The organism is Afifella pfennigii DSM 17143, assembly GCF_000688515.1.
Taxonomy (GTDB): domain Bacteria; phylum Pseudomonadota; class Alphaproteobacteria; order Rhizobiales; family Afifellaceae; genus Afifella; species Afifella pfennigii.
In genome coordinates, this window is sequence record NZ_JHZK01000020.1 from 1 (window position 1) to 55,715 (window position 55,715).

54 protein-coding genes and 1 pseudogene (1 of these 55 running past the window's edge) are annotated in these 55,715 nt (G+C 68.4%); 30 read left to right on the forward strand and 25 right to left on the reverse strand.

The genetic code is table 11. The features are described 5' to 3' along the window. A pseudogene (locus tag Q331_RS23940) lies at positions 1-318 on the forward strand (IS5/IS1182 family transposase); the annotation flags it as partial. A gap of 106 nt (positions 319-424) precedes the next feature. On the opposite strand, the gene Q331_RS21635 reads toward Q331_RS23940, so the two are convergent. The 5 genes from Q331_RS21635 to Q331_RS0113565 all read right to left on the reverse strand — a co-directional run bounded on the left by Q331_RS21635 (position 425) and on the right by Q331_RS0113565 (position 3,142). Then, entirely contained in the window at positions 425-1,015 is a 591-nt protein-coding gene (locus Q331_RS21635) for a Uma2 family endonuclease (protein WP_051631160.1), read from the reverse strand. A gap of 5 nt (positions 1,016-1,020) precedes the next feature. Further along, positions 1,021-1,209, reverse strand: a complete 189-nt coding sequence (locus Q331_RS0113550) for a hypothetical protein (protein ID WP_026381127.1) — start codon at positions 1,207-1,209, stop codon at positions 1,021-1,023. A 1-nt stretch (position 1,210) separates the two neighbouring features. Beyond that, positions 1,211-2,053: a S49 family peptidase gene (locus Q331_RS0113555; protein WP_026381128.1), complete on the reverse strand. Its 843-nt coding sequence runs from the start codon at positions 2,051-2,053 to the stop codon at positions 1,211-1,213. Positions 2,054-2,134: 81 nt separating this feature from the next. Further along, complete coding sequence (locus Q331_RS21640) at positions 2,135-2,899, reverse strand: tRNA1(Val) (adenine(37)-N6)-methyltransferase (protein WP_034492204.1); 765 nt, start codon at positions 2,897-2,899, stop codon at positions 2,135-2,137. Positions 2,900-2,908: 9 nt separating this feature from the next. After that, positions 2,909-3,142, reverse strand: coding sequence for a putative signal transducing protein (locus Q331_RS0113565; RefSeq protein WP_026381129.1), 234 nt, complete (start codon positions 3,140-3,142; stop codon positions 2,909-2,911). 135 nt (positions 3,143-3,277) lie between these two features. Here Q331_RS0113565 and Q331_RS0113570 point away from each other — a divergent pair, with 135 nt between their 5' ends. From Q331_RS0113570 to Q331_RS0113585, 3 genes are all read left to right on the forward strand, one after another. Beyond that, positions 3,278-4,294, forward strand: coding sequence for a polyprenyl synthetase family protein (locus Q331_RS0113570; protein WP_026381130.1), 1,017 nt, complete (start codon positions 3,278-3,280; stop codon positions 4,292-4,294). Between the two features lie 120 nt (positions 4,295-4,414). After that, positions 4,415-6,409: a tetratricopeptide repeat protein gene (locus Q331_RS21645; RefSeq protein WP_051631161.1), complete on the forward strand. Its 1,995-nt coding sequence runs from the start codon at positions 4,415-4,417 to the stop codon at positions 6,407-6,409. Further along, positions 6,406-7,293, forward strand: coding sequence for a 4-(cytidine 5'-diphospho)-2-C-methyl-D-erythritol kinase (locus Q331_RS0113585; protein ID WP_026381131.1), 888 nt, complete (start codon positions 6,406-6,408; stop codon positions 7,291-7,293). The genes Q331_RS21645 and Q331_RS0113585 overlap by 4 nt, the downstream gene beginning before the upstream one ends. Before the next feature lie 58 nt (positions 7,294-7,351). Here Q331_RS0113585 and Q331_RS0113590 read toward each other — a convergent pair whose 3' ends face one another. Beyond that, the gene (locus Q331_RS0113590; protein ID WP_034492208.1) at positions 7,352-7,702 is read right to left on the reverse strand and encodes a hypothetical protein; all 351 of its coding nucleotides are present in this window, start codon (positions 7,700-7,702) and stop codon (positions 7,352-7,354) included. Positions 7,703-7,900: 198 nt separating this feature from the next. Between Q331_RS0113590 and Q331_RS0113595 the strand changes: the two genes are divergently transcribed. From Q331_RS0113595 to glyS, 3 genes are read left to right on the forward strand one after another with little or no spacing between them, the layout of a single operon-like run. Next, a complete protein-coding gene (locus tag Q331_RS0113595) occupies positions 7,901-8,815 on the forward strand; it encodes a glycine--tRNA ligase subunit alpha (RefSeq protein WP_034492249.1) in 915 nt (304 codons plus the stop codon). Between the two features lies 1 nt (position 8,816). Further along, positions 8,817-9,284, forward strand: a complete 468-nt coding sequence (locus tag Q331_RS0113600; RefSeq protein WP_026381134.1) for a hypothetical protein — start codon at positions 8,817-8,819, stop codon at positions 9,282-9,284. An 8-nt stretch (positions 9,285-9,292) separates the two neighbouring features. After that, positions 9,293-11,599, forward strand: a complete 2,307-nt coding sequence (gene glyS / locus Q331_RS0113605; protein WP_026381135.1) for a glycine--tRNA ligase subunit beta — start codon at positions 9,293-9,295, stop codon at positions 11,597-11,599. A gap of 83 nt (positions 11,600-11,682) precedes the next feature. Here glyS and Q331_RS23470 read toward each other — a convergent pair whose 3' ends face one another. From Q331_RS23470 to Q331_RS0113625, 4 genes are read right to left on the reverse strand one after another with little or no spacing between them, the layout of a single operon-like run. Continuing rightward, a complete protein-coding gene (locus tag Q331_RS23470) occupies positions 11,683-12,384 on the reverse strand; it encodes a contact-dependent growth inhibition system immunity protein (RefSeq protein ID WP_169738511.1) in 702 nt (233 codons plus the stop codon). Beyond that, positions 12,377-13,078, reverse strand: a complete 702-nt coding sequence (locus Q331_RS23475; protein WP_169738512.1) for a contact-dependent growth inhibition system immunity protein — start codon at positions 13,076-13,078, stop codon at positions 12,377-12,379. The genes Q331_RS23470 and Q331_RS23475 overlap by 8 nt, the downstream gene beginning before the upstream one ends. After that, on the reverse strand, positions 13,071-13,637 hold the full coding sequence (locus tag Q331_RS21655) for a contact-dependent growth inhibition system immunity protein (RefSeq protein ID WP_034492213.1): 567 nt from the start codon (positions 13,635-13,637) through the stop codon (positions 13,071-13,073). Before Q331_RS21655 ends, Q331_RS23475 begins: the two co-directional genes overlap by 8 nt. After that, a complete protein-coding gene (locus Q331_RS0113625; protein WP_026381139.1) occupies positions 13,627-15,267 on the reverse strand; it encodes an endonuclease toxin domain-containing protein in 1,641 nt (546 codons plus the stop codon). The genes Q331_RS21655 and Q331_RS0113625 overlap by 11 nt, the downstream gene beginning before the upstream one ends. A gap of 281 nt (positions 15,268-15,548) precedes the next feature. Here Q331_RS0113625 and nadA point away from each other — a divergent pair, with 281 nt between their 5' ends. The 5 genes from nadA (at position 15,549) to Q331_RS23105 (ending at position 23,412) form a co-directional block, all read left to right on the forward strand. Next, positions 15,549-16,637, forward strand: a complete 1,089-nt coding sequence (gene nadA, locus Q331_RS0113630) for a quinolinate synthase NadA (RefSeq protein WP_084175059.1) — start codon at positions 15,549-15,551, stop codon at positions 16,635-16,637. A 64-nt stretch (positions 16,638-16,701) separates the two neighbouring features. Continuing rightward, positions 16,702-18,330 (forward strand): L-aspartate oxidase, encoded by a 1,629-nt coding sequence (locus tag Q331_RS0113635; protein WP_026381141.1) that lies wholly within the window; start codon positions 16,702-16,704, stop codon positions 18,328-18,330. Then, entirely contained in the window at positions 18,302-19,168 is an 867-nt protein-coding gene (gene nadC / locus Q331_RS0113640; RefSeq protein ID WP_034492252.1) for a carboxylating nicotinate-nucleotide diphosphorylase, read from the forward strand. The genes Q331_RS0113635 and nadC overlap by 29 nt, the downstream gene beginning before the upstream one ends. 118 nt (positions 19,169-19,286) lie before the next feature. Beyond that, positions 19,287-21,968 carry a pyruvate, phosphate dikinase gene (gene ppdK, locus Q331_RS0113645; RefSeq protein ID WP_026381143.1) on the forward strand — a complete coding sequence of 894 codons (2,682 nt, stop codon included), beginning with the start codon at positions 19,287-19,289 and terminating at the stop codon, positions 21,966-21,968. 280 nt (positions 21,969-22,248) lie between these two features. Continuing rightward, complete coding sequence (locus Q331_RS23105; protein WP_245615652.1) at positions 22,249-23,412, forward strand: cell wall hydrolase; 1,164 nt, start codon at positions 22,249-22,251, stop codon at positions 23,410-23,412. A gap of 28 nt (positions 23,413-23,440) precedes the next feature. On the opposite strand, the gene Q331_RS0113655 is transcribed toward Q331_RS23105, so the two are convergent. After that, complete coding sequence (locus Q331_RS0113655) at positions 23,441-24,211, reverse strand: 2-keto-4-pentenoate hydratase (protein WP_026381144.1); 771 nt, start codon at positions 24,209-24,211, stop codon at positions 23,441-23,443. Between the two features lie 112 nt (positions 24,212-24,323). On the opposite strand from Q331_RS0113655, the gene Q331_RS0113660 reads away from it, so the two are divergent. Together Q331_RS0113660 and acuI are read left to right on the forward strand one after the other, a co-directional pair. Next, a complete protein-coding gene (locus Q331_RS0113660) occupies positions 24,324-25,565 on the forward strand; it encodes an MFS transporter (protein ID WP_026381145.1) in 1,242 nt (413 codons plus the stop codon). A gap of 73 nt (positions 25,566-25,638) precedes the next feature. Beyond that, on the forward strand, positions 25,639-26,634 hold the full coding sequence (gene acuI / locus Q331_RS0113665) for an acrylyl-CoA reductase (NADPH) (protein WP_026381146.1): 996 nt from the start codon (positions 25,639-25,641) through the stop codon (positions 26,632-26,634). 71 nt (positions 26,635-26,705) lie between these two features. Here acuI and fabI read toward each other — a convergent pair whose 3' ends face one another. Then, positions 26,706-27,527, reverse strand: coding sequence for an enoyl-ACP reductase FabI (gene fabI / locus Q331_RS0113670; protein ID WP_026381147.1), 822 nt, complete (start codon positions 27,525-27,527; stop codon positions 26,706-26,708). Between the two features lie 114 nt (positions 27,528-27,641). Between fabI and Q331_RS0113675 the strand changes: the two genes are divergently transcribed. After that, positions 27,642-29,078, forward strand: a complete 1,437-nt coding sequence (locus Q331_RS0113675; RefSeq protein ID WP_051631163.1) for an FAD-binding oxidoreductase — start codon at positions 27,642-27,644, stop codon at positions 29,076-29,078. Between the two features lie 54 nt (positions 29,079-29,132). Here Q331_RS0113675 and Q331_RS0113680 read toward each other — a convergent pair whose 3' ends face one another. Both Q331_RS0113680 and Q331_RS21665 read right to left on the reverse strand, forming a co-directional pair. Further along, positions 29,133-29,897 (reverse strand): class I SAM-dependent methyltransferase, encoded by a 765-nt coding sequence (locus Q331_RS0113680; RefSeq protein ID WP_026381149.1) that lies wholly within the window; start codon positions 29,895-29,897, stop codon positions 29,133-29,135. A 54-nt stretch (positions 29,898-29,951) separates the two neighbouring features. After that, on the reverse strand, positions 29,952-30,677 hold the full coding sequence (locus Q331_RS21665) for an SOS response-associated peptidase (RefSeq protein ID WP_051631165.1): 726 nt from the start codon (positions 30,675-30,677) through the stop codon (positions 29,952-29,954). Between the two features lie 90 nt (positions 30,678-30,767). On the opposite strand from Q331_RS21665, the gene Q331_RS23110 reads away from it, so the two are divergent. The 3 genes from Q331_RS23110 (at position 30,768) to Q331_RS23115 (ending at position 32,607) form a co-directional block, all read left to right on the forward strand. After that, positions 30,768-31,187 carry an NUDIX hydrolase gene (locus tag Q331_RS23110; RefSeq protein ID WP_169738513.1) on the forward strand — a complete coding sequence of 140 codons (420 nt, stop codon included), beginning with the start codon at positions 30,768-30,770 and terminating at the stop codon, positions 31,185-31,187. 32 nt (positions 31,188-31,219) lie between these two features. Next, positions 31,220-31,639 carry a TIGR02301 family protein gene (locus Q331_RS0113700; RefSeq protein ID WP_034492263.1) on the forward strand — a complete coding sequence of 140 codons (420 nt, stop codon included), beginning with the start codon at positions 31,220-31,222 and terminating at the stop codon, positions 31,637-31,639. An 80-nt stretch (positions 31,640-31,719) separates the two neighbouring features. After that, the gene (locus Q331_RS23115) at positions 31,720-32,607 is read left to right on the forward strand and encodes a hypothetical protein (RefSeq protein WP_051631167.1); all 888 of its coding nucleotides are present in this window, start codon (positions 31,720-31,722) and stop codon (positions 32,605-32,607) included. Between the two features lie 10 nt (positions 32,608-32,617). Here the strand turns inward: Q331_RS23115 and Q331_RS21680 are convergent, their stop codons facing one another. Beyond that, positions 32,618-34,039, reverse strand: a complete 1,422-nt coding sequence (locus tag Q331_RS21680; protein ID WP_156953354.1) for an oligosaccharide flippase family protein — start codon at positions 34,037-34,039, stop codon at positions 32,618-32,620. A 127-nt stretch (positions 34,040-34,166) separates the two neighbouring features. After that, complete coding sequence (locus Q331_RS0113715) at positions 34,167-35,480, reverse strand: dihydroorotase (protein WP_026381151.1); 1,314 nt, start codon at positions 35,478-35,480, stop codon at positions 34,167-34,169. Positions 35,481-35,573: 93 nt separating this feature from the next. Between Q331_RS0113715 and ygfZ the strand changes: the two genes are divergently transcribed. The 8 genes from ygfZ to ribB all read left to right on the forward strand — a co-directional run bounded on the left by ygfZ (position 35,574) and on the right by ribB (position 42,797). Beyond that, the gene (gene ygfZ, locus Q331_RS0113720; protein ID WP_026381152.1) at positions 35,574-36,425 is read left to right on the forward strand and encodes a CAF17-like 4Fe-4S cluster assembly/insertion protein YgfZ; all 852 of its coding nucleotides are present in this window, start codon (positions 35,574-35,576) and stop codon (positions 36,423-36,425) included. Positions 36,426-36,471: 46 nt separating this feature from the next. Beyond that, positions 36,472-37,098 carry a YfbR-like 5'-deoxynucleotidase gene (locus Q331_RS21685; RefSeq protein ID WP_051631175.1) on the forward strand — a complete coding sequence of 209 codons (627 nt, stop codon included), beginning with the start codon at positions 36,472-36,474 and terminating at the stop codon, positions 37,096-37,098. Next, positions 37,098-37,613, forward strand: a complete 516-nt coding sequence (locus Q331_RS0113730) for a tyrosine phosphatase family protein (RefSeq protein ID WP_026381153.1) — start codon at positions 37,098-37,100, stop codon at positions 37,611-37,613. The genes Q331_RS21685 and Q331_RS0113730 overlap by 1 nt, the downstream gene beginning before the upstream one ends. Then, complete coding sequence (locus Q331_RS0113735) at positions 37,585-38,643, forward strand: NUDIX hydrolase (RefSeq protein WP_245615656.1); 1,059 nt, start codon at positions 37,585-37,587, stop codon at positions 38,641-38,643. Before Q331_RS0113730 ends, Q331_RS0113735 begins: the two co-directional genes overlap by 29 nt. A gap of 10 nt (positions 38,644-38,653) precedes the next feature. Beyond that, complete coding sequence (locus tag Q331_RS0113740) at positions 38,654-39,238, forward strand: histidine phosphatase family protein (protein ID WP_026381155.1); 585 nt, start codon at positions 38,654-38,656, stop codon at positions 39,236-39,238. Positions 39,239-39,368: 130 nt separating this feature from the next. Next, complete coding sequence (locus tag Q331_RS0113745) at positions 39,369-40,388, forward strand: 1-aminocyclopropane-1-carboxylate deaminase (protein WP_026381156.1); 1,020 nt, start codon at positions 39,369-39,371, stop codon at positions 40,386-40,388. Positions 40,389-40,593: 205 nt separating this feature from the next. Further along, positions 40,594-41,694 carry a chorismate synthase gene (aroC, locus tag Q331_RS0113750; RefSeq protein ID WP_026381157.1) on the forward strand — a complete coding sequence of 367 codons (1,101 nt, stop codon included), beginning with the start codon at positions 40,594-40,596 and terminating at the stop codon, positions 41,692-41,694. Next, positions 41,691-42,797, forward strand: a complete 1,107-nt coding sequence (gene ribB, locus Q331_RS0113755) for a 3,4-dihydroxy-2-butanone-4-phosphate synthase (RefSeq protein ID WP_026381158.1) — start codon at positions 41,691-41,693, stop codon at positions 42,795-42,797. The genes aroC and ribB overlap by 4 nt, the downstream gene beginning before the upstream one ends. 66 nt (positions 42,798-42,863) lie before the next feature. Here the strand turns inward: ribB and Q331_RS0113760 are convergent, their stop codons facing one another. The 4 genes from Q331_RS0113760 to Q331_RS0113775 are packed head-to-tail and all read right to left on the reverse strand — an operon-like array spanning position 42,864 to position 46,240. After that, positions 42,864-43,145 (reverse strand): hypothetical protein, encoded by a 282-nt coding sequence (locus Q331_RS0113760; protein WP_034492219.1) that lies wholly within the window; start codon positions 43,143-43,145, stop codon positions 42,864-42,866. Beyond that, positions 43,145-44,224, reverse strand: a complete 1,080-nt coding sequence (locus tag Q331_RS21690) for a class I SAM-dependent methyltransferase (protein WP_034492221.1) — start codon at positions 44,222-44,224, stop codon at positions 43,145-43,147. Before Q331_RS21690 ends, Q331_RS0113760 begins: the two co-directional genes overlap by 1 nt. Positions 44,225-44,274: 50 nt before the next feature. Next, positions 44,275-45,504, reverse strand: a complete 1,230-nt coding sequence (locus Q331_RS0113770) for a class I SAM-dependent RNA methyltransferase (protein ID WP_026381159.1) — start codon at positions 45,502-45,504, stop codon at positions 44,275-44,277. Then, entirely contained in the window at positions 45,497-46,240 is a 744-nt protein-coding gene (locus tag Q331_RS0113775) for a TlyA family RNA methyltransferase (RefSeq protein WP_034492224.1), read from the reverse strand. Before Q331_RS0113775 ends, Q331_RS0113770 begins: the two co-directional genes overlap by 8 nt. Before the next feature lie 418 nt (positions 46,241-46,658). Between Q331_RS0113775 and Q331_RS0113785 the strand changes: the two genes are divergently transcribed. Then, complete coding sequence (locus tag Q331_RS0113785; RefSeq protein WP_026381161.1) at positions 46,659-47,186, forward strand: superoxide dismutase family protein; 528 nt, start codon at positions 46,659-46,661, stop codon at positions 47,184-47,186. 64 nt (positions 47,187-47,250) lie between these two features. Here the strand turns inward: Q331_RS0113785 and dxs are convergent, their stop codons facing one another. From dxs to Q331_RS0113805, 4 genes are all read right to left on the reverse strand, one after another. Next, on the reverse strand, positions 47,251-49,179 hold the full coding sequence (dxs, locus tag Q331_RS0113790; protein ID WP_034492227.1) for a 1-deoxy-D-xylulose-5-phosphate synthase: 1,929 nt from the start codon (positions 49,177-49,179) through the stop codon (positions 47,251-47,253). A gap of 148 nt (positions 49,180-49,327) precedes the next feature. After that, positions 49,328-49,576 (reverse strand): exodeoxyribonuclease VII small subunit, encoded by a 249-nt coding sequence (locus Q331_RS0113795; protein WP_026381163.1) that lies wholly within the window; start codon positions 49,574-49,576, stop codon positions 49,328-49,330. Positions 49,577-49,602: 26 nt separating this feature from the next. Further along, on the reverse strand, positions 49,603-50,529 hold the full coding sequence (locus Q331_RS0113800) for a histone deacetylase family protein (protein WP_026381164.1): 927 nt from the start codon (positions 50,527-50,529) through the stop codon (positions 49,603-49,605). Between the two features lie 113 nt (positions 50,530-50,642). Next, on the reverse strand, positions 50,643-51,632 hold the full coding sequence (locus tag Q331_RS0113805) for an L-threonylcarbamoyladenylate synthase (RefSeq protein WP_034492230.1): 990 nt from the start codon (positions 51,630-51,632) through the stop codon (positions 50,643-50,645). Positions 51,633-51,925: 293 nt separating this feature from the next. On the opposite strand from Q331_RS0113805, the gene Q331_RS21695 reads away from it, so the two are divergent. From Q331_RS21695 to Q331_RS0113820, 3 genes are read left to right on the forward strand one after another with little or no spacing between them, the layout of a single operon-like run. Continuing rightward, positions 51,926-53,746: an acyl-CoA dehydrogenase gene (locus Q331_RS21695; protein ID WP_034492232.1), complete on the forward strand. Its 1,821-nt coding sequence runs from the start codon at positions 51,926-51,928 to the stop codon at positions 53,744-53,746. Next, entirely contained in the window at positions 53,743-54,507 is a 765-nt protein-coding gene (locus tag Q331_RS0113815) for a crotonase/enoyl-CoA hydratase family protein (protein ID WP_026381166.1), read from the forward strand. The genes Q331_RS21695 and Q331_RS0113815 overlap by 4 nt, the downstream gene beginning before the upstream one ends. 21 nt (positions 54,508-54,528) lie before the next feature. Continuing rightward, on the forward strand, positions 54,529-55,389 hold the full coding sequence (locus Q331_RS0113820; RefSeq protein ID WP_026381167.1) for an SDR family oxidoreductase: 861 nt from the start codon (positions 54,529-54,531) through the stop codon (positions 55,387-55,389). Between the two features lie 18 nt (positions 55,390-55,407). Here Q331_RS0113820 and Q331_RS0113825 read toward each other — a convergent pair whose 3' ends face one another. Beyond that, positions 55,408-55,715, reverse strand: the end of a protein-coding gene (locus Q331_RS0113825) for a DnaJ C-terminal domain-containing protein (protein WP_026381168.1). Its footprint extends 715 nt past the window's final position; the window shows 308 of its 1,023 coding nt (coding positions 716-1,023); the start codon falls outside the window, past its right edge — the gene reads right to left on this strand; it ends in the stop codon at positions 55,408-55,410.

Sequence of the window (55,715 nt, forward strand, 5' to 3'; positions counted from 1 at the left end):
GGCTACCGCGGCCACGATGCGCCAAGGCCGCTCGGCGTCTTCCGCTCCGGGCAGAAGCGGGGCGTGTTCGGGGCCATCAAGAAGGAGCTCAGAAGACGATCCGCCATCGAGGCCGTTATCGGACACCTCAAGACCGACGGCCACATGGGCCGCAACTTCCTCAAGGGACGCCACGGCGACCACGCCAATGCCGTCCTCACCGCCGCCGGCTACAACTTCCGCCTCATCCTCCGCTGGCTGAGGCTTCTCTTGCGCCTCATCCTGGAGGCCTTTGCCAAAGCCATTGGCCCCAAAACCGCGCTCCAGACGGCTTCTTAACAGTCAACTTTTCACGAACGTCAGAAATCGGGCTGGCGGAGAGCGATACTCTGGCGCCCCGCGCCGAGCATAGCTGACGGGGGGCGTCCCACTCGCGGAAGGAACCTCAGTCCGTCAGCTTCGTGCCGCGATAGATATCGGCCACCCTCGCCTCAAACCCGAACGCCGGAAGGCGGAGGATATCTTCGAGCGAAGTGAGCTCGCGCATCGTCCAGTCCTCCTCTCGCGCCCAGGCGCGCACGCGGACCTCATCCTGATCGATGGTGAGGCAATAGAGGTTGTCGGGGTGGCGCTGATAGAGCTCGATGTTGCGTGCGATCATCTCGGCGGTGTTGGACGGCGAGACGACTTCCGCTGCCAGGTAGAAGATCGTGGCGTAGCGGCCCGAAATCCTGTCAACCGGCACGACCACGACATCGGGCTCGGGATTGAAGTCGTCCACGCCAGGTATCCGCACCCCCATTTCCTCGAAGGCTTCCCAGCCGGGGTGGCTCGTTTCCAGAGCATCGTCCAGGAGGCGAGCGAAGCGCTTGCTGATCTTGTGGTGATCCACATCGGGGGGAACCATCATCATGGCGAGACCGTCCACAAGCTGCCAGCGCTCCTCGTCCGGCCGGCCCATGTAGAATTCCACAAACTGGTCGGCCGTCCAGAGGCCGGCGCCGCGCGTCTCGGTCTTCGTCGCCGGCGCCGCCATGGCCCCTACTCGCGCTCGCGCGGCCGGTAGCGGCCCGTCGCCCGGTCGAGCTCCAGGGTCTCGCCGCGATCCTCCGCGCGCACCTTTTCCGCCTCGCGCACCTTGTTGTCGACGCGGGCCATCTCCTTCTTCAGCGCCTTCCAGGCGACATAGCCGCCGACGGCGAGAAGACCGAGGAAAACGAGCTGGGGCATCCTAGCCTCCGAAACGCTGTCGCAGACTACGCTCTTCGAGGGCCTGCCAAAAGCCCTCGCCGGCCGCCGCGGCGAGGCCGTGACCGACCCTGCCGGAGCGCAGGCCGAAGAGGCCGCGCTCGCCGCCGATCAGCTTCAGGCGCACCTTGTCGCCGTATTTCTCGCGCAGCACCTGGCGCATGTCGCCGAGACGGTCGGCAAGGCCGAGCGAGACCGCGCGCTTGCCAGACCAGAAGGCGCCGGAGAAGATCTCCGGGTCCTCGGCGAGGACGGCGCCGCGGCGCGCGCGCACCAGGTCGATGAAGAGCTCGTGCACCTCCTCCTGGATGGCTTTGAGCCGCGCCACGTCCTCCGCCTTCTCCGGCTGGAAAGGATCGAGGATCACCTTGGATTCGCCGGACGTGTAGACGCGGCGCTCGATGCCGAGCTTGTGGATGGCGTCCACGAAGCCGAAGCCGGCGGAGACGACGCCGATGGAGCCGACGATGGAGGCCGGATCGCAGATGATCTCATCGCCGGCGCAGGCGATCATGTAACCGCCAGAGGCGCAGACATCCTCCACGAAGACGATGACGTGCTTCTCCTTCTCCTCGGCCAGGGCGCGGATGCGCTTGTAGATGAGATGCGACTGGACCGGCGCGCCGCCGGGCGAATCGACGACGAGCGCCACCGCCTTGGCGCTCTTGATGGCGAAGGCCTTCTTCAAAGGCCCGGCGACGGAGCCGAGCGACAGGCCGGGACGGAAGCGGCTGACGCGGCCGATGGTGCCGGAAAGGCGCACGACCGGAACGACCGGATGGCCCTGCCAGGCGGAGGGCAGATATTTCTTGAAACTGTCGGGCATGGGGCTCGGCAGATCTCCTGGGTTGGTCAGGCGCAAGATGGGCGCGGCCGGGCGGTTTGACCAGGGGCGAAGCCTGCGTTTCTAGACAAGCGCGAAATCGGCCCGCCCGCGCAGCACCTCGTCGATCTCCGCCGTCCAGCCGCCGTCCGGCAGGTGCAGGACGCGGCCGGCAAGAAGCTTCAGAGGTGCCCTGCCGGCAAGGCTGGCGGCGACGAGAACGCGGCTCGCCGCTTCGCCTTCACGCGGATGGAAGGGCAGGACCGCCACGCCGCCGAAGCGGGGTGCGAGATGGCGAAGAATGTCGGCGAGCCGGTCGGCGCGGTGGATGAGGACAAGGCGGCCGCCTTTCCTCAGGAGCCGGGCGGCGGCGGCGATCCAATCGCGGAGCGGTTCCCTCTTCGCCTGATGGGCAAGGCGCCGGCGCGCATCCGGCGAGGGGCTCGCGGTTTCGTGAAGATAAAAGGGCGGATTGGCGAGGACGAGGCTCGGCCTTTCCGGGGCGAGCCTTTCCGCCAGCGCCGCATCCGTGACATCGGCGCGCAGGAAGCGGACCCGGCCGGCGAAGGCGGCATTGGCGGCAAGGCCCCTGGCGGCCTCTGCCTCGGCGATCGCCATCTCGTCGAGATCGAGGCCGAGGAGCGAAAGCTCGGGGCAGCGGGCGGCGAGCGACAGGGCGACGGCGCCGGTGCCGCAGCCGAACTCGACCGCCAGGCCGCGCGCGCCCGCCGGCACGCCCGCCTGGAGAAGCGCCGCGTCGAGGCCCGGCCGATGACCGGAAGCCGGGCGCACCAGCTCCACCCTTCCGCCGAGAAAACCGTGGGTCGCAGGCTGCCGCGGACGGCTCATGAAAGCGGCTCAGCCGCGGCGGCGGGCCGAGAGCTCCTCGCCAAGCCCCGCCTCCGCCAGAATACGCTCCGCCCTGCCGCTATCATTCGCCTCCACCAGAACCCGGCGCGGCAATATGCCAAGCGAGCCTTCCATGATGCTCATATTGACGTCGGCCACCGCATAGTGGACTCCAGATTCCTTCAGCAGCGCCTCCACGAACGAGATCAGCGCAAGGTCATTGGTGCGGATCAGCTCTTCCATCCTGTCACCCTTTGGGCGTAGACACGGCGCCCTGACGCCAGCTTTCCATGGAGCAGCCGGCGCATTGCGCGCGAATCTGTCTCTTTCCGCCGTGCGGTATCCGCTCTAACCTTCGTTCCAGCAAGGAGTTCTCAATTGGGCGTTATCCTGTCGCTTGAGGAGCGGAAGTCGGGCGGAGCCTCGCTCGAGCCGCTGGTGGAATCCACTCGCGCTGGCATGGAGGCCGTGAACCGGCTCATCCTAGAGCGCACCGGCTCGCAAGTCACTTTGATACCGGAAGTGGCGCGCTATCTCGTCGATAGCGGCGGCAAACGCATGCGCCCGATGCTGACGGTCGCCTGCGCGCAGGCCTGCGGCTACGAGGGCGACGGCCATGTCCGCCTCGCCGCCGCGGTGGAGTTCATGCATACGGCAACCCTTTTCCACGACGACGTGGTGGATGAGAGCAATACGCGCCGCGGCAAGCGCACGGCGCGCCTGCTATGGGGCAACAAGGAGACGGTGCTGGTCGGCGACTTCCTGCTCGGCCAGGCCTTCAAGATGATGGTCGATGTCGGCTCCATCGATTCGCTGCGGGTGCTGTCGGACGCCTCGGCCACCATTGCCGAAGGCGAGGTGATGCAGCTCGGCACGGCGAAGAACACGGAAACCACCGAGGACGAATATCTGCAGGTGATCCGCTCCAAGACGGCGGCGCTGTTCCAGGCGGCGGCCGAGGTCGGGCCGATCGTCGCCGGCGCCGACCGGGCGACGCGGGCCGCCTTCCGCTCCTTCGGCGCCAATCTCGGCATCGCCTTCCAGCTCGTCGACGACGCGCTCGATTATGGCGGCGCCACGCCCGCCCTCGGCAAGAATGTCGGCGACGATTTCCGCGAGGGCAAGCTGACCCTGCCGGTGGTGCTCTCCTACAGGCGCGGCACGCCGGAGGACCGCGAATTCTGGCGCCGGGCGCTGGTGGAGGGCGAAACCTCCGACACCGAGCTGCAGCACGCGCTCCAGATCCTCGAAAAAACCGGCGCGCTCGCCGATACGGTCGACCGCGCCAAGCATTACGGCGCCATGGCACGCGACGCGCTGGCCCCGGTGCCGGAAAGCGAAGAGAAGGCGGCGCTTCTGGGAGCGGTTGAATTTTGTGTCGCACGCGTCCATTGAAGGTACGCGGTTTTCAAGCTCAAATGTGGGGGAACGGGGCGTTCGGCGCATCCGCCAGAACGCCATTGACCTAAGGCTTGGGCCGATCGGGCCGTAACGAGCCGAGATGGGAGCTCCCAGATGAGGCTTTCAAGCACCAGGCATTCTTTCCGGCACAGGGTGGGCGCCGGCCTGCTTATCGCCACGCTCGCCCTCGCCAGCGCCGGTGCCGGTGCCGGCGGCGCAGCTTTCGCCAAGACCGCCGATGGCGACGACCGGATCGACCTTTCCAGCTTCGCCGGCACGCTCCTGGCAGCGCGGGCGGCAGACGACAGCAAGGACATCGTTCGCGGCGCGCGCTTCTATCGCAAGGCCTACCAGAGCGATCCGAGCAATCCTCTGTGGCTGGAACGAGCGGTCGTGCTGACCACCGCGGAGGGCGATATCCGCACCGCCCTGCCGCTCGCCCGCGACCTCGTCAAACAGGCCTCCGACAGCCAGATCGCCAGCTTCATCCTGGTCACCGATCTCATTCGCCGCGAGCGCTACCGGGAGGCGCTGGAACGTCTGCGGGAGACCGATAACGGCGCCCTTGCCGCGCTCACCTCCGGGCTTCTGACCGCCTGGTCGCAATACGCCGTCGGCGAGGGCGAGACGGCGCTCGCCACCATCGAGGCGCTGGAAGGCGAGACCTGGTACGAGCCGTTCAAACTCTTGCATGGCGGCTTCATCGCCAACCTCCTCGGCGACAAGGAGGCCGCGCTCGCCAAATTCGGCAAGGCCTTCGAGCGCGACGAGGGGGCGGTGCGGATCGTGGAGGCCTATGCCCGCCAGCTGGCGCGCAACGGCGAGCGCGACAAGGCGCAGGAAGTCCTGGAGGAATTCCTGGAGCGCTTCCCGGACAACGCGCTGGCGGCGCAGACGATCGAGGAGATCGCCGCCGGCGGCGAGGTCCGCCAGGCCATCAACGGCCCGCAAGAGGGCGCCGCGGAGGCCTTCTCCGGCATCGGCGCCGCCATCGGCCAGGAAGGCGGGTTCGAGCTGGCGGCCGTCTATCTGCGGCTGGCGCTTCATCTCGATCCTGCCTCGGGGGGCGGACTTGCCGCCCTGTCGCTGGGCAATCTCTTCGACGTCAACGGGCTCGGCGACCAGGCCATCGCCGTCTTGCAGGCCATCCCGAAGAACGCTCCCTTCCGTCCGCTCGGCACGCTGCGCTCGGCGATCGTCTTGGACCGGGAGGATCGCGTCGAGCAGGCGCGCAACGCCTTCGAGGAGGCCATCCGGCGCAATCCGGAAGACATCCAGGCCTATGTCGCCTACGGCAACATGCAGCGCGGGCGCGAGAAATACGAAGCGGCGGCGGAGATCTACAGCCAGGCGATCGCCAAGGTGGAGGAGCCGGCCCGCAACGACTGGACGCTCTTCTATTTCCGCGGCATCGCCTATGAGCGCTCCAAGCAATGGCCGAAGGCGGAAGCGGACTTCAAGACGGCGCTGGAGCTCTATCCGGACCAGCCGCTGGTCCTTAATTATCTCGGCTATTCCTGGGTCGATATGGGCATGCACCTGGAAGAAGCGCTGGAGATGATCAAAAAGGCGGTGGAGCTGAGGCCCAATGACGGCTTCATCGTCGACAGTCTCGGCTGGGCCTATTACCGGCTCGGCCGCTACGAGGAAGCGGTGGAGGAGCTGGAGCAGGCCGTGGCGCTGCAGCCCTCCGATCCGGTCATCAACGACCATCTGGGCGACGCCTACTGGAAGACCGGGCGCAAGCTGGAGGCGCAGTTCCAGTGGCGCCATGCGCGCGACCTCGGCGCCAAGCTTCCCGAGCTTGAGGTGATCAATCGCAAGATCGCCGCCGAAGCGCTGGTGGAGACGGCGCCGCGCGTCGACGTCAAGCCGGAAGGCGAGAAGGATTCCAGCTTCCGGCATACCGACGACGCCCGCCATGCCGGCATCAGCGAGCGCGAGGAGACCTATGTGGTGCGGCCGGGCGATTCCTTGTGGGAGATCGCCAACCGCCTTTTCGGCAACGGGCCTGCCTATCTCGCCATCCTGGAAGCCAACCGCGATATCCTCTCCAACGCCAACGCGCTGCGACCGGGCATGCGCCTGAAGATCCCGGGCGAGCTTTGAGGCCAGCGAGCGAGGCCGTCGCCCGCCAGGCCTGCGCCAAGATCAATCTCGCCCTGCATGTCACCGGGCGGAGGGCGGACGGCTACCACCTTCTCGACACGCTGGCCGTGTTCACCGGGCTCGGCGAGGGGATGGGCGACGCGCTTCGCTTCGTCTCGGCGGACGAGCTGAGCCTGCACGTCACCGGGCGCTTCGGCGCCGAAATCCCGCGCGGGCCCGACAATCTCGTTCTGCGGGCGGCACGGGCGCTCGCCGAGCGCTGCCCCGACCGTCCCATCCGTGGCGCCGATATTTTCCTCGACAAGGAGCTGCCGGCGGGCGCGGGGATCGGCGGCGGCTCGTGCGATGCCGCCGCGACGCTGCTGGCGCTCAACGATTTGTGGCATTGCCGCCTCGACATGAAGAGCCTGGTGGAGATCGGCGCCGGCCTCGGCGCCGACGTGCCGATGGGGCTTTTCGCCAGCGCCCTCAGAGCGAGGGGAATAGGCGAGGAGATCTCCCTTTTGCCCTTCCTGCCGGCCTTGCCCGTCGTCCTCGTCTGGCCGGGCCGGCCGGTCTCCACGGCCAAGGTGTTCGCCGCCCTATGCCGCCACGATGGCGATCCGGTGCCGCCCGTGCCGGAGCGCCTCGCCGATCCGGCGGCCGTCACCGCCTATCTCGGCGCCACCCGCAACGACCTGCAGGACGCGGCCATCGCGACTGAACCGGCGATCGAGCAGGCGCTTCAGGCACTGGCGCAGACGCCGGCGCTGATGGTGCGCATGTCGGGCTCCGGCTCCACCTGCTTCGGCATCTACGACGACGCGCAAACGGCCGAGACGGCCGCGGAGGCGCTGGCGGAGGCCCATCCCGAGTGGTGGGTCCGCGCCGCGCTCGCCGGCTGAGCCAAACGCAAGAGCGGGCCCGCTTGCGGCAGGCCCGCCCCGGAAAATCGCCCTCGGCTCAGCGGGCGCAGACATTCGCCTTAACGACGCCGTTCACCCTGGTGAGATGGTAGCAGTCGAGCACCGTCTGCATGCGGCCGTTGACGAAGAGCCGGCGCACGCGGCAGCTGCAATCCTCGCCCTGCTTCACCCGGCGGATGCGCCGGTTCGGCCTGTTCGGGCGGTTCGGCCGCGGGCGCACATGGGTGAGCGGGCCGATATTGAGACGCGCGAAGCTGCCGCCGTCGTTACCGGGGCCACCGCCGCCGCGGCCGCCGCCGCCATTGCCCTGTCCCTGGGCGGCGGCGATCGTGGCACCGCCTAGAAGGATCGCGGCCAAGACCGCCAGCGTCATGAGCTTTCTCATCATCGTCGTCGCTCCTTTCGGCTCCCTCGCCTTGGCCCGTAGGTGCCGGGCGGGCGCGGAAAGGTTCATTGGAGCGGGCCCAAAGCCGAAAAGGCCGGCGCTTGACCGCTTGCCGCCGCCGTGGCAGGCAGCTTGCGCGGCGCCACGGTGCGCCGATCCCGCGAGATCAAGTCGATCAGAGAGACCGCCGCTTTGGAGCATATGAGCCCGAGGCGCTCCTTCCAGGGCCTCATTCTCACGCTGCAGCGATACTGGGCCGAACGGGGCTGCGTCATCCTGCAGCCCTACGACATGGAAGTTGGCGCCGGCACCTTCCATCCGGCGACGACGCTGCGCGCCCTCGGGCCGCGCCCCTGGAACGCGGCCTATATGCAGCCCTCGCGCCGGCCGACCGACGGACGCTACGGCGAGAACCCGAACCGCCTGCAGCATTACTACCAGTTCCAGGTGATCCTGAAGCCCTCGCCGCCCGACCTTCAGGAGCTCTATCTCGGCTCTTTGGAGGCCATCGGCATCGACGCCGCCATCCACGATATCCGCTTCGTGGAGGACGATTGGGAAAGCCCGACGCTCGGTGCCTGGGGGCTCGGCTGGGAGTGCTGGTGCGACGGGATGGAAGTCTCGCAATTCACCTATTTCCAGCAGGTCTGCGGCTTCGACTGCGCCCCTGTCGCGGGCGAGCTGACCTACGGGCTGGAGCGGCTCGCCATGTATGTGCAGGGCGTCGACAACGTCTTCGACCTCAACTTCAACGGCCGCGAGGGCGCCGAGAAGGTGAGCTACGGCGAGGTCTTCCTGCAGGCGGAGCGCGAATATTCGCGGCACAATTTCGAGCACGCCAATACCGAACGGCTGCTGCGCCACTTCCAGGACGCGGAGGCGGAATGCCAGGCGCTGCTGGCGACCGGCCGGGCCGAAGCGGAGCGCGACGGCGGCCCGCACCGCATGGTGCTGCCCGCCTACGACCAGTGCATCAAGGCGAGCCACATCTTCAACCTGCTCGATGCGCGCGGCGTCATCTCGCCGACGGAGCGGCAGAACTACATCCTAAGGGTGCGCGGCCTTGCCATCGCCTGCGGCGAGGCCTGGCTGATGACCGAGGCGGGAGGCGCCTGAGATGGCCGATATGCCCTACGAGGACAGTGGCGCGCCGAGCCCCCCTCCCCCGCAAGCGGCCAAGCGCGTGCCGATGGTCTTCACCGCCGAGAGCTGGACGGCAAGTTTCCGCTTCAACCGCTCCGGCCGGATGGAGAGCGAGGCGGCCTACGCCACCGGCGAGCTTGCCTGGCGGGGCGCCGACGAGCGGGCGCATAGGAGGCCGGCGCGCCTTTCGCTGATCAAGCGCGAGGCCAACGAACGGCTGGAGCTCTCCCTGTCGGCAGAAGCGGGCCGCATCACCGTGCCGCTCGACGAGGGGGCGCTGCAGCGCATGATCGAGCGCTTCAAGGATTACGTCAGCGGCCACAACATGGTGCTGCGCGCCGTCTTCAACGCCGCCGAGGACGCCTCCGGGCAGTATCTGGACGTCGTCGATATCAGTTTCTCCTCTCCCGAGGCCCGCGGCACGAGAGCGAGCGAGGAGTAGAGCCCGCCATGCCCGAACTTCTCATCGAGCTCTTCTCGGAGGAAATCCCCGCGCGCATGCAGGCGCGCGCGGCGGAGGACCTGAAACGCCTGGTCACCGACGGGCTCGTGGAGGCCGGTCTCACCTATGAGGGCGCCAAGGGCTTCGCCACGCCGCGGCGGCTGGCCCTGACGGTGCAGGGCGTCACCGCCCGCTCCGCCGATCTTCGCGAGGAACGCCGCGGCCCGCGCGTCGGCGCGCCGGAAAAGGCGGTGGAAGGCTTTCTGCGCGCCGCCGGGCTCTCCTCCATCGAGGAGGCGCGGATCGAAAGCGACCCCAAGAAGGGCGATTTCTACCTCGCCACCATCGAAAAGCCCGGCCGGGCCGCCGAGGAGATCATCGCCGAGCTTCTGCCGAAGGTGATCCGCGGCTTTCCCTGGCCGAAATCGATGCGCTGGGGCGCCGCTTCCGCGCCGACCGATTCCCGCTTCGCGGCGCCGGGCGCAGAGGGCACCGCCTCGCTGCGCTGGGTGCGGCCGCTGCGTTCCATCCTGTGCAGCTTCGGCCCGGAGACGGAGGACCCTGAGGTGATCGAGGTCGCCATCGGCGATCTTGTCTCCTCCAACCTCACCTTCGGCCATCGCTTCATGGCGCCGGAGCCGATCACCGTGCGCCGCTTCGACGACTACGTCGCCAAGCTGGAAGCGGCGAAGGTGGTGCTGGATGCGGAGCGCCGGCAGAACATCATCGCCACGGAAGCGAAGAACCTCGCCTTCGCGCAGGGCCTGGAGGTGGTGGAGGACAAGGGCCTTCTGGAAGAGGTGGCCGGGTTGGTGGAATGGCCGGTCGTTCTGATGGGCGCCTTCGACAAGGGCTTTCTCGACATCCCGCAGGAAGTGATCCGCCTCACCATCCGCCAGAACCAGAAATGCTTCGTGCTGAAGGACGCTGCGAACGACGCCCTGACCAGCCGCTTCCTGCTCGTCGCCAACCTTGAGGCCAGCGACGGCGGCAAAGAGATCGTCGCCGGCAACGAGCGGGTGATCGCGGCGCGGCTTGCCGATGCGCGCTTCTTCTACGAGCAGGATCTGGCGACGCCCCTGGAGGAATGGGGCAAGAAGCTTTCCGCCGTCACCTTCCACGACAAGCTCGGCACGCAGGCGCAGCGCGTTGACCGCATCGCCAGGCTCGCCAGCGCGCTCGCCCCGCTCCTCGGCGCCCGCCACGAGGCGGCGGAGCGCGCGGCACGCCTTGCCAAGGCCGACCTTCCGACCGGCATGGTCGGCGAGTTTCCCGAGCTGCAAGGGGTGATGGGCCGCTACTACGCCAGGGCCCAGGGCGAGAGCGGGCATGTCGCCGACGCCATCCGCGACCATTACAAGCCGCAGGGGCCGGGCGAGGCCGTGCCCAGCGAGCCGGTCGCCATCGCCGTCGCGCTCGCCGACAAGCTCGACACCTTGACCGGCTTCTGGGCCATCGGCGAAAAGCCCACCGGCTCCAAGGACCCTTATGCGCTCAGAAGGGCGGCGCTCGGCGTCATCCGCATCGTCCTGGAGAACGAGCTGAGGCTGTCGCTAAAGCCGCTTTTCGCGGATGCCCTGAAGGCGGCCCCCGCCGCATCCGGCGCCCACGAGGTGGCGGCCGACCTCCTCGCCTTCTTCGCCGACCGCCTCAAAGTCCATCTGCGCGAGGAGGGCGCGCGCCACGACCTCATCGACGCCGTTTTTGCACTCGGTCAGGCAGCAAACCCCGACCCTCCCCTGCAAGGGGAGGGTCGGGGCGAAGCCCCGGGGTGGGATGGAGCCAAGAGCGCCGAGTCTGCCGCCTCACTCCCTCCCGCGCCTGGCGGCGCGACCTCCCCCCTCAAGGGGGAGGAAAGGAGCAAGCCGCTAGGCCCTGCGCAGGACGACCTCTTGGTGATCGTCCGCCGCGTCGCGGCGCTGGGGCAATTCCTCGATTCAGAGGACGGGCAGAACCTCCTCACCTCCTATCGCCGCGCCGCCAACATCCTGCGCGCGGAGGAGAAGAAGGACGGCATCAGCCATGAAGGCGAGCCCGACCACGCGCTCATCCATCAGAGCGGCCAGGAGGAGGAGCGCCGGCTTCTCGCCGTCATCGAGAGCGTGGAAGCCCATGTCGCCGCGCATCTTGGCGAGGAGGACTTTGCCGGCGCCATGGCGCAGCTCGCCGAGTTGCGCCCGGCGGTCGACGCCTTCTTCGACCATGTGACGGTGAACGCGGAGGATGCGGCGCTGCGCGCCAACCGGCTGAAGCTCCTGTCGCGCATCCGCGTGGCGATGCACAAGGTCGCCGATTTCTCCAAGATCGGCGGCTGAGAGATCGGCCGCCGGGCGGGGCGGGGGAAGCGCAGAGAGGTCAGACGGCGGCGCTCATCGCGCCGCAAGAGCAGCGCAGGCCCTCAGGCATTGCGGCTTTTCTCCAGCGCCGCGTTGATCGCCGCGCCGAGCTCCGCGTCGGAAACGCTTTCTGGCAGGACGGTCGGCTGAATGCCCGGAATGCCTTCCCATCCGCCGCGGCCGGCATAACGCAATGCGTCCACTTCCAGAGCACCGTCTTGCAGCTCCAGCGCGACAAGCCCCGCCCCTCCATAAAGGGCCTTCTGCGTCTTGACGCCCGCAAGCGCCTTTTCACGCGCCTCGAAGGCTTGGATTTCATCATCGGTTGGAAACCTAATCACGCTGTCCCATTCCGGGTGATCCGGAGCGATGAAGCGGCTTGCCGCAAGAGCGGCCCGCGCCTCGCGTCCAAGATCGACGTCGGTCATTTGAGGGCGAAAAACGTTGTTGTACCCGGCGGGATCGGGATGCGCCGAGCGATACACCGCCTGGGACAGGATCCTCGTAAAGAAGCGATACCCACGAACTTGGGCTTGTTTGCGCTGCCTAGGCGGCGGCGGCTTAGGCTCGAACCTCCTTTCGCGACGGATTCGCGCTCGCAGCTGCTCGATGGCTCGTTCACGGCTCGCCTCGGCGGCGCTCAGATGGGAGGCCGGCTGGTCCTCCTCTCGCTGCTCTCCCAGCCAGGCGCGCAGCCGGCGCCAGAGCGTGCCCGACCCGGCACCGCCCCGCCGCGACCCGGCAAGGCCGTTGCCCTCAGGCATTGCGGCTTTTCTCCAGCGCCGCGTTGATCGCCGCGCCGAGTTCCGCGTCGGAAACGCTTTCGGGCAGGATCGTCGACTGAATGCCCGGAATGCCTTCCCAGGCCCCGCGGCCGGCATAACGCCAAGGAGCGAGTTCAATGCGGCCGTCTTGAAGACTAAGGCTGACGGAGCCCGCCCCTTGATAAAGCGCCTTACGCGTCTTGACGCCGGCATGAGCCATTTCGCGCGCCTCAGCGGCACGGAACTCTTCGTCCGTCCGAAATCGCATAAGGCGCTCCCACTCGGGATGCTCTGGCGTGATGAAGCGGCTTGCCGCAAGAGCGGCCCGCGCCTCGCGGCCAAGATCAGCATTGAGCATCTTGGACGGATGACGCTCATCATATCCCCTCGGGTCGGCATGTGCCGAGCCATAGACCGCGTGTGAGAGGATGCGCGTGAAAGCCCGATACGCCAATATCGTCGCTTCTTTATGCGGCACTGGTGGCGGCGGCTCATCTTCGAACCTTCTTTCCCGCAACACGCGAGCACGAATTTGCTCGATGGCTCGTTCACGGCTCGCCTCGGCGGCGCTCAGATGGGAGGCTGACTGGTCCTCCTCTCGCCGCTCTCCCAGCCAGGCGCGCAGCCGGCGCCAGAGCGTGCCCGACCCGGCGGCGCCCCGCCGCGACCCGGCAAGGCCGTTGCCCTCAGGCATTGCGGCTTTTCTCCAGCGCCGCGTTGATCGCCGCGCCGAGTTCCGCATCGGAAACGCTTTCTGGCAGGACGGTCGGCTGAATGCCCGGAATGCCTTCCCATCCGCCGCGGCCGGCATAGCGCCAAGGCGCGAGTTCAATGCGGCCGTCTTGAAGACTAAGGCTGACGGAGCCCGCCCCTTCATAAAGCGCCTTACGCGTCTTGACGCCCGCAAGCGTCTTTTCACGCGCTTCTTCGGCACGGAGTTCCGCGTCCGTCCCAAATCGCATGAGGCTGTCCCATTCCGGATGATCCGGCGTGATGAAGCGGCTTGCCGCAAGAGCGGCCCGCGCCTCGCGGCCGAGATCCACATCGGTCATCTTTGCCGGATGGACCCGATTATAGCCTTTGGGGTCGGGATGCGCGGAACGATACACCGCCTGGGACAGGACCTTCGTAAAGAAGCGATATGCGGTAACATCGGCGCTTTGCCATTCCTCAGGCGGCGGGGGCTTGGGCTCGAACCTCCTTTCGCGACGGATTCGCGCTCGCAGCTGCTCGATGGCTCGTTCACGGCTCATTGATGAAGCTCACTCTGAGTTCCACGCCAAGGCCTTCAGCATATCGCAACGCACGCCTGAGTTGAATAACTCGATCTTTGGCTGTGTCTTCGGGAACGGCTAGTTCGATCTTTCTCGACGCGATCTTACCTTGCGTCAGGTGGCGAGTTGAGACTATGTTTCCACGGAACCTGGCAATCTCATCAACGTATCGCTTGACGACTCCATAGACGCGGGTCGGGTGCGTTGCATACCCCAATGCACGCGTATCGAGCGTCTTGGCGCTTGTCGCCATTCCTGTCGCAGGCTCAAAGAAATCGATCGTCTTGAAGTTGGCCGGAAGCCGCCGGCCAAATTCGCCCGTAGCTTCCAGAGCATCCTCCCAGGGAATGCCCTGTGCCTTGATGCCGCGGCCCCAGACGATGCCGGGATTGTCGATAACCGGCCAATCGACATCGGCCGGGTCGCGGCGGAGCTCGGCGGCAAGCTCCTCAAGCTCCTCCTTGGTCTTCTTCGCGTCGCCGGCATCGTCCCCGCGCCCGGCCCGCCAAAGGATGCGCGAGGGGAAAAGCCACGGCGCGGCGTTGAGGAGGATGAGCGTGTCGACATAGGCGCGCTCGCGATGCGCCGCGCGCAGCTCTTCTTCGCTGGCGAGCCCCTGGCGGTAGGCCCCGCCCAACAGGGCCGGGCGCCGCTGCAGGGCGAGGAAGTAGGCGCCGAGCGCCCGCGCCAGCTCCGGAGCGTCCTGGAAGAAGGCGATGATGGCGGCGGCGCGCCCGCGGATCGCATCGTGAAAAGCGTCGAGCTCGGCGCGCTCGCCGCCGGCAAGCTCGCCCAGAATCTCCCTGCCCAGGAGGTAGCCGTAGCGGGAGGCTGGGAGCCCATACTCGCCAAGGAGGCGGGCCAGCTCCGGCAAGACGAGGATGCGCGGAAGCTGCTCCGGAATGGCGCCCAGCGCATCGAGGGCGAAGTCGCGCGCCGCCTCGACAACGCCGTCCGCGGTGGCCCCGGCAAGGCGCAGATGGTGGCCGATGCCGGTGTCGGGAGGCTCTTGCGGCGCCTCCTCCTCCACATAGGGCTCGGCCCAGCAGCGGCAGTTATAGGCCTCGCCCGGATGGCCCTCCTCCGGCGGCTCGTCCCAGGCGAAGATCTTGTCGTCGTGGCGGGCGTGGAGCGGGCGGACCTTGTCGTCGTCGCGCGAGCGCCAGACATAGCGGTCGATGCCGAGCGCCTGCTGGCGCAGCGCGTTGATCTGCCCGGAAAAGCGGCGCAGCAGCGCCTCCTCCATGAGACGGCGCGCCTCCTGAAGCCGCTCCGGCTCGCCGGCAAGGCGCGCGGCGATGGCCAGAAGCCGCCGTTCCCATTCGGCTAGAGCCGCCTCGCGCTCGGCACCGACATCGGCAAGGTCCGCGGGGCGGAGCCTGCGGCCGAGGAAATCCGGCAGGGCGGCGGCCAGCATGGCGGCGTTGAGATGGATCGCCGCGTTCAGCCGGGCGCGAAAGCGGGCGCGAAGCCGCGCCGCTCCGACAAGGCCATGCGCGCGAAAGCCTTCCTCGCGGGCGCGCTCGCCGGCCTTTTGCGCGGCGAGAAAGAGCCGCGCGGCGGCCATCTCGGCACGCAAATCCAAAAGCTCCGGGTGGACCTTCAGCATCTCGCCTCACCTCGCCTGGTGGAGCGAAGTGTGCGGGGCCGAGAGACGGCGGGGATAAATCAGGCGGCGGGGATCAAGGCGCGGGCGGCGAAAGGAGGAAGACGGCGCGCGGCGCCGCCGCCTGCGACACCAAGAGCGCACGCCGTGCGTGACAGGCCGGCGACATACGCCTTGCGCAAAGCCGCGCCTGCGCCTATTTGAACAGCAACCGGCTTTGCCGGGTTTTGTTTGGCCCAGCTTATGCTCAATTTGAGTATAAGGTACAGACGGGAGGGGCGAGTATGGCTCAGCATCAGGCGGCGATGGCCGCGATCGGGAGCGAGGAGGCGCGCCCGCTCGGCGGGGCCGCGGCGCGCTTCGGCGTCAAGCCCTATCCCGACCTTGCCTATACGCCCGAGATCGCCGAGGCGACGGCGCCGATTTACGAAAAGGTCCGCCACGTCATCCCGGCCATCGAATGGCCGGTGCACGCGCCCTACGTCTTCCACATCAACCGGCTCAAGGCGGAACGGGGCGCCATTATCCTCGCCCATAATTACCAGACGCCGGAAATCTTCTGGGGCGTCGCCGATATCGTCGGCGACTCGCTGCAACTCGCCCAGGAAGCGGCGAAGTCAAAGGCGGAAATCATCGTCCAGTGCGGCGTGCACTTCATGGCCGAGACCTCCAAAATCCTCTGCCCGGACAAGACCGTCCTCATCCCCGACAGCGGCGCCGGCTGCTCGCTCGCCGCCTCCATCACCGGGGCCGATGTGCGGCTTTTGCGCGAGGCGCATCCGGGCGTGCCCATCGTCGCCTATGTCAACACCTCGGCGGAGGTGAAGGCGGAGGTCGATATCTGCTGCACCTCCTCCAACGCCGTGGAGGTGGTGGAAAGCCTTGGCGCCGACACCGTCATCCTCCTGCCGGACCAGTATCTGGCGAAATGGGTCGCCACGCAGACGGATGTGAAGATCATCACCTGGCACGGGGCCTGCGAGGTGCACGAGCGCTTCACCGGCGAGGAACTTCGCGCCTATCGCCAGGCCGATCCCAATATCCGCATCATCGCCCATCCGGAATGCCCGCCGGACGTTCTCGCCGAGGCCGACTTCACCGGCTCCACGGCGAAGATGATCAAATGGGTGCATGACGAGCACCCGGAAAAGGTGCTGATGGTGACGGAATGCTCCATGGCCGACAACGTCGCCGGCGAGGCGCCGGGCATCGATTTCGTGCGGCCCTGCAACCTGTGCCCGCATATGAAGCGCATCCAGCTGCCGAAGATCCTCGACAGCCTCGTCTATATGAGCGAGGAGGTCGTCATCGATCCGCTGATCGCCGAGAAAGCCCGCCGCTCGGTGGAGCGGATGGTGCATTTGAAGAGCTGAGGCAGCAACCGGCGGAGCCGGCCTTCGGCCGGTCCCTTCCTCCCAACAAGAAACGAAGGCCGGCTTGAGCCTCACCCCCTCCCCCTTTCCGCCGCAATCCTGGGCCGGCATCGACGACGTGGTCATCGTCGGCGGCGGGCTCGCCGGCCTCTTCTGCGCCCTGAAGCTGGCGCCGCGGCCGGTCACCATCATCACCGCCGCGCCGATCGGCGAGGGCGCCTCCTCCGGCTGGGCGCAGGGCGGCATCGCCGCGGCGATGGACGCCGAAGACAGCGTGGAGGACCATCTCGCCGACACCATCGCGGCCGGCGCCGGCCTCGTCGACGGGCCGATCGCCCGCGGCATGGCCGAAGAGGCCTCGGCGCGCATCCACGACCTTCTCTCCTATGGCGTGCCCTTCGACCGCGACCTTGCCGGCCAATTGAAGCTCTCGCGCGAGGCGGCGCATTCGCGCCACCGCATCGTGCGCGTCGGCGGCGACCGGGCCGGCGCGGCGATCATGCAGGCGCTGATAGAGGCGGTGCGCGAGACGCCCTCCATCCGCGTCCTGGAAGGCTTCGTCGCCGAAACGCTGAAGGCGGAAAGCACCTATGTGACGGGGCTGATCGCCCGCGACCGGCGGGGCGGGCTTTCCGCCCGCATCCTTTTGCCGACGCGCGCCGTCGTCCTTGCCTCCGGCGGCATCGGCCATCTTTACGCCGTCACCACCAACCCCCCGGAGGCGCGAGGCGAGGGCCTCGGCATGGCAGCGCGCGCCGGGGCGCTTATCGCCGACGCGGAATTCGTCCAGTTCCACCCGACCGCCGTCGATGTCGGCCGCGACCCGGCCCCGCTCGCTACCGAGGCGCTGCGCGGGGAAGGCGCGGCGATCGTCGACCGTCACGGCGAGCGCTTCATGTTCGAGACGCACGAGGCGGGCGAGCTCGCCCCGCGCGATATCGTGGCGCGCGCCGTGCATGCGGCGAAGATGTCCGGCCGCGGCGCCTTCCTCGATTGCCGCGAGGCGGTCGGGATGGAGTTTCCCGAACGCTTCCCGACCGTCTTCGCCGCCTGCATGGAGGCTGGCATCGACCCGCGCGAAGCGCCCATCCCCATCGCCCCGGCGGCGCATTACCATATGGGCGGGGTACATGTGGACGGGCTCGGCCGCACCTCGCTCGACGGGCTGTGGGCTTGCGGCGAAGTCGCCTCCACCGGCGCCCACGGCGCCAACCGGCTCGCCTCCAACTCGCTGCTGGAGGCCGTCGTCTTCGCCGCGCGCATCGCAGAGGACGTCCAGGGGCTGATGCCCAACCACCGGGTCGTGCGCTGGTCGGGCCAGTCGACGCCGGAGGGCGATGCCGACGAGCTCGGCGAAGAAGTGCTTCTGACGCGCCTGCGCCGCCTCATGGCGGAGGAGGTCGGCGTGGTGCGCTCGCAGGAAGGGCTGGAGCGGGCGCTGGAAGAGATCGCCGAGATGCAGGCGGCGGCGCGCCTTCCGAGCCTCGTCAACTCGCTCGCCGCCGCCAAGCTCGTCGCGGTGGCGGCGCTGCGGCGCGAGGAAAGCCGGGGGGCGCATTTCCGCGCCGACTTCCCGCATCCCGACCCGGCCGAGGCGCGGCGACGCTTCCTCACCCTGCCGCAGGCCGACGCCATCGCCAAGGCGATCACCGCCGCCTATCACGATGCGCGCCTTGAGGCCGGCCATGGCTGAGCTGGCGGACTTTCTGGTGGAAAGCGCGGTGCGCGCCGCGCTCGGCGAAGATCTCGGCCGCGCCGGCGACATCACCTCGGCGGCGACGATACCTGCCGACAGGCAGGCGCGCGCGGTCCTGCGCGCCCGCGCGACGGGCAGCCTCGCCGGCCTCGCCTTCGCGCGCGCAGCCTTCCTGACCATGGACCCGGCGGCGACGTTCCAGGCCTTTCGCGCCGACGGCGACAAGGTGGAAGCCGGCGCCGATATCGCCGCCGTCTCCGGCAAGGCACGGGCGCTGCTTGCGGCCGAGCGCACGGCGCTCAATTTCCTCTGCCACCTTTCCGGCATCGCCACGGCAACGGCGGCCTTCGCCGATGCGATCGCCCATACCAAGGCGAAAATCACCTGCACCCGCAAGACGCATCCGGGCCTCCGGGCGGCGCAGAAATACGCCGTCAGATGCGGCGGCGGCTCCAACCACCGCTACGGGCTCGACGATGCCATCCTGATCAAGGACAACCACATCGCCGTCGCCGGCGGGGTCGGCGAGGCGGTGCGCCGCGCCAGGCAATATGCCGGCCATCTCGTCAAGGTGGAGGTGGAGGTCGACACGCTGGAGCAGCTCAGCGAGGCGCTGGAAGCCGGCCCCGACGTGGTGCTTCTCGACAACATGGACCTTGCAACGCTGCGCCGGGCCGTCGCCATCAATGCCGGACGGGCGGTGCTGGAGGCCTCCGGCGGGGTGAGCCTTGCAAGCGTTGCCGGCATCGCGGAGACCGGCGTCGATTATATTTCCGCCGGCTTCATCACCCATTCGGCGCCGATCCTCGACCTTGCCCTCGACATCGATGTGTGAGGGGCGGCGCGTCGTCAGCGGCGTCCCGCTTCTCGGCGCCGCGTCATTGTCTGAAGCACGCTGAGCCGTTAAGCCGGACAATGGCGCGGAGCCGCCGCGGGCGCTTGCGGGGAAGAAGATGACGAAATGGGTGTATTCCTTCGGTGGCGGGGAGGCTGAAGGCTCGCGCGAGATGCGAGAACTCCTCGGCGGCAAGGGCGCGAATCTCGCCGAGATGGCCAGTCTCGGCCTGCCCGTGCCGCCCGGCTTCACGATCACCACAGAGGCCTGCAACCACTTCTACGCCGAGGGCCGCAAGCTGCCCGAGGGGCTCACCGAGGAGGTGGAGACGGCGCTCGCCAAGATCGAGGCGCTGCAGGGCAAGCGCTTCGGCAGCCGCGAGGCGCCGCTGCTCGTCTCCGTGCGCTCCGGGGCGCGCTCCTCCATGCCCGGGATGATGGATACCGTCCTCAATCTCGGCCTCAACGACGAGACCGTGGAGGCTCTGGCGGCGAGCGCCGACCGGCGCTTCGCCTACGATTCCTACCGGCGCTTCATCCAGATGTATTCCGACGTCGTGCTCGGCGTCGACCATCACGAGTTCGAGGCCATCCTGGAGGAAGAGCGCGAGGCGCGCGGCGCGGCGAGCGACACCGAACTCAGCGCCGAGGATTGGGAAACGATCGTCGCGCGCTTCAAGGCCCTGGTGGAGGAGATCAACGCGGCGCCCTTCCCGCAATCGCCGCGCGACCAGCTCTGGGGCGCCATCGGCGCGGTCTTCTCCTCCTGGATGAACGCCCGTGCCATCACCTACCGGAGCCTGCACGACATCCCCGAAAGCTGGGGGACGGCCGTCAACGTCCAGGCCATGGTTTTCGGCAATATGGGCGACAGCTCGGCGACGGGCGTCGCCTTCACCCGCGACCCGGCGACCGGCGAGAAGGCGCTCTACGGCGAATTCCTCGTCAACGCCCAGGGCGAGGACGTCGTCGCCGGCATCCGCACGCCGCAATATCTGACGGAAGCGGCGCGCATCGCCGCCGGCAGCGACGCGCCCTCGCTGGAGACGCTGATGCCGGAGCAGTTCGCCGAGTTCGCGGCGCATTCCGACCGGCTGGAGCGGCATTACCGCGACATGCAGGATCTGGAGTTCACCGTCGAGCGCGGCCGGCTGTGGATGCTGCAGACCCGCAACGGCAAGCGCACGACGCGGGCGGCGCTGAAAATCGCCACCGCGATGGCCGAGGAGGGGCTGATCAGCCGCGAGGAGGCGGTGATGCGCATCGAGCCCACCTCGCTCGACCAGCTATTGCATCCCACGCTCGACCCCAAGGCGGAGCGCAAGGTGATCGCCAAGGGCCTGCCCGCCTCGCCGGGCGCGGCCAGCGGCGAGATCGTCTTCACGCCCGACAAGGCCGACATCCTCACCAAGGAAGGCCATGCCGTCATCCTGGTGCGGCTGGAGACGAGCCCGGAAGACATCCAGGGCATGGCCTGCGCCCGCGGCATCCTGACCTCGCGCGGCGGCATGACCAGCCACGCCGCCGTCGTCGCCCGCGGCATGGGCAAGCCCTGCGTCAGCGGCGCCGGCGCGCTGAAGATCGACCACAAGGCCGGCACCATGACGGTGCTCGGCAAGACCTATGGCGAGGGCGATGTCATCACCATCGATGGCTCCAGCGGCGAGGTGATGGAAGGGCGCGTGGCGATGCTGCAGCCGGAGGTCTCCGGCGATTTCGCCACGCTGATGCAATGGGCCGACGCGGCGCGCCGGCTGAAGGTGCGCGCCAATGCCGAAACGCCGGAGGATGCGCGCGCGGCGCGCGATTTCGGCGCCGAGGGCATCGGGCTCTGCCGTACCGAGCACACCTTCTTCCAGGACGACCGCATCGTCGCCATGCGCGAGATGATCGTGGCGGGGGACACCCAGGCCCGCCGCAAGGCGCTCGCCAAGCTGCTGCCGCTGCAGCGCAAGGACTTTCTGGAGCTGTTTCAGGCCATGCGCGGCCTGCCGGTGACGATCCGCCTCCTCGATCCGCCGCTGCACGAATTCCTGCCCAAGGGCGAGCACGAAATCGCCGAGGTGGCGGCGGCGATGGGCACCGACGCGACTTTGCTCGGCGAGCGCATCCTGGAGCTGACGGAGGCCAATCCGATGCTCGGCAGCCGCGGCTGCCGGCTCCTGCTCCTGCACCCGGAAATCCCGGAAATGCAGACCCGCGCCATCATCGAGGCGGCGCAACAGGCCGCCCGCCTGACCGGCGAGCCGGTGACGCCGGAGATCATGGTGCCGCTGGTCGGCATGATCGGCGAGTTCAACCGCGTCAAAGCGGTGATCGACGCGGCGGCCGCGGCCGTCAACGAAGCCGGGGCGCCGAAGATCGACTATACGGTCGGCACCATGATCGAGTTGCCGCGGGCGGCGCTGCGGGCGCGCGAGCTCGCCGGCGAGGCGGCCTTCTTCTCCTTCGGCACCAACGACCTGACGCAGACCACCTTCGGCATCTCGCGCGACGACGCCGCCTCCTTCCTGACGCGCTATCAGGAGCTCGGCATCCTGGAGAAGGACCCGTTCGTCAGCATCGACACCGACGGGGTGGGCGCGCTGGTCCGGCTCGCCGCGCATGAGGGAAGGGCCGGCCGGCCGGATCTCAAGCTCGGCATCTGCGGCGAGCATGGCGGCGATCCCGCCTCCATCCACTTCTGCGAGCAGGCCGGCCTCGACTATGTCTCCTGCTCGCCCTACCGCGTGCCGGTGGCGCGGCTGGCCGCCGCGCAGGCGGTCATCGGCCGCACCACGGCGTCCTCGGAGACGGCGTAAAGTCTTGGCTGTGTGAATCCGATCACACCTTTGTCAACATCTCGCCCCATTCCCTCGCGATAGCGTTAGGCCGCAAGGCGGAGCTTCGGGGCAAAGGGGCACTGTCGGGCACGGGCCGGACGCCGCAAGGCGAAAGGCCCGGTTTAACCGGTTGTAAACCGCAATTTGGTTTTGTGGCTTCCATCGGACGGGAGCTGAACGCGGGCGATCCTCGCGAGGGGAAAGCTTTGCGCGGCAGTGGGGTACGTTGATGGCAGTATGGCGGACTGACGCGAGAGCCTTGCGTTCCGCATCCGCGGCAAGTGTTCTGGGCCTCTGCGCGCTGGTGGCCGCCACTACACCGATCGCCTACCAGGATGCGGCCGCCATGGTCTCCGGCCACGAGCCGCAGCAGCGCTGGCAGACCCATATCGAGGCGATGACCATCGGCAATATCCAGCAGGCAGCGCTGACGCCCAATGGCGGGCTGCCCGACGCCAGGACCGTGCCGGTCCCGGGGCTGGACGCCAAGGTCGCCGTTCCCGCTCCGGAGGAAGTGCCCGTCGCCGAGCGCGTCAATCGCGCCCGCAAGGGCGACCTCCTGATGACCCGCAGCCCGATCGCGCGCAAGAGCGACAAGCTTCCGGCCGCCGGCCAGCTGTGGAACATGGAAGACCTTTTCTCCTCCGAGGCGGAAAAAGAGCTGCCCAAGGTCTCGCTGCGAACCATGCCCTCGCGCGACATGGCCGAGCTGATGGTCGCCTATTCACGCTTCATGCGCGAGGAAGCCGTTTCCAGCGACAACGGCATCATGCTGGCAAGGGCCAACCCGGCCGGCGCCAACGCCACGCTGGTGGCCTATGCGCCGACGGAAAGCGGCATCGAGGCGCCTTTCGAGGCGGTGATCGGCGGGGCGCCGGCTGTCGGCAACCTGGCCGGCGGGCCGCGGGCCAAGCCGGAGGATTCGCCCTCCTTCCGCGAATGGCTGCAGGGGCGCGGGGCGGCCAAGGCAGGACATAGCTGGATGCTGAACCCGCTGCCGGAAAGCGTCTACGAGGACAAAGAGCAGGCCTGCCTGGCGCGCGGCGTCTATTTCGAGGCGCGCGGCGAATCGGAGCTCGGCCAGATCGCCGTCGCCCAAGTCGTCCTCAACCGGGTGAAGAACCCGACCTATCCCAACACGATCTGCGGCGTCGTCTACCAGAACAAGAACTGGCGCAACCGCTGCCAGTTCTCCTTCGCCTGCGACGGCGTGCGCGACCGCATCCGCTCCGCCTCCGCCTGGGCGCGCGCCAAGAAGGTCGCCGCGGACGTCACCAACGGCAAGGCCTGGTCGGAAGAGGTGGGCGATTCCACCCATTACCACGCCACCTATGTGCGCCCGCGCTGGGCCCGCTCGATGAAGAAGACCGACCGCATCGGCCGCCACATCTTCTATCGCACCTATGGCGGCGGCTGGAGCTGATCGCCGATAAGCGGCAAGACCTGCCGCCTCATGCGGCCGCGAAGACGAGGCTCACCTCACCGATATCCTCAAAGACGCTCCTGACCGTCGTGCCCTTCTGCGCCTTGACGACGCCGAGGGTGGTGCCGGTGGAGACATAGTCGCCCTCCTCAAGCCTTCGCCCGCGCTCCACCAAGGCCTCCGCCAGCCATAAGAGCGCATTGAGCGGGCCGCCCATCACCGCCGCGCCGGAGCCCTCGTTGGTGGCCTCGCCGTCAAGCAGCCCCGTCACCCTGACGCCGGCAAGGTCGCGATCCGCCCAGCCGCGGATCTCAGGCCCCAGCACGAAGGCGCAATGGGCGCCGAAATCGGCGACGAGGCCGGGATAGCGCGGCAGCCCCTCCCCTTGCGTGCGCCGGCCGACCATCTCAAGAGCCAGATGGCAGGAAGCGACGGCGCGCCGGAGGCCTTCCATCTCCACCTTGTCGCCGGGCGCCGGATAGGCGCGCGCCATGCGGAAGGCGAATTCGCATTCGACCCCCCGGTATTGCGGTTTCCAGGGAAGGATCGCGCCGTCCTGGAAGAGATCGCGGTCGACCATCGGGGCAAAGAAGGGGCCGGGGGCGCCGACGATCTGGCACGCCAGCGGGCTGGTGCAGCCGATCTTGTAACCGACCGCGCGCCCGCCATAGGCCGTGCCGGCAGCGGCGAGCACCCTCTCCGCCTCGCCCGGATCGACGATGAGATCGAGATCGACGGGGGCCATCGTTCCGGAGGCGCGCGCCTCTGCCAGGTGGGCGGCGAAGTCTTCGGGGCTCATAGTCGCTCCAGTTCCGTTCAGATTTATTTCAGCTAGAGGTAAAGCATTTTCGTTTTCACCATGAAGGGCTTGAAGCTATCCTTTTCGGTCCCTGCCGAACACCTTGCCCATCATGACCGCGAACAGCCCCGCCTCCAAGCCCGCCGGAACGTCCACTCAACTGCCCTGGCTCATCATCCTAGCAGGCTGCGCGGTGGCGCTCATCACCTTCGGGCCGCGCTCGGCGATGGGCTTCTTCCAATTGCCGCTTCTGGCGGAAAAAGGCTGGGACCGCACCACCTTCGGCCTCGCCATGGCGATTCAGAACCTCGCCTGGGGCCTCGGCCAGCCCTTCTTCGGGGCGCTGGCCGACAAGTTCGGCTCCGCGCGCGTTCTCATCCTCTCCGCCATCCTCTACGCGGCGGGGCTCCTCATCATGGCCTTCGCCCCCTCGCCGCTGTGGCTGCATATCGGCGGCGGCGCGCTCATCGGGCTCGCCGTGGCCGCCGGCTCCTTCGGCATCGTCATGGCCGCGCTCGCGCGCCGCGTGCCGGCGGAAAGCCGCTCCTTCGTCTTCGGCCTGGCGACGGCGGCCGGCTCCTTCGGCATGTTCGCTTTCGCGCCTCTGTCGCAGGCGATGATCAGCACCCTCGGCTGGTCGGACGCCCTCGTCGGCCTCGCCATCTTGATGGGCCTCATCCCGCTCGCCGCCATCCCGCTGCGTGGCCAGCCGAAGCATCAGCTCGCCCTCGGCGAGGCGGAGCAATCGGTGAAGGGCGCGCTTGTCCAGGCGCTGCGCTATCGGAGCTATCTGCTGCTTACCTCCGGCTTCTTCGTCTGCGGCTTCCAGGTCGCCTTCATCACCGCGCATTTTCCCGCCTATATCGGCGATCTCGGGCTGTCGGCGCGCTGGGCGGTGGTGGCGATCAGCCTCATCGGCTTCTTCAACGTCATCGGCTCGCTCGCCTCCGGGGCCATCGGCCAGCGCTATTCCAAGCCGATCTTCCTGTCGCTCATCTATCTCGCCCGCTCCGCCGCCATCACCGCCTTCCTCTTGGCGCCGGCAACGCCGGCCTCCGTCGTCGTCTTCTCCGTGGCGATGGGGCTTTTATGGCTTTCCACCGTGCCGCCGACCAATGCCCTCGTCGCCGTCATGTTCGGCACCCGCCATCTGGGCATGCTCGGGGGCATCGTCTTCCTGTCGCACCAGATCGGCTCCTTCCTCGGCGTGTGGATGGGCGGCTACCTCTACGACGAGACCGGCTCCTACGACGCGGTATGGTGGCTCGGCGTCGCGCTCGGCATCTTCGCCGCCATCATCCACTGGCCGATCAAGGAACGCGCCGCGCCAGCCGGCCTGCCGGCGACAGCGTGAGGCGGCCTAAGGCGCACCCCTTGTCTTCGGCGCCGGGCTGCGCGACTTGGAGAGCGACATAAGGGAGAGATCGATGGCGGAGACGTTCAAGGCGATCCTGGTTTCGCGGGACGAGGAAAAGAAGCAGTCGCTGGCGCGGGTCGAAATGAGCCCGGACGAATTGATGGAGGGCGACACGCTGGTGCGCGTCAGCCATTCCACGCTGAACTACAAGGACGCGCTCGCCGTCACCGGCAAGGGACCGGTGATCCGCCGCTGGCCGATGATCCCCGGCATCGACCTTGCCGGCGAGGTCGTCTCCTGCGAGAGCGGCGCCTTTGCGCCCGGCGAGCCGGTCGTCCTCAACGGCTGGGGCCTCGGCGAGACGCATTACGGCGCCTATGCCGGCATGGCGCGCGTCAAGGCCGACTGGCTGATCCGCCGGCCGCAAAGCCTCAGCGCCTCAGAGACGATGGCTATCGGCACGGCGGGCTATACGGCGATGCTTGCCGTCATGGCGCTGGAGCGCCACCAGATCACTGCCGAGCGCGGGGCCATCGTCGTCACCGGCGCCTCCGGCGGCGTCGGTTCGGTGGCGATCGCGCTGCTCGCCAGGCTCGGCTACGAGGTCATCGCCGCGACCGGGCGCCCGCAAGAGGCCGATTACCTGAAGGACCTCGGCGCTGCCGAAATCATCGCGCGCCAGGAGCTCGCCGAGCCCGGCAAGCCGCTCGGCAAGGAGCGCTGGGCGGGCGGCATCGACGCGGTCGGCTCCGTCACCCTCGCCAACGTTCTCGCCCAGACGCAATATGGCGGCGCCGTCGCCGCCTGCGGCCTTGCCGGCGGCATGGACCTGCCGACGACGGTGGCGCCCTTCATCCTGCGCGGCGTCAGCCTCCTCGGCATCGATTCGGTGATGGCGCCGAAGGCGATCCGCGAAGAGGCCTGGGCGCGGCTCGCCCGCGACCTCGACCGCGACAAGCTCAAGGCGATGACCTCCACCATCGGCTTTGAAGATATCGAGACGGCGGCGGCGGATCTGCTGGCGAACAAGATTCGCGGCCGCACGGTCATCGCGATCGACGGCTGAGCATGCCGACTAATTGTATAGACAATTGAAGACCCGCTTTGCCGCCGACCCCAAGGTGCCGGCGGCGAGCGCTATTCCTTCAGCACCGTGGTGATGTCCGGCGCGTCGACCGCCTTCATGCCGACGACGTGATAGCCGGCATCGACATGGTGCACCTCGCCGGTGACGCCGCGCGCCATGTCGGAAAGAAGGTAGAGCGCGGCCTGGCCGACATCGTCCGGCGTCACGGTGCGCCGCAGCGGGGCGTTGTACTCGTTCCACTTCAGAATGTAACGGAAATCGCCGATGGCGGAGGCTGCCAGCGTCTTGATCGGGCCGGCGGAGATGGCGTTGACGCGGATGCCGGAGGGGCCCAGATCGACGGCGAGATAGCGCACGCTCGCCTCCAGCGCCGCCTTGGCGACGCCCATGACGTTGTAATGCGGCATCACCTTCTCGGCGCCGTAATAGGTCAGCGTCAGGATCGAGCCGCCGGCGCTCATCAGCTTCTCGGCGCGCTGGGCGAGCGCCGTCAGCGAATAGCAGGAGACGGAGAGCGACTTGTTGAAGTTCGCCTCGGTGGTGTCGATGTAGCGCCCGTCGAGTTCGTCCTTGTCGGAATAGGCGACGGCGTGGACGAGGAAATCGAGGCCGCCCCATTCGGCGCGAACCTTCTCGAACACCGCGTCCATGGAGGCCGTGTCGGTGACGTCGCAATGGCCGGCGACGATGGCGTCCAGCTCCGCCGCCAGCGGCTCCACCCGCTTCTTCAGCGCATCGCCCTGATAGGTCAGCGCCAGCTCCGCGCCCGCCTCGCGCGCCGCCTTGGCAATTCCCCAAGCAATGGATCGATTGTTGGCAATGCCGAGGACAAGCCCACGCTTCCCCGTCATGATGCCATTTGCTGCGGTCATGTTTCTCTCGCCGTTCTCGCCGCTGCGGCCCGAAATGCCGTGTCGTAATGGCACGGGTTTGGGGGGGCTGCAACAGCCCTTCAATCGGCGGCGGCAACTGCTATCCTGCCGGCGATGCAGCAAAAACCGCAGCCCGCAAGGGCCGATCCCGACATCCCCGCCCGCCTCGCCTCCATCGTCGGCGAAGCGCAGGTGCTGACAAGCGAAGACGACGTCGCGCCCTATTGCCGCGAACCCCGCGACCTCTGGCACGGCCGGCCGGCCGCCGTCGTGCGCCCCGCGACGACAGGGGAAGTCTCCGCCATCCTCGCCTTCGCCCATGCCGCCAGGGTGGCCATCGTGCCGCAGGGCGGCAATACCGGCCTCGTCGGCGCGCAGGTGCCGGACGAGAGCGGCGCGGAGGTGGTTCTCAGCCTGGAGCGCATGCGCGCCATCCGCGACATCGACCCAGACGGCGCGACGATGATCGCGGAAGCCGGCGCCGTCCTGGAGGAATTGCACGCCGCCGCCGAGGAAGCCGGCCTCTTCTTTCCCCTCTCCCTCGGGGCGCAGGGCTCTTGCCGCATCGGCGGCAATATCGCCACCAATGCCGGCGGAACGGGGGTTCTCGCCTACGGCAACACCCGCGACCTCGTTCTGGGCCTTGAGGTGGTGCTCGCCGACGGGCGGGTGTGGAACGGTCTCAGAAGGCTGCGCAAGGACAATACCGGCTACGACCTGAAGCATCTCTTCATCGGCTCGGAAGGCACGCTCGGCGTCGTCACGGCGGCGGCGCTGCGGCTCTTTCCCGCGCCCAAGGGGCGCGCCGTCGCCATCGCCGCCACGCAAAGCCCGGCCGAGGCGCTCACCCTCTTCCGCCGCTTCAGCGCGGCGGCGGGCGCCAATCTCACCGGCTTTGAGCTGATGCCGCGCATCGGCATGGAATTCATCGTCAAGCATCTGGAGGGCGCGCGCGACCCGCTTGGCGATGCCTATCCCTGGTACGCGCTGATCGAAATCTCCTCCGGACGCAGCGAGGAGGAGGCGGCGAGCCTGATGCAGGCGACGCTGGAGGAGGCGTTCGAGGCCGAAGAGCTGCTGGACGCCGCGCTCGCCACCTCGCTCGCCCAGGCGAGCGAATTCTGGCGCATGCGCCACGGGCTCAGCGAGGTGCAGCGGCCGGAAGGCGGCTCCATCAAGCACGACGTCTCCGTGCCGGTGGCCAAGGTGCCGGAATTCCTGGAGCGGGCATCGGCCGCCGTCACCGAGCGCATTGCCGGCGCGCGGCCGGTGCCCTTCGGCCATCTCGGCGACGGCAACATCCATTTCAACGTCAGCCAGCCGGTCGGCGCCGACAAGGCCGCCTTTCTCGCCCGCTGGGACGAGGTGGCAGCCATCGTCCACGGCATCGTGATGGAGCTCTCCGGCTCCATCTCCGCCGAACACGGCATCGGGCGGCTGAAGCGCGAGCTCCTGAAAGAGGTGAAGAGCGAGGTGGAGCTCGACATGATGCGGGCGATCAAGCGCGCCTTCGACCCCAACAATATCCTGAGCCCGGGAAGGATGCTCTGAGCGGAGGCGGCACGCGGCGCCGCCTCGCCGATCCGGCCGCCCGCCCAGCCATTCTCACGCCGGCGGGGCCGATGCCTCAAACGTGAGCGCGCCGGTTGAGCGCTCCGGCGCCGCGCCCCGGCGGTAATCGGCATGCACGGCGATATCGGCGAAGCCCGCCTCGCGCAGCGCCAGCTCCATTTCCAGAACGCCCCAGAAGCGCAAGGAAAAGGTCTCGGCCTGCCGTTCCACGAGTTCGCCGTCCCGCCAGCGCTCGTAAGTGAGCTCCGAGACCCGCATCTGGCGCACGAAATCGGTCTTTACAGCGCTCTCGCTCAGCGTCAGGCGATCCTCGCCGCTTTGCCACGCGCGCAGCGCCGCTTCCGGCTCGGCGAGACCGGAAAGCGGATCAAGGTCGAGGATGAGGCGCCCGCGCGGCAACAGCGCCCGGCGCAAGCGCCGCAGAACGCGGCGTGCAAGGGCCGCATCCGTAACGAGCTGGAAGGAGCCGGCCGGCAGGATCAGCGCCTCGAAGCTCTGCTCGTAGGCGAAATCCTCAAAGCGCTGCCGGCTGAGCGCGGCTCGCAGCCCGCGCCGGCGGCATGCCTTGAGGCAATGGGCGAGCATCTCTTCCGAGGCGTCAAAGCCATAGATGTCATAGCCCGCCTCCAGGAGCGGGATGAGAACGCGGCCGTTGCCGCAGGCCGGCTCCAGGACGGAGCCACGGGGCGGGCCGAGCAGGTCGCGGTAGAATTCGATATCGCCGAAGGAGCGGCCGATGGGCTTGTCGAGATGATAGACCGTGGCTGCGAGGGAGCCGTAACGATTGTCCGGTTTCACGTGGTTTTCCTGGAACCTTTCACGCGCCACCCGGCGGCCGGCGCCGGCAAGGCGTCACAGAAGCTGCCCCTGGCTGGGCTCGGGCGGCGCTTCCTCCACCGCCTCTTCGGCCACGGGCTCAATGAGGGCGGCATCGTCGTCGGCGACGCGGTTGACCCGGCGCGACACCGGCACGGCCTCAAGCCCCGCCGCCATGCCCGGCTCGGCAAGAAGGGCGAGCGCGGCCTCTGTCGTCTCCTCGCCGGAAAGCCAGAGGTCGAAATTCTCCGGCTCGATGATCGCCGGGCAGCGGTGATGCAGGGCCTCGAGCGGCGGCTCGGCGGCGACGGTGACGATCGCCACGGTATCGATCTCGCCGCCATCGGCGCCGATATAGGTCTCCCACAGGCCGGCGAAAGCGAGCGTGCCGGTCCCGGTCGGGCCGATGAAATAGGGCTGCTTGGGCCCCTTGCCGCGCGCCTGCCATTCGTAGAAGCCGGAGGCGGGGAGGAGGCAGCGGCGCCGGCGGATGGCGTTGCGGAAGGCGGGCTTTGCGGCAATTTCCTCCGCCCGCGCATTGATGATCAAAGGAAACTTCGCCGGATCCTTCACCCAGGCGGGCAAAAAACCCCAGCGCATCGGCACCGCCTCGCGGCCCCTCTCGCCTTCGCGGATGACCAGGATAGGCTGCGTCGGCGCAATGTTGTAACGCGGGACGAGCAGCCGCTCGTCGAGCGCTGCCAGAGAAAAAAGCCTCTTGATGGCCTCGCCATCGGCGGTGAGAACGAAGCGTCCGCACATGCGGGTGGCATTTAGCACGCCGGAGGCCAATGAGGAGGCCGCAAGCTGGCCAGCACGGAAAAATCCCCCGCTTTCGAGGGGGCGAGCGTCATCGTCCTGAAGCCGGACGCCGTGCTTCTGGTGCGGCGGTCAAGGCCGCCCTTTGCCGGCATGTGGAGCTTTCCCGGCGGGCGCGTGGAACGGGGCGAGGCCCCGGACGAGACGGCACGGCGCGAGCTTGCCGAGGAAACGGGCCTTGCCGTCGGTCCCCTCGCCTTTCTGGGCGAGCATCTGACCGGCGGCGAGAAAGCGCTCCGCCTTGCGGTCTTCACCGCCCCCCATGCCGGCGGCGAGCCCGTCGCCGGCGATGACGTCGACCAGGCCGCATTCGTAGCCTATGAGCGAACCGGCAACCTTGCGCTGACCGCCGGCGCCACCGCCTTCATCGCCCGGGCCATCCTCGCCGCCGGCGAGGAGGAGGCGGCCGCAAAGGCTGAGGAGATCGCTTCGCCAGGAGCCAAGCTGCCTTGAAGAGGCCCTTTGCGCGCGACATCATGAGAGGGATGCGGTTCCTGTCTCTTTTCATCGTTCTCGCCTTCATGGCCGGCGGCGTGCCCGCCCGCGCCCTGGCGCAGGATGCGCCCGAGGAGCCGGAGACGGCAGCGCCCAGCGAAGCGCCACCGCCGATCTACGAGCCCAAGCTTCTGCGGCTCGCGGAGCTTCTCGGCGCGCTGCACTTCCTGCGCGGGCTCTGCGAGGCCGGCGACGGGCCGGCCTGGAAGGCGGATATGGAGGCGCTGCTCGCCGCCGAGGCGCCGGGCCCGCAGCGCCGCGCGCGGCTCATCGGGCGCTTCAACCACGGCTTTGAGACCTATCATTCGGTCTATCGAAGCTGCACCCCTGCGGCGCAGCAATCGATCACGCTCTATCTGCAGGAAAGCGCCGAGATCGCCGCCGATATCCGCACCCGCTACGGGCAATGAAGCGGCCCGGAGCGACCGTCTGCCTCGCTCCCGCCACGGAAACAGGCTCAGTGGTAGCGGGAAGCAAAGGGGAGTGAGCGATGGCCGACGACGCACGTCACGAGATGAGAGCAAGAAAGGCCGCCGGCGCTCGGCAGCTCGCCGGGAGATTTCTCGCCGGCTTGACGGCCGGCCTCTTCCTCATCGCCGCACCCGCCCTGGCGCAGGAGACGACGGCCCCGCTTGAGGAGGAGCCGGCCGCACAGGCGCAGACGGCGCCGGCGGCCCCGCCGGCGGAGGAGGCCATCGAGGCCCCGGCAGAGACGCCGCCAGAGACCCCGGCAGGCGCCGCAGAGGCCGACGGCGCGGCGCAGCCGGCCGAAACCCCGGCCGCGGCGGAAAGCGAAGCGGAGCCACCACAAGCGCCGGCCGGCGAGGCTGAGGCCGAGCCCGCCGAAACGGATGCGCCGGCGCAGAGCGCCGAGACGGAAGAGGCGGCCGAGACAGCCGAGGAGGTGCCGGAATATCTCGACATCAAGCGCAGCGCCGAAGAGATGCCGGAGCCGGTGCGGCGCACCTGGCGGGCGCTACGCGCCGCCGCAAGCTCGGGCGATATCGAGCAGCTGCGCCCGCTGATTGAGGCCCAGCAGACCCCGCCGGCCTTCGCCTTCGACAAGGTGGGGGACCCCGTTGAGTATCTGAAGGCGCTTTCAGGCGACGCGGAGGGCCGGGAAATCCTCGCCATCCTCCTGGAAGTGCTCGATGCGGGCTTCCTGCATGTCGACCGGGGCACCCCCAACGAGATGTATCTGTGGCCCTATTACGCCCGCTATCCGCTCGACCGGCTGAGCCCGGAACAGATCGTGGAGCTGTTCACGCTGATCACGGCCGGCGACTGGCAGGACATCCAGTCCTATGGGGCCTACATCTTCTTCCGCCTCGGCATCGATCCGGACGGGCGCTGGCACTTCTTCCTCGCCGGCGACTGATCCTGGTCGGCTATTCGGCGGGCTGAGCCGACGTGCCGCGCCAGCGCGCCACGAATTCGCGCGCGAAGATCAGCGCCCCGACGACGGTGGTGTCGAGGCCGAGCAGACGCTTTGCCGCCCGCGCCAGCCAGAGCGAGCGCAGCGTCACCGATATCGTCGTCGCCAGTGCCGCGCCGACGATACCGAAGGGGATGATGAGGGCGACGTTGAGCGCGGCGTTGACGAGCACCATCGCCACATAGGTCTTGGCGGAGAAATAGCCGTAGCCGGTCATGTTGAGGATATCCTCGGCGGGACCGAAAAGCGCCCGCACGATGACCCCGACGGCAAGGATGGCAAGCACGCTATAGCCCGCCGCGAACCCCTCGCCGAAGAGCGCCAGGAGCCAGCCGCCGAGAAGCAGGACGCCGGCCGTCGCCGCGGTGGAGGCGAGGAAGGTGAGAAGGCTGACCTCGCGCGTCAGGATCGTCAGGCGCGGCTGATCCTGCGCGGCATGCGCGGCGGAGAAGAGATGCGCGGAGCCGACGGCCGCAGCGAAGGGGATGAAGGAAACCACCTGCATGATGCGCGTGGCGGCGAAGAAGAGAGCGATCTGCGCCGGGCCGACGAAAAAGGAAAGCACGATCACCGACATGAAGGAGAAGAGGTGGAACATGCCCTGCATGACGGCAAAGGGCGCGGAGCCGACCATCCATTCGCGGATGCGGTAGGCGCGCGGGCCGGGCGGCACCACCTTGCGCAGCCGGCGCCAGATGGCGACGAGCTGCCAGAGGGCGGCCAGGGCGGTGCCGAGCAGCGTGCAGGCGAAAGCGGTGACGGCATTCGCCTCAAAGCCCACCGCGACGGCGGCGAGCATGAAGACGAGCAGGAAGCCGTGGCGCAGGATGTAGACCGGCACCAGGCCAGCCACGGTCCAGAAATAGGCCCTGCCGATATCCTCCAGATAGGCCTGGAGGCAGAAGAAAGGGATCACCGCCGCCATCAACAAGAGCGGATAGACATAGGCGCTCTCGATCCAGGGGCCTGCCTGGGTGACGGCGAGCGCAAAGAGCGCCGCGACGGCGATCGGCGTCAGGAAGGACATGATGAAGGCGAAGCGCAGAAAGCCGCGCAGCTCCGCCTCGCTGCCCTTTTCGCGCAGGGCCGGGACGAAGCGCACCGGCGAATCGCCAAAGCCGAAGGTGCCGATCGCCTGGAAGACCAGCAGCCAGACCCAGGTGAAGGCGAAGATGCCGTATTCGAACTGGCCCATGAGACGGGCCAGAACCACCTGCGTGCCATAGGCGAGGACCGCATTGGCGACGCGGATGAAAAGAGCGATGATGGAGGCGCGCCGCGCCTTGCCGCGGTCGTCGGAGCTCAGCAGCGCCTGACGAGCCATGGCGACGATACCGCCGAGGCGGCCCGCCCGCATCTCTCCTTCAGCGCTCACGCGGGGGCTCCCGATCAATCCCTCGCGCGAGGCTTACCACGCGGCGATTAACCGCAAATAAAGCCGCCGCAAGGCGGTTAACGGCGCCGGAGAGGCGGCAAGCCGCCCCCCGCGGGCGACAAACAGCCTAGAACCGCACCGGCTCGCCGGCGCCGGGCGCAACGATGTCGCCCTCCCACATGACGCGGCGGCCGCGGATGAGCGTGCCGACCGGCCAGCCGGTGACGCGCAGGCCGTCATAAGGCGTCCAGGCGGAGCGCGATCCCATCATGGCATCGGCGATGGTGACCTCGCGCTTCAGATCGACGAACGTCAGATCGGCGTCGTAGCCGACCGCGACGCGCCCCTTGCCGCGAATGCCGAAGAGCCGCGCCGGCCCGGCGCTGGTCATATCCATGAGGCGAAGAAGGCTGAGCCTGCCCTTGGCCGCATGGTGAAGCATCACCGGCAGGAGCGTCTGCACGCCGGGCATGCCGGAGGGCGAGGCGGGATAGGGCGCGGCCTTCTCCTCCAAGGTATGCGGCGCATGATCGGAGCCGAGGATGTCGGCCGTGCCATCGGCGAGGCCTTGCCAGAGCGCCTCGCGGTGGCGCGCCTCGCGCACCGGCGGGTTCATCTGCAGGCGCGTGCCGAGACGGGCGTAATCCTCCGCGGCGAAGGTGAGATGCTGCGGCGTCACCTCGGCGGAGGCGAGGTCCTTGTGGCCGGCGAGAAAGGCGATCTCCTCGGCGGTGGAGATGTGGAGGACGTGAATGAGCGCGTTGTGGCGCCGGGCGATCGCCACCAGGCGCCGCGTGGAGGAAAGCGCCGCCTCCACGTCGCGCCAGACGGGATGGCTCGCCGGATCGCCCTCAACCCGCTCGCCGAGCCGTTCGCGCAGGCGCATCTCGTCCTCCGAATGGAAGGCGGCGCGCCGGCGCGTGCGGCGAAGGATTTCCGCAACGCCCTCATCGTCCTCCAAGAGCAGGTCGCCGGTGGAGGAGCCCATGAAGACCTTGATGCCGGCGGCGCCCGGCAGACGCTCCAGCTCACCGACATCGGCAGCGTTGTCGCGCGTGCCGCCGACCCAGAAGGCGTGGTCGCAATGCATGCGGCCCCTGGCGCGGGCGAGCTTGTCGGCAAGCGCCTCAGCGCTCGTCGTCAGCGGATTGGTGTTGGGCATCTCAAAGACCGCGGTGACGCCGCCGAGAACGGCGGCGCGCGAGCCGGTCTCCAGATCCTCCTTGTGCTCGGCCCCCGGCTCGCGGAAATGCACCTGGCTGTCGATGACGCCCGGCAGCACGGTGAGGCCGGCCGCGTCGACGACCTCGCCGGCATCGGCGCCGGCGAGACTGCCGATGGCGGCGATGCGGCCGTCGCTGACGCCGATATCGCGCTCGCCGATGCCGTCGTGGTTGACCAGGCTCGCGCCGCGGACGATGAGATCGAAGGTCTTTGCCATGGCAAGCTGCTTGCCAATTGCCGGCGCCGGAAGCAAGCGCCATTGCCCCGGCAACCGATCCGCCTTAGCTGAAACGGCAAAGAAAGGGCCGCCATGCCGCTGGCACGACTGACGAAGCGAACCGTTTTGCGCGTTGCGGGGCCGGATGCCCGGCACTTCCTCGCCAACCTGATGACCTGCGAACCGCCCGGCGAGGGGGGCGCGGCCTATGGCGCGCTTCTCACCCCGCAGGGCAAGATCATCGCCGACTTCATCCTCCACGACGATGGCGAAAGCTTCGCCCTCGACGTGCGCCGCGAGGTCGCCGCCGATCTCTCAAAGCGGCTGACGCTCTATCGCCTGCGCAGCAAGGTGACGATCGAGGATGTCGGCGAGGCGCTTTACGTCTTCGCCGGCTGGGACGAGGCGGCGCCCGAAGGCGCGCATGCAGATCCGCGCCTTGCCGCCCTCGGCTGGCGGCGCCTCGCCGCGCCCGAAGCGCTGTCGCCGAGCGCTTGTGAAAGCGACTATCACGCCCACCGCATCGCGCTTGCCATCCCGGAAGGCGGCGAGGATTTTCTCTTCGGCGAGGCCTTCCCGCACGATGCGGCCATGGACTGCCTCAACGGCGTCGCCTTCAAGAAGGGCTGCTATATCGGCCAGGAGGTGGTCTCGCGCATGCAGCATCGCGGCACGGCGCGGCGCCGCATCGTGGCGCTCGCCGCCCTCGATGCGGCGAGGGAGCTGCCGGAGCCGGGCGCCGATATCACCGCCGATGGCAGGCCGGTCGGGCGCCTCGGCTCCTGCGCGAACGGCAAGGCGGTGGCGCTGGCGCGGCTCGACCGTCTCGGCGAAGCGCTCAAGGAAGGCGTGGCAATCATGGCCGGCGAGGCGGCTGTGGCGGCGGAATTGCCGGACTGGGCCTGCTACACCTGGCCGGCAACGGCCGCGGCCGGGGAAGGCTGACGCCGTGCCGGACCGTTCCAGCGCCCCCAAGCGCGCCTGGCAGCGCATGCTCTCCGGTCGGCGGCTCGATCTCCTCGATCCCTCGCCGCTCGACGTGGAATTAGAGGACATCGCCCACGGCCTTGCCCGCGTCGCCCGCTGGAACGGCCAGACGCGCGGCGACCACGCCTTTTCCGTCGCCCAGCACTCGCTCCTGGTGGAGGCGGTCCTCGGCATTCTCAACAAGCGCCTGACGGCGCGCGAAAAGATGGTGGCCCTCCTGCACGACGCGCCGGAATATGTCATCGGCGACATGATCTCGCCCTTCAAGGCGGTCCTCGGCGGCGAGTACAAAGAGGTGGAAGGCCGCCTGCAGCGGGCGGTGCATCTGCGCTTCGCGCTGCCCGCCGAGACGGCGCCGAAGCTGAAGCGGGCGATCAAGAAGGCCGATCAGGCGGCCGCCTATTGGGAGGCCACCCTGCTCGCGGGCTTTGCACAAAAGGAGGCGCGGCGCTTTTTCGGCGATCCGAGCGTTGAGCCGGAACAGCTTCAGGACTACCTGTCACCCTGGCCCGCCACGGAGGCGGAACGCCGCTTCAAGGAGCGCTTTTGTGCGCTGGAGGCGAGCCACCTGTGCGAAAGCGGGCCGAGCGCGGCGCCATGCGATGCCGTCATGGAGAAGAGAAGCGCCTGATGCCGGTCATCTATGTCTGTCCCCTCGCCCATCTCGCCGCGACCGTGGAGACGAGCGGTGCGCGCCATATCGCGACGCTGATCAATGCCGGCACGGCGGTGACGCGCCCGCAGAGCGTGCCGGAGGAGAACCACCTTTTCCTCGGCTTCAACGACATCTCCGAGGCGGTGGAGGGCATGACCCCGCCGGCGGAGGCGCATGTCGCGCGCTTTCTCGATTTCGTGCACGGCTGGAACCGGCAGACGCCGATGGTGGTGCATTGCTGGGCCGGCATCAGCCGCTCCACCGCCGGCGCCTTTACCGCGCTCTGCGCGCTGCGCCCCGATCTTGCGGAGGAGGAACTGGCGCTGCGCATCCGCCGCCAGTCGCCGCAGGCAACGCCCAACCGGCGCTTCGTGGCGCTCGCCGATGCCTATCTTCAGCGCCAGGGCCGGATGATCGCGGCGGTCGAAGCCATCGGCCGCGGCGCCAGCGCCTTTGAAGGCAATGTCTTCTCGCTCGCCCTCGACGAGTAGCCGGCCCGCCCCGCCCTCCCTGGAGCCGGGACCGGCGCCGGCCAACGCGGACGCCACCACGCCTATCGAGATCGGCCTCAACGCCGCCATCGTCGCCGTCGACCGGCTGTCGCCGCTCATCCTCGTCACCCAGCCTGGCAATGCCGGCGGCGAGGAAGGCCTGCCCTACGGCCCGTTCGATCCGGTGGAGCACCGCACCATGGAGATCGGGCTCAGAGCCTTCGTGGAGGAGCAGACCCGCCTCAAGCTCGGCTATGTGGAGCAGCTCTACACCTTCGGCGATCGCGGCCGGCACGCCAGACGCGGCGATATTGGCCCGCATGTCATGTCGGTCGGCTATCTCGCCCTTACCCGCCGCCTGGAGGAGGCGGAAGAGGCGCTGGAGGAAAGCGGGGCGCAATGGCGGCCCTGGTACGGCTATTTTCCCTGGGAGGACTGGCGGCAGGGGCGACCGCCGATCCTCGATGCGGCGATCGCGCCGGCGCTGAAGCGCTGGTGCGAGATGGCGCCCGCGGCGGAGCGGCCCGACCGGCCGCTGGCGCGGCTGGAGCGGGTGCGGCTCGCCTTCGGCTGGGGCAACGTGCCTTTCGACGAGGAGCGGGTCCTGGACCGCTACGAGCTTCTCTACGAGGCCGGGCTCGTCGCGGAGGCGCGGCGCGACGGGCGGGCCTCGGCGGCGCTGTGGGAAGGATTGCCGCCGCTCGGCAGGCCGATGCGCTTCGACCATCGCCGGATTCTGGCCACCGCCATCAGCCGCCTGCGCGGCAAGCTGAAATACCGCCCCGTCGTCTTCGAGCTGGTGCCGGGTTCCTTCACGCTGACGGAGCTGCAAAAGGTCGTGGAGGCGATTTCCGGCCGGCATCTGCACAAACAGAACTTCAGGCGGCTTGTCGAACAGACCCGACTTGTGGAACAGACGGGCGAGACCAGCATCTCCACGGGCGGCCGTCCGGCCGCTCTCTTCCGGTTTCGACGCGAGGTGATGAAGGAAGGCGCCATGGCCGGCCTCAGGCTGCGCGGCCGGCCTTGAAGGAGCGTGAATGAGCGGCGATGTCCTCCTGTTGATGCGCCACGGCCTGACCGACTGGAATGTCGAAGGCCGCTTCCAGGGCGTGCACGAAATCCCCATCAACGACATCGGCCGGCGCCAGGCGGAGCGCAACGGGCGCGTGCTCGCCTCGCTGCTGGGCGAGCATGAATGGGATTTCGTCGCCTCGCCGCTGGGACGGGCGGTGGAGACGATGCAGATCATCTTGCGCGCCGCCGGCCGGCCGGATCAGAGCTTTTCCACCTACCAGGCGCTGCGCGAGGTCTCCTTCGGCGACTGGGAGGCGCATACGATCCGCGAACTGAAGGAAAAGAACCCTGATGCCGTCGCCATCCGCAAGCGCAACAAATGGAGCTTCGTGCCGCCGAACGGCGAGAGCTACGCCATCCTCGCGGAGCGCTTCCAGGCATGGCTGAAGGAACGCCAGGCGCGCCGCCATGTCGTCGTCGCCCATGGCGGCATCACCCGCGTGGCGCTGCATCACCTGACGGGCCTGCCGGCCGACGTGGCGCCGCAATTCTACATCCCGCACGACCGCATCATCGCCGTGGCGGAAGGAAAGGCGATGCTGATGTAAGGCTTACGGGCTGTGCTCGCGCAGCGGACCGTCGTCAGAGTTCTGCAAGCTGCCGCCGCTCGACGATCGCGCGCCTTCCCAGTGCCGCGCGCCGCGGCTAGGATCGACCTGACTTTCGCGGGAGATGGCGTTGCTCCGGTTAGACAAGTTCGAGCGTTACCCGCTCACCTTTGGCCCGACCCCGATCGAACACCTGCCGCGGCTGACGAAGGCGCTCGGCGGCAAGGTCGACATCTACGCCAAGCGCGACGACTGCAATTCCGGCCTTGCCATGGGCGGCAACAAGCTGCGCAAGCTGGAATACATCGTGCCAGACGCGATCGCCTCCAACGCCGACACGCTGGTATCGATCGGCGGCGTGCAGTCCAATCATACCCGCCAGGTCGCCGCGGCGGCGGCCAAGATCGGCATGAAATGCGTCGTCGTGCAGGAAAGCTGGGTGCCGCACGAGGACGCCGTCTATGACCGGGTGGGCAACATCCTCCTCACCCGCCTGATGGGGGCCGATTCGCGCATCGTCCCGGACGGCTTCGACATCGGCATCCGCAAGAGTTGGGAAGAGGCTATCCAGTCCGTCAAGGACGCCGGCGGCAAGCCCTACGGCATTCCCGCCGGCGCCTCGGTGCACAAATACGGCGGCCTCGGCTATGTGGGCTTCGCAGAGGAAGTGCGCGCCCAGGAAGCGGCGATGGGCATCACCTTCGACTACATCATCGTCTGCGTCGTGACCGGCTCCACGCAGGCCGGCATGATCGTCGGCTTCGCCGCCGACGACCGGGCGGAACGGGTGATCGGCATCGATGCCTCCGGAACCCCGCGCCAGACGCGCGCACAAGTGCGCCAGATCGTCGACAACACGGCGGAGCTGGTGGAGCTCGGCCGCAAGGTGCGCGAGGAGGAGATCATCATCCTGGAGGATTACGCCTACCCGGCCTACGGCATCCCGAGCGCGGCGACGAACGAGGCGATCCGTCTGGCGGCGCGGAGCGAGGCGATGATCACCGACCCCGTCTACGAGGGCAAATCGATGCAGGGCCTCATCGACCTTGTTCGGAACGGCTTCTTCCCGCAGGGCGCCAAGGTGCTCTACGCCCATCTCGGCGGCGCGCCGGCGCTCAACGGCTACAGCTACACCTACCGGAACGGCTAGATGGGACGCCCCCGGCCTCCCCTTCCTATTGGCAGCAGCCATCTGCGGCACGAAAGGGCAAGACGCTGCCTCTCTTCCCTGCGAGCCGGAGCGTTCGCACGCCGCGCTTCGCCCAGGCCAACGAGGCCCCTTCAATCGGCGAAAAAAAGCGCCTAGAACCGGCGCCCGTCATCAAGCCAAGGCGCCGGCAGCTTCCGGCAGGAACATGTCCCACAATTCCTTCGGCCATCTCTTGCGCGTCACCACCTGGGGCGAGAGCCACGGGCCCGCCATCGGCTGCGTCCTCGACGGCTGTCCACCGCTCATTCCCATCAGCGAGACGGAAATCCAGGCCGAGCTCGACAAGCGCCGCCCCGGCCAGTCGCGCTACACCACGCAACGGCGCGAGCCGGACAAGGTGAAGATCCTCTCCGGCGTGTTTGAGGACGATCGCACCGGCGGCCAGGTGACGACGGGAACGCCCATTTCGCTCCTCATCGAGAACACCGACCAGCGCTCCAAGGATTACTCCGATATCCGCGACCGCTACCGGCCCGGCCATGCCGACTATACCTACGAGGCGAAATACGGCCTGCGCGACTATCGCGGCGGCGGCCGCTCCTCGGCGCGCGAGACGGCGATGCGCGTCGCCGCCGGCGCCATCGCGCGCAAGATCGTGCCAGGGCTTACAGTGCGCGGCGCGCTGGTGGAGATGGGCGGCATCGCCATCGACCGGGAAAGCTTCGACTGGCAGGAGGTCGGCGACAACCCGTTCTTCTGTCCCGACAAGCAGGCGGCGGCGCGCTGGGCGGAGCGTCTCGATGAGATGCGCAAGGAAGGCTCCTCCCTCGGCGCCGTGGTGGAGGTCGTGGCGACGGGCGTGCCGGAGGGTCTCGGCGCACCGGTCTACGGCAAACTCGACCAGGAGCTTGCCGCGGCGATGATGTCGATCAACGCGGTCAAGGGCGTGGAAATCGGCAACGGCTTTGAGGCGGCGCGCATCCGCGGCGAGGAGAACGCCGACGAAATGCGCGCCGGCAATGACGGGCGGCCGACGTTCTTGTCGAACCATGCCGGCGGCGTTCTCGGCGGCATCTCCACCGGCCAGCCGGTGGTGGTGCGCTTCGCCGTCAAGCCGACCTCCTCCATCATGGTGCCGGTGAAGGGCGTCACCCGCGCCGGCGAGGAGGTCGATGTCGTCACCAAGGGAAGGCACGACCCATGCGTGGGCATTCGTGCCGTGCCGGTCGGCGAGGCGATGATGGCGCTCGTCCTTGCCGATCATTATCTCCGACACCGGGCACAGACCGGCCAATCACGGATATGAGCGAAGAAGTGGAAAAGGTCGCCGAAGCGATCCGCGCCTTCGAGCGCGGCGAAATCGTCGTCGTCACCGATGACGACGACCGGGAGAACGAGGGCGACCTGTTCGTCGCCGCCGTGCATTGCACGCCGGAGAAGATGGCCTTCATCGTCCGCCATACCAGCGGCATCGTCTGCGCGGCGCTGCCGCGCGAGACGGCGCAGCGCTTCCAGTTGTCGCCGATGGTGAGCGAGAACGACGCGCCGCTTTCCACCGCCTTCACGGTCTCCGTCGATTTCCGCCACGGGCTGACCACCGGCATCTCGGCGGAGGAGCGCACCTCCACGGTGCGCGCCCTCGCCAACGAAAACGCCGGCCCGGCCGATTTCGTGCGCCCGGGCCATGTCTTCCCGCTGGTGGCGCGCGAGGGCGGGGTGCTGGTGCGCTCCGGCCATACGGAAGCCTGCGTCGACCTTTGCCGGCTCGCCGGGCTGCCGCCGGTGGGCGTGCTCGCCGAGCTCGTCAACGACGACGGCACGGTGCGCCGCGGCGAGGCGGTGCACGCATTCGCGCGCGAGCACGGGCTGGTGGAGGTCTCCGTCGCCGACCTCATCGCCTGGCGCCAGCGCAACGAAAAGCTCATCAGCCGGGTGGCGGAGCAGAGCGTGACGACGCCGGCCGGCCCGGCCACGGCCTATTCCTACGCCACGCCGCTCGACCCGATGGACCATCTGGCGCTGGTCTTCGGCGATATCCGCGACGGCAAGGCGATCCCGGTGCGCATCCATCTGGAATCGGTGCTGGACGACGTTTTCGGTACCAGGCGCATGCTCGACGAGGTGATGGCCGACTTCGCCGAGCGCGGGCGCGGCGTCATCGTCTATCTGCGCGACGGCTCGGTGGGCGTGGCGCGCCAGTCGCGGCGCCTGCGCGATATCGACCCGGTGGAGAGCCACGGCTCGGCGGCCGGGCGCATGGAGGCCTGGCGCGAGGTCGGGCTCGGGGCGCAGATTTTGAAGGATCTCGGCGTGCAGTCGATCCGCTTCCTGTCGACGCGCGAGCGCCGCTATGTCGGCCTCAAGGGCTTCGGCATCGAGATCGAGGAGACGGAGATCCTGGGGGAATAGGCAGCAGGCGGCAGGGAAGGCGCAGCGGCCGAGACCTGGCTCTTGGCTATCGCCTACGCCCTCGTCTCACACGGCCGGCCGGCGCGGCAATCGCCGCGGGCTGGTCTTGCGCAGCACCCGTCCCAGCCGGCGCCCGCCGCGGCGCTCCAGAAAGTCGACGCCGCGATCGAAGACGGGCACGCGGCCGCGAAAGCCGGCGACCCAGCGCGCGGCCGTGCGGCTGGCGCCGATCGTCAGCACCAGCGAGACGGCAAAGAGCGGCGCGCCGAGCGGTATCGGCGTGGCGATGAAGGCGAGCCCGACGAGAAAGCAAAGCAGCGCCAGGAAAAGAAAAGCGACGCGGCGCATCAGGCCGTCTCGCTGCGGCGGAAGGTGACGATCTTGGAGAAGAACGCCGTCTCCACCTTCTCCACCACCATGGCGTGCGGGGCGAAAAGGCGCGGCAGATCCTCGGCAAGATAGCCGCGGTAATAAGGCTCGTGAAAGAGCTGCGGGAAGACCTCCAGCAGGCCGTCGTAATCGGGCATGTCGCCCGGCTGCAGGGAATCCACCAGGATGAAGGTGCCGCCCGGCTTGACGACACGGCCGATCTCGGCGGCGACCTGGCGCCGCACCTTCGGCGGCAGCTCGTGAAAGAGATAGATGGCGCTCGCCACGTCGAGGCTGGCATCGGGCAGCGGCAAGGCCTCGGCCTTGGCGACCATCGGGCGGAGCGTGGCGGCGCGGCCGACATGGCGGCGCGTCTCGTTGACGTATTCCTCCGAAAGGTCGAGCGCGATCACCGGCAGACGCGGATAGGCGCCACGCAGATCGGCGACGAAGCGGCCGGTGCCGCAGGCGATATCGGCGGCCAGAAGCTGGCGCTGATCGCGGCCCTGCAGAGCTTCCGCCACCGGCACCAGCGCCTGGCGGCGCATGGCGCTCGCCGCGCCGTTGAACAGCACCTCCACCTGCATGTCGTAGAGGCGCGCCGATTCCTCGCTCATCCAGCCGCCGCTCTGGAAATGGAAGTTCTGCATGTAGTAGCGCGGCCGCTTGCCCGTGCCGCGCTTGCCGCCGACCTCCTGGCTGGCGCCCTCGCGGCGGCGGCGCGCCACCTCCGGCACATCGGCGAAGAAGGCGCGGCTGGTGGCCAGAAGCCGGGACAGATCCGTCTCCTCCGGGTCGGGCATGGGATAAAGGCCGGCGCGCGCATTGGCGAAATCGCGCGCCATCAGCTTGCCAACATCCCTGAGGAGCCTTGCGGTATTGGGCACCGGCTTCGACGGCGGGGTGACGCTCGGCGCGGCCTGCGGATGCTTCTCGGCGATGCGTTTCAGCATGCGCCGCATGGCGAAGCCATGGCCGGTATACCAGGCAACGCGCGCGCTCTGCATCGCTGCATAGCGCATGCCGCTCGCCCAATCGTCGATCGATGCGGTAGCCATGGTCTTTCTCATCAAGCGCAAAAATGGGGTGCCGTTAAGGCAACGTCGAGTCAGTTTCGGCGCAGAAGGGCGACGACCTCCGTCTCGGCGGAGTAGACGAACTGGTCGACCGGCACGACGCGCTCCACCTGATAGCCGCCGCCGATCAGGATGGAAAGGTCGCGGGCAAGGCTCGCCGGATTGCAGGATACCATGGCAAGGCGCTTCAGCGGCGAGGCAGCCAGCATCTCCGCCTGCGCCCGCGCCCCGTCCCAGGGCGGATCGAGGACGGCGGCGTCGAAACGCTTCAGTTCCTGCGGCGCCAGGGGAAAGCGCAACAGATCGCGGGCAAGGCCCTCGACAGGCTTCAACCCTTCCGCCCCGCGGGAGGCGGCGAGAAGGGCGGCAAGCGCCGGCTCATGCGCTTCCACGGCCGTCACCGGCATCTCGCGCGCCAGAGGCAGGGCGAAGGTGCCGAGGCCGCAGAAGAGATCGGCGGCGCGCTTGGCGCCGGCAAGGTGCGTGCTCACCAAGCCCGCCATCGCCTCGGCGGCCTCCGCGGAGGCCTGAACGAAGGCCCCGGGCGGCGGCTCGAGCGCAATGCCGGCGATGAGAAGGCGCGGGCCCTCAATCTGGAAGAGCGTCTCTTCGCCAAGGCTGAGGCGCGCCACGGGCTCGCCGGCACAGAGCTCCACCAGCCGGGAGGCAAGGGCCGGGCTCGGCTCCGGCCCGCCGCCGACGGCGATATCGAGGCCGGCGGCGGTCTCCAGAACCGTCACGCGCAGCGCCCGCTTCGGCCGGGCGAGGCGGCGGGCAATGCCGCGCAAGAGCGGTAGAGCCTCCGCGATGGCCGGCCGCAGGACGAGACAGCCATCGATATCGGCGATCCGCCGCTCGCCGCGACGATAAAAGCCGAAGGCCAGCTCGCCGCCCTTCAGCTCGGCGGAGAAGATGGCGCGGCGGCGCGCGGCAAGCGGGGCTCCGATAGCGGGCGCGATGTCTGCCTTGACGCCGGCGCGCGACAGCGCGTCCTTCACGAAGCCGCGCTTGACCCGTCGTGTCGCCTCCAACGGCAGCATCTGCAGGGCGCAGCCGCCGCAGACACCGAAATGCGGACAAGGCGGGGCGATGCGATCGGCCGCCGGCTCCAGAACCTCGACAAGCTCGGCGCGCCGGCCGCGCCGGGCAACGCGCACCACCTCCCCCGGCAGGGTCAGCGGCACGAAAAGCGGCCCGGCATCGGTTTCGGCGATGCCGTCGCCGCGATGGCCGAGGCGGGCGATGGTGACTGTCTCACTCACGGATGGCGCCAAGCACGTATTCCTGATTGCCGTCGCCGCCCGCGAGCGGCGCCGGGACCAGACCCTTTACCCGCCATCCGGCCCGCCCTTCCAGCCATTCCGCAAGCTCATCGGCAATGCGCTCGCCCTGCGCCGTCTCGCGCAGGATGCCGCCCTTGCCGAGCGCCTTCCGCCCGGCCTCGAATTGCGGTTTGATCAGAAACACGCCCCAACCGCCGGCTTCGGCGAGATCGAGCGCCGGCGGCAAGGCAAGTCGCACGGAGATGAAGGAGAGGTCGGCGGTGAGCGCCTCAACCGTCCTGCCGCCGAGATGGTCGCGCCTCAGCTCGCGGGCGTTGAGACCTTCCAGCAGGCCGACGCGCGGATCGGCGCGCAGCGTCTCGTGCATCTGGCCGTGGCCGACATCGACGGCGAGGACATGCCCTGCCCCGCGCTCCAGAAGGAGCTGGGTAAAGCCGCCGGTGGACGCGCCGAGATCGAGCACCGTGCGGCCGGCCGGCTCAAAGCCGAAAGCGTTAAGCCCGGCGGCCAGCTTCAGCGCGGCGCGCGAAACGTAACCGGCCGCGGGATCGTCGAGCGTAAGGCGCTCCTGTGGCCCGACGAGCATCGCCGGCTTGAGCGCGAGGCGGCCATCGACGCTGACCGTGCCGCGCAAGACGGCATCGCGCGCCCGGGCGCGGCTCGGCAACAGGCCGGCGCGCACCAGGGCCTCGTCGAGGCGCAGGCGCTCAGCCATGCCGGATGCCGCGCGCAAAGAAAACGAGGGTGAGCGTCACGCGCGGCCGGGAAAGCCGACGGGGATCAATGCTTGGTTGCGCCAAAATAACCGCGATCAAAGACAAAGTGATTCTGTGACAGGCCGCTTCGTTGCAGCCCGTGCACAATGAACACAAGCGCAAGCGCCGTCAAAACGGAAGCAAAGACGACCGAAATCCAGTGCCGCATCTAGGTCCTCGCGCCTCGCGCAACGCGGCAATGCTCCCAAAACGGAGGATCACTGCCTATCGGACAGAAAGCCGCCTGCGGCGCCAAGGCATGAGCGCGGACCCTTGAATTGGAAACACTATGACCCATCCGCCGACGACCCGCCCTGGAGCCGGTTGGAACCGGGCGCGCGGAGACGGGTTCGTGGAAAGACAACCACGGAGAAAGACATGCGCACGATCGCCATCGCCGCCTTCGCCCTTCTCGCTGGTCCGGCCCTTGCCCAGGACGCCGCGACCTTTCAGGGGTATACCCAGAGCCTTCAGGGCGCGGAGGGGGAGGTCGGGCAGATCGAGCTTACCGACACGCCGCAGGGCGTCCTGGTGCATGTGGTCATCGAAGAAGGCGCGCTTCAGCCCGGCGTCCATGCCCTGCATTTTCACGAGACGGGCGATTGCTCCGACGCGCCCGACTTTCAGGCCGCCGGCGGCCACTACAACCCGACCGGCGCTGCGCACGGCATCCTGGCGGAAGGCGGCATGCATGCCGGCGACATGCCGAACTTCACCGTGGTGGAGGGCCAGCGGACCAATCTCGACGTCTTCAATACGCGGGTGCGCTTCGTGGAAGGCGATGCGCCGCTGATGGACGCGGACGGCTCGGCGCTGATGATCCATTCGGGCGCCGACGATTACCGCAGCCAGCCTTCGGGCGATGCCGGCTCGCGCGTCGCCTGCGCGCCGATCACCTCGAACTAGCGCTGATCGCCTGGAGCAGGAGGCGGTCCGGAGCGGGCCGCCTCGTCCCGGCCGAGCGCGGGGCTTAGGCGCGCAGCGCCGCTTCGGGCACTTCGCGGCCGAGCGCCTGGAAGACCGTGGTGAGGATGCCGTCGCGGTCGAGGCCGGCCGCCGCATACATCAGCTCCGGCTTGTCCTGGTCGATATAGCGGTCCGGGAAAGTCAGGGTGCGCAGCCGCAGCCCCTCCTCCACCTTGCCGGAATTGACCAGCAGGCTGAGCACCCGGCTGCCGAAGCCGCCGTCGGAGCCCTCCTCGATCGTCACCAGCACCTCGTGCTGACGGGCAAGGCGCAGAACGAGCTCCTCATCCAGCGGCTTGGCGAAGCGGGCATCGGCGACCGTCGTCGACAGGCCGCTGCGCTCCAGCATCTCGGCGGCGGCCAGGGCCTCGCCCAGCCTGCCGCCCAGCGACAGGATGGCGACCTTGTTGCCCTCCTTGACGATGCGGCCGCGGCCGATCTCCAGAATCTCGCCGCGTTCGGGCATCTCCACGCCGAGCCCCTCACCGCGTGGATAGCGGAAGGCGATCGGACCCTCGTCATAGGCGACGGCCGTGCGCACCATATGGCGCAGCTCCGCCTCGTCGCCCGGCGCCATCACCACCATGTTGGGCAGACAGGCCAGATAGGCGATGTCGAAGGAGCCGGCATGGGTCGGCCCGTCGGCGCCGACGAGACCGGCACGGTCCATGGCGATGCGCACGGGCAGATTCTGCAAGGCGACGTCATGCACCACCTGGTCGTAGGCGCGCTGCAGGAAGGTGGAATAGATCGCCGTAAACGGCTTCATGCCTTCCGCCGCCAGGCCGGCGGCGAAGGTGACGGCGTGCTGCTCGGCGATGCCGACATCGAAAGTGCGCGCGGGAAACTCGTTCTCGAAAAGGTCGAGCCCGGTGCCGGCGGGCATGGCCGCGGTGATCGCCACGATGCGATCGTCCTCGCGCGCCTCGGTGACGAGGCTGGAGGCGAAGACCTTGGTGTAGGAGGGCGCGTTCGACTTGCCCTTGGCCTGCTGGCCGGTGACGACATCGAAGCGCGAGACGCCGTGATACTTGTCGGCGGCCGCCTCGGCCGGCGCGTAGCCTTTGCCCTTGCGGGTGACGACGTGCAGCAGGATCGGCCCGCCCTGCGCGTCGCGCACATTGCGCAGAACCGGCAACAGATGGTTCAGATTATGCCCGTCGATAGGGCCGACATAATAGAAGCCTAGCTCCTCAAACAGCGTGCCGCCGGTCCAGAAGCCGCGGGCGTATTCTTCCGTACGCCGGGCCTTTTCGTGGATCATGTCGGAAAGAGGCAGGCGCTTGGTCAGCTGCTTGGCCGCATCGCGCAACGACAGATAGGTCTGGCCGGAGACAAGGCGGGCGAGATAGTTGCTCATCGCACCGCTCGGCGGGGCGATCGACATGTCGTTGTCGTTGAGGATGACGATCAGCCGCGAGCCGAGATGGCCGGCATTGTTCATCGCCTCGTAGGCCATGCCCGCCGACATGGCGCCGTCGCCGATGATGCACACGACATTGAAATCGTCGTCGCGCAGATCGCGCGCCACCGCCATGCCGAGGCCGGCGGAGATGGAGGTGGAGGAATGGGCCGCGCCGAAGGGGTCGTATTCGCTCTCGGCGCGCTTGGTGAAGCCGGAAAGGCCGCCGCCCTGGCGCAGGGTGCGGATGCGTTCGCGCCGCCCGGTGAGGATCTTATGCGGATAACATTGGTGGCCGACATCCCAAATCAGCTTGTCGCGCGGCGTCTCGAAGACACGATGCAAGGCTACCGTCAGTTCCACCACGCCGAGACCGGCGCCGAGATGACCGCCGGTCACGGAGACGGCGTCGATGACTTCGGCGCGAAGCTCGTCGGCGAGCTGGCGCAGATCGCGGTCGCTCAGCCGACGCAGATCCTCAGGCGACTTGACCTGATCGAGCAGCGGCGTGGAAGGAGGCGAATGGGACATGACACCCTGCGGGAGAATGCAAGCGGAAAGATGAAACGAACCCGGACCTTAGCATTCGGTCAAGGGCAGCCAAATTGTCAGAAGAGCAATTAGGGCACAAGGGCCGCGACGAAAAGCGGCGGCCCCGCGCAATAGCGAGCCGCCAGGCTCAGGAATCAAGCGGCTCCGTGGCGGCGGCGGCGCCATCGGCGCCGACGCGTATCTTCTCCACCCGCTCCTCGGCGCGCGACAGGAGCGCCTCGCAACGCTTCTTCAGCTTCTCGCCACGCTCGTAGAGCGCCACAGAGCGCTCCAGCGGAACCTCGCCCCGCTCCAAATCGGTGACGATCTTCTCCAGCTCGGCAAGGGCGGTCTCGAACGACATCTTGTCGATCGCTTGGCCCGTCTCCTCGGTCATCGGCAATCCTCTGGCTGCTGGTTCTCTCAGGCGGTCATCAGCATGCGCATATGCGCGGCGGCCGAGACGGCAAGGCCCCTGAGATCGTAGCCGCCCTCCAAGAGCGAGACGAGCCGGCCCTCGGCGCAATGATCGGCCAGATCCATGAGCTTGCCCGTCGCCCAGGCGAAATCTTCATGGTCGAGATTAATTTCCGCCAAGGGGTCGCGGTGATGGGCGTCGAAGCCGGCCGAAACGATGATGAGATCGGGGCAGAAATCCTTGACCGCCGGCAGGACGCGCTCGCGGAAAGCCTCACGGAAGAGCTCGCTGCCGTCGCCGGCCCTCAGCGGCGCGTTGCAGATATTGCCGGCGCCGGTCTCCGACACCGCCCCGGTGCCCGGATAGAGCGGCATCTGGTGGGTGGAGCAGTAGAGCACGCTGTCGTCGGACCAGAAGATATCCTGCGTGCCGTTGCCGTGATGCACGTCCCAATCGACGATGGCGACGCGCTCCATGTCATAGTCGCGCTGGGCGTAGCGGGCGGCGATGGCGGCGTTGTTGAAGATACAAAAGCCCATCGCCTGGTCGCGCTCGGCGTGGTGGCCGGGTGGCCTGACGGCGGCGAAGGCGTTCTGGTACTGGCGCTGGACAACGGCGTCGACGGCACGGCAGACGGCGCCGAGCCCGCGCAGGGCCGCATGCCAGGAGCCGGGCGAGACCACGGTATCGGCGTCGATGCGGGCAAGCCCCATCTCCGGAATGGCCTGGCGCACCTTCTCCACATAGGCCTGCGGATGGGCGAGACAGGCGATGTCCGGCTCGGCCATCGGCGCCTCCTCGCGCGCCAGCGCGGCAAAGGCCTCATGGTCGAGGGCGGCGTGCAACGCCTTCAGCCTGTCCGGCCGCTCCGGATGGCCGGGCGCCGTCAGATGCTCCAGAAAATCGGAATGATGCAGAAGTAGTGTCGTCACCCTTGTGCCTTAGCAGCGCGCAACCTGAAAGTCATCGGGTTGCTGCAAAGGTCTGAAAGTAGCCGCCCGCCATCGCCCGTCCAGTTGAAACGGCTCGGCCGTTGCGCTCGCCTTCAGGCCGGGCGCGGCGCGGCGGCGCGGGCGAGCCGGTCGTTGATCGCCTCGCCGAGCCCGGCGGACGGTATCGGGGCGACGGCGATGACCGGCGCGCCGCTTTCGTCGAGCTCGCGCAGGAATGCGAAGAGATTCGCCGCCGCCTCCACGGGATCGCCCTTGTCACTGAGATTGCGCATGGCGCGCGCGGCCGCGGCATTTGCCGGCAGGGACGGGCCGAAGGCGAGCAGCGCCTCGCCCTCATCCACCGCAGCGACAGAAAGGCGCAGCCGCGCGCGCGGCGCGTAATGGCTCGCCAGCATGCCGGGCGCTTGCAGCGCATTTCCCGCCTCGCCCGGCCGATACCGGACGAGCTTCTCGCCAAGCGCGGCCTCGATCTCCTCGGCCGCCAGCCCGCCCGGGCGCAACAGACGCGGCGTCTCGCCGGTGAGCGAGACAATGGTCGATTCAAGGCCGACCCGGCACGGGCCGGCATCGACGACGGCCTCGATCTTGTCGCCGAGTTCGGCAAGCACATGCGAAGCGCGCGTCGGGCTCAGCCGGCCGGAGACGTTGGCGCTCGGGGCCGCGAGCGGGCGGCCGAAACGGGCAATCAGCGTCGCCGAAGGCCCCGCAGGCTGGCGCAACGCCACCGTATCGAGGCCAGCCGTCACCAAGGGATGGATCGGCGCGCCGGACGCCAGCGGCACGACGAGGGTCAGCGGCCCCGGCCAGAAGGCCTCGACGAGGCGGCGCGCCCCTTTCTCAAGGCGGCCGCAGCGCGCCGCCATCGCGGCGTCGGCGACATGGGCGATCAGCGGGTTGAAGCGCGGCCTGCCCTTGGCGGCGAAGATGGCGGCGACCGCCTCGCCGTTGCCGGCATCGGCGGCAAGGCCGTAGACGGTCTCCGTCGGGATGGCGAGAAGACCGCCGCGGGCCAGGATCGCGACCGCCTCCTGGAGCACCGCCTCGTTGTCGTGTTCACGCCAGCGGAGAATTTTCGCGCCCATGACGCTTCGTCATCCTTGCAGCTTACGTCAACGGCACATAGACACGGGGCCGGGACACGGGGCCGGGACACGGGGCCGGGACACGGGGCCGGGACACGGGGCCGGGACACGGGGCCGGGATACGGGGGCCGGAGAGGCGGAAAGCGGGCCGGCCGCGAAGACTTCACGCATCGCTTCTTCACAGCGGCCCGTCAAGCCTGATAGCAGGAGCGCCGTGCCTCGGCGACCAGATGGCATAGATGGACCGAAAGCCACGGGCATGACAGAATCGTGCCCCCGGGAGGACTAAAGAGATGTACCGAGCGCCCGTTGCAGAAATCGCCTTCACGCTGAAGCACGTCACCGGCTTCTCGCAAGCCCTGGCGGGCGGCCATTTCGGCGATCTCAGCGAGGATCTGGTGGAGGCCATCCTGGAAGAGGCCGGGCGCTTCGCCGCCGAGGAGATCGCCCCGCTCAACGAAGTCGGCGACCGTCAGCCGGCACGCTACGAGAACGGCGCCGTCACCATGCCGGCGGGCTGGAAGGACGCCTATCGCAAATGGTGCGAAGGCGGCTGGGCCGGTCTTTCCGCGCCGGCCGAATTCGGCGGCCAGGGCCTGCCGCTCACCCTGCAGGTGGCGGCTTTCGACATCTGGAACGGCGCCTCGCTCGCCTTCGCGCTCGGGCCGACGCTCACCGTCGGCGCCGTGGAAGCGCTCGACCTGCATGCGAGCGAAGAATTGAAGCGGCTCTATCTGGAAAAGCTCGCCACCGGCGAATGGATGGGGACGATGAACCTCACCGAGCCGCAGGCGGGCACCGATCTCGGCGCTCTTCGCTGCCGCGCCGAGCGCGGCGAGAACGGCACCTATCGCATTGCCGGCCAGAAGATCTTCATCACCTACGGCGAGCACGATCTGACGGAGAACATCGTCCATACCGTGCTTGCGCGCCTGCCGGACGCGCCGGCCGGCACCAAGGGCATCTCGCTCTTTCTGGTGCCGAAATACCTTGCCAAGGAGGACGGCACGCTTGGGGCGCGCAACGACGTCTTCGCAGCCTCCATCGAGCACAAGCTCGGCATCCACGCCTCGCCGACCTGCGTCATGCTCTACGGCGACGGGCGCGCCGGCCCCGCCGGCGAGGAAAAGGGCGCCGTCGGCTACCTCATCGGGGAGGAGAATCGCGGCCTTCACGCCATGTTCACCATGATGAACAACGCCCGGCTGATGGTCGGCATCGAGGGCGTGGGCGTCGCCGAACGGGCGCTGCAGCAGGCAACCGCCTATGCCCAGGAACGGCGCCAGGGGCGCGCCGCCGGCAAGGACGGCGGGGAGATGAGCCCGATCATCGCCCATCCCGACATCCGCCGCACGCTGCTTGCCATGCACGGGCTGACGGCGGCGAGCCGGGCCATCTGCTACGCCTGCGCCCATGCGCTGGACATGGGCAAGGTCGGCGCGCCGGCGCCGCAGGGCGGCAAAGACGGCTTCTGGGGCGAGCGCGCGGCGCTGCTCACCCCCGTCGCCAAGGCCTTCTCCACCGATGCCGGGGTGAAGGTCGCCTCCGCCGGCATCCAGGTGCATGGCGGCATGGGCTATATCGAGGAGACGGGCGCGGCCCAGCATCTGCGCGATGCGCGCATCACGCCGATCTACGAGGGCACCAACGGCGTGCAGGCGATCGATCTCGTTACCCGCAAACTGCCGCTTTCCGACGGCGAGACGGTGCGCCGCTACCTGAAGGAGCTCGGCGAGATCGCCGAGGCGGCCCGCGCCTCCAACCGGCCCGAGCTCGGCAGCATGGGCGAGGCGGTTTCGGCATCCCTGGAAGATTGCGCAGCGGCGAGCGAGCACCTCATCGGTGAGCTCTCCGCCGGGCGGGTGGAGGCGGCGCTTGCCGGCGCCACGCCCTTCCTGGAGCTTTTCGGGCTTGCTGCCGGCGGCGCCTATCTCGCCAAGGGCGCGCTCGCCACGGAGGCCGATGGCAGCGCGGCGGGGCAGCTGCGCGTCCAGGTGGCGCGCGGCTTTGCCGAACGGCTCGGACGCCAGACGCAGGGCCTTCGCCAGGAAGTGGTTGAAGGCGCCGGCGCCGTTCTGGAGACCTCGCCCGAGCTTCTGGCCGCCGCGTCATGAGCGATGTCGTGATCGAGGATCGTGCGGCCGCACAAGGCAAGATCCGCCTCATCCGCTTCAACCGGCCGCAGAAGAAGAACGCCCTGACCACGGCGATGTATCACACCATGGTGGGGGCGCTGCGCCAGGCCGGCGAGGAGGACGAGATCGCCGCCTGCGTCTTTCTCGGCGAGACGGGCACCTTTTCGGCCGGCAACGATATCGGCGACCTTCTCAGCGCCGGCACCGACCGGCATGGCGGCTTCGGCCTCGCCGCCGACATCCTCAACTTCCTGAAAGAGCTCGCCCTCAGCGACAAGCCGCTGATCGCCGGCGTCGACGGGCTCGCCGTCGGCATCGGCACGACGCTCCTGATGCATTGCGACTATGTGGCGGCGGGCGCGACGAGCAGCTTCCGCACGCCCTTCGTCGACCTCGCGCTCGTGCCGGAAGCCGCCTCCAGCCTGTTGGCGCCGCGGCTGATGGGCCATCAGCGCGCCTTTGAGCTTCTCGTCATGGGCCAGGCCTTCGACGCGGAAAAGGCGCTGGCGGCCGGTCTCGTCAATAAGGTGGTGGCGCAAGGCGAGGCGGAGGCCGCCGCTCTTGAGGCCGCGGAAATCCTCGCCGCCAAGCCGCGCGGAGCGATGCTCGCCTCGCGCCGGCTTCTGCGCGGCGAGCGCAAGGAAGTGCTTTCGCGCATCGACGCGGAGGCCGAACTCTTCGGCGAGCGGCTCGCCAGCCGCGAGGCGCAGGCCGCCTTCGCCGCCTTTCTCGGCGCCTGAGCCGCGCCACGGAGATCTACGATGAGCCTTGCCGGCAAGACCCTTTTCATCACCGGCGCCTCGCGCGGCATCGGCCTCGCCATCGCGCTGAAAGCGGCGGCCGACGGCGCCAATATCGCCATCGCCGCCAAAACGGCGCGCGCGCATCCGAAGCTGGAAGGCACCATCTTCACCGCCGCGGAAGAGATCGAGAAAGCGGGCGGCAAGGCGCTGCCGCTCGAGGTCGACATCCGCGAGGAGACGGCGGTGAAGGAGGCTGTGGCCAAGACCGCAGAGACCTTCGGCGGCATCGACATCCTCGTCAACAACGCCTCCGCCATCCAATTAACGCGCACGCCGCAAACGGAGATGCGCCGCTTCGACCTCATGCATCAGGTCAATGCCCGCGGCACCTTCATGGTGACGAAGACCGCCCTGCCCTTTCTGGAGAAGGCGGAAAACCCGCATGTCTTGATGCTGTCGCCGCCGCTCGACCTCCAGGAGCGCTGGTTCGCGCCGCACCTTGCCTATTCGCTCGCCAAATACGGCATGAGCCTTTGCGTCCTCGGCTTCGCCGGCGAGTTCCGCGCCAAAGGCATCGCCGTCAACGCGCTGTGGCCGCGCACCACCATCGCCACGGCGGCGATCAAGAACATCGTCGGCGGCGAGGCCATGATGCGCGCCTCGCGCAAGCCGGAAATCCTCGCCGACGCCGCCTATCGCATCTTCCTGAAACCGGCGGGCGAGTTCACCGGCAACTTCCTCATCGACGACAGCTTCCTCGCCGAAGAGGGCGTCACCGATTTCGACAGCTACCGGGTCGACCCGACGATGGCGCTGCAGCCGGATTTCTTCGTGCCGGCCGATTCGGTGCCGCCGGCCTCGCTGAAGCCGGTGGCATAGAACCCGACGAAAAGGGTCTCAGGCGGAGGCCTTGCCGGCGGAGACGCCCTGTTCGCGCCATTTGCGCATCAAGGCCTCCAGCTCCGGATCGCGCGCCTCCGGCAAGGCGATGCGAAGGGTGACGAGAAGGTCGCCGCGCCCCTTCTCGCTCGGCAGGCCCTTGCCCTTCAGGCGCAGGACGCGCCCGCCATTGGTGTGCTCGGGGATGGTCAGGCTGACGGCGCCTTCAAGGGTCGGCACCGTCGCCTTGCCGCCGAGCACCGCCTCGTCGAGCGAGACCGGCAAATCGAGCCTCAGATCGGCGCCTTCCACGCGAAAGCGCGGAT

Bases quoted from the DNA above. Each gene is read 5' to 3' on its own strand.
- Q331_RS21635 (WP_051631160.1), bottom strand. From the start codon at position 1,015: ATGGCGGCGCCGGCGACGAAGACCGAGACGCGCGGCGCCGGCCTCTGG.
- Q331_RS0113550 (WP_026381127.1), bottom strand. From the start codon at position 1,209: ATGCCCCAGCTCGTTTTCCTCGGTCTTCTCGCCGTCGGCGGCTATGTC.
- Q331_RS0113555 (WP_026381128.1), bottom strand. From the start codon at position 2,053: ATGCCCGACAGTTTCAAGAAATATCTGCCCTCCGCCTGGCAGGGCCAT.
- Q331_RS21640 (WP_034492204.1), bottom strand. From the start codon at position 2,899: ATGAGCCGTCCGCGGCAGCCTGCGACCCACGGTTTTCTCGGCGGAAGG.
- Q331_RS0113565 (WP_026381129.1), bottom strand. From the start codon at position 3,142: ATGGAAGAGCTGATCCGCACCAATGACCTTGCGCTGATCTCGTTCGTG.
- Q331_RS21645 (WP_051631161.1), top strand. From the start codon at position 4,415: ATGAGGCTTTCAAGCACCAGGCATTCTTTCCGGCACAGGGTGGGCGCC.
- Q331_RS0113590 (WP_034492208.1), bottom strand. From the start codon at position 7,702: ATGATGAGAAAGCTCATGACGCTGGCGGTCTTGGCCGCGATCCTTCTA.
- Q331_RS0113595 (WP_034492249.1), top strand. From the start codon at position 7,901: ATGAGCCCGAGGCGCTCCTTCCAGGGCCTCATTCTCACGCTGCAGCGA.
- Q331_RS0113600 (WP_026381134.1), top strand. From the start codon at position 8,817: ATGGCCGATATGCCCTACGAGGACAGTGGCGCGCCGAGCCCCCCTCCC.
- glyS (WP_026381135.1), top strand. From the start codon at position 9,293: ATGCCCGAACTTCTCATCGAGCTCTTCTCGGAGGAAATCCCCGCGCGC.
- Q331_RS23470 (WP_169738511.1), bottom strand. From the start codon at position 12,384: ATGCCTGAGGGCAACGGCCTTGCCGGGTCGCGGCGGGGCGGTGCCGGG.
- Q331_RS23475 (WP_169738512.1), bottom strand. From the start codon at position 13,078: ATGCCTGAGGGCAACGGCCTTGCCGGGTCGCGGCGGGGCGCCGCCGGG.
- Q331_RS21655 (WP_034492213.1), bottom strand. From the start codon at position 13,637: ATGAGCCGTGAACGAGCCATCGAGCAGCTGCGAGCGCGAATCCGTCGC.
- Q331_RS0113625 (WP_026381139.1), bottom strand. From the start codon at position 15,267: ATGCTGAAGGTCCACCCGGAGCTTTTGGATTTGCGTGCCGAGATGGCC.
- nadA (WP_084175059.1), top strand. From the start codon at position 15,549: ATGGCTCAGCATCAGGCGGCGATGGCCGCGATCGGGAGCGAGGAGGCG.
- nadC (WP_034492252.1), top strand. From the start codon at position 18,302: ATGCGCGCCTTGAGGCCGGCCATGGCTGAGCTGGCGGACTTTCTGGTG.
- ppdK (WP_026381143.1), top strand. From the start codon at position 19,287: ATGACGAAATGGGTGTATTCCTTCGGTGGCGGGGAGGCTGAAGGCTCG.
- Q331_RS0113655 (WP_026381144.1), bottom strand. From the start codon at position 24,211: ATGAGCCCCGAAGACTTCGCCGCCCACCTGGCAGAGGCGCGCGCCTCC.
- Q331_RS0113660 (WP_026381145.1), top strand. From the start codon at position 24,324: ATGACCGCGAACAGCCCCGCCTCCAAGCCCGCCGGAACGTCCACTCAA.
- acuI (WP_026381146.1), top strand. From the start codon at position 25,639: ATGGCGGAGACGTTCAAGGCGATCCTGGTTTCGCGGGACGAGGAAAAG.
- fabI (WP_026381147.1), bottom strand. From the start codon at position 27,527: ATGACCGCAGCAAATGGCATCATGACGGGGAAGCGTGGGCTTGTCCTC.
- Q331_RS0113675 (WP_051631163.1), top strand. From the start codon at position 27,642: ATGCAGCAAAAACCGCAGCCCGCAAGGGCCGATCCCGACATCCCCGCC.
- Q331_RS21665 (WP_051631165.1), bottom strand. From the start codon at position 30,677: ATGTGCGGACGCTTCGTTCTCACCGCCGATGGCGAGGCCATCAAGAGG.
- Q331_RS0113700 (WP_034492263.1), top strand. From the start codon at position 31,220: ATGCGGTTCCTGTCTCTTTTCATCGTTCTCGCCTTCATGGCCGGCGGC.
- Q331_RS23115 (WP_051631167.1), top strand. From the start codon at position 31,720: ATGGCCGACGACGCACGTCACGAGATGAGAGCAAGAAAGGCCGCCGGC.
- Q331_RS0113715 (WP_026381151.1), bottom strand. From the start codon at position 35,480: ATGGCAAAGACCTTCGATCTCATCGTCCGCGGCGCGAGCCTGGTCAAC.
- ygfZ (WP_026381152.1), top strand. From the start codon at position 35,574: ATGCCGCTGGCACGACTGACGAAGCGAACCGTTTTGCGCGTTGCGGGG.
- Q331_RS21685 (WP_051631175.1), top strand. From the start codon at position 36,472: ATGCTCTCCGGTCGGCGGCTCGATCTCCTCGATCCCTCGCCGCTCGAC.
- Q331_RS0113730 (WP_026381153.1), top strand. From the start codon at position 37,098: ATGCCGGTCATCTATGTCTGTCCCCTCGCCCATCTCGCCGCGACCGTG.
- Q331_RS0113735 (WP_245615656.1), top strand. From the start codon at position 37,585: ATGTCTTCTCGCTCGCCCTCGACGAGTAGCCGGCCCGCCCCGCCCTCC.
- Q331_RS0113740 (WP_026381155.1), top strand. From the start codon at position 38,654: ATGAGCGGCGATGTCCTCCTGTTGATGCGCCACGGCCTGACCGACTGG.
- aroC (WP_026381157.1), top strand. From the start codon at position 40,594: ATGTCCCACAATTCCTTCGGCCATCTCTTGCGCGTCACCACCTGGGGC.
- ribB (WP_026381158.1), top strand. From the start codon at position 41,691: ATGAGCGAAGAAGTGGAAAAGGTCGCCGAAGCGATCCGCGCCTTCGAG.
- Q331_RS0113760 (WP_034492219.1), bottom strand. From the start codon at position 43,145: ATGCGCCGCGTCGCTTTTCTTTTCCTGGCGCTGCTTTGCTTTCTCGTC.
- Q331_RS21690 (WP_034492221.1), bottom strand. From the start codon at position 44,224: ATGGCTACCGCATCGATCGACGATTGGGCGAGCGGCATGCGCTATGCA.
- Q331_RS0113775 (WP_034492224.1), bottom strand. From the start codon at position 46,240: ATGGCTGAGCGCCTGCGCCTCGACGAGGCCCTGGTGCGCGCCGGCCTG.
- Q331_RS0113785 (WP_026381161.1), top strand. From the start codon at position 46,659: ATGCGCACGATCGCCATCGCCGCCTTCGCCCTTCTCGCTGGTCCGGCC.
- dxs (WP_034492227.1), bottom strand. From the start codon at position 49,179: ATGTCCCATTCGCCTCCTTCCACGCCGCTGCTCGATCAGGTCAAGTCG.
- Q331_RS0113795 (WP_026381163.1), bottom strand. From the start codon at position 49,576: ATGACCGAGGAGACGGGCCAAGCGATCGACAAGATGTCGTTCGAGACC.
- Q331_RS0113805 (WP_034492230.1), bottom strand. From the start codon at position 51,632: ATGGGCGCGAAAATTCTCCGCTGGCGTGAACACGACAACGAGGCGGTG.
- Q331_RS21695 (WP_034492232.1), top strand. From the start codon at position 51,926: ATGTACCGAGCGCCCGTTGCAGAAATCGCCTTCACGCTGAAGCACGTC.
- Q331_RS0113815 (WP_026381166.1), top strand. From the start codon at position 53,743: ATGAGCGATGTCGTGATCGAGGATCGTGCGGCCGCACAAGGCAAGATC.
- Q331_RS0113820 (WP_026381167.1), top strand. From the start codon at position 54,529: ATGAGCCTTGCCGGCAAGACCCTTTTCATCACCGGCGCCTCGCGCGGC.